The sequence below is a fragment of the Serratia sp. TSA_105.2 genome (genome assembly GCF_052692115.1).
This window is the reverse complement of sequence record NZ_JBQZFT010000007.1, coordinates 113868-171058: the sequence shown is the minus strand read 5'-3', so window position 1 is coordinate 171058 and position 57191 is coordinate 113868. Positions and strand designations below refer to the sequence as shown.

Here is a 57191-nt window from a genome sequence, read left to right as displayed (position 1 = left end):
GCTTGCCGTGGTGGTGCCCCTTGGCGATCGGTTTGAGCAGCGTGGCGCACAGGGCCGGGGTCAGGATCATCGCCACCAGTACCGACAGCACCATGGCGGAAACGATGGTGATGGAGAACTGGCGATAGATGGCGCCGGTGGTGCCACCGAAGAACGCCATCGGCACGAACACCGCCGACAGCACCAGCGCGATGCCGACCAGCGCGCTCTGGATCTGCCCCATGGATTTGCGCGTGGCTTCACGCGGCGGCAGGCCTTCTTCGCTCATCACGCGCTCGACGTTTTCCACCACCACGATGGCGTCGTCCACCAGCAGGCCGATCGCCAGCACCATGGCGAACATGGTGAGGGTGTTGATGCTGAAGCCGCAGGCGGAAAGGATGGCGAAGGTGCCCATCAACACCACCGGCACGGCGATGGTGGGGATCAGCGTGGCGCGGAAGTTCTGCAGGAACAGGTACATCACCAGGAACACCAGCAGGATGGCTTCCAGCAGCGTTTTCACCACGTCCTTGATCGAGGCTTTGACGAACGGGGTGGTTTCATAGGCCACTTTGGCCTCCAGCCCGTGCGGGAAGTACTGCGACAGCTCGGCGATCTTGTCCTTGACCAACTGGTCGGTCTGCAGTTCGTTGGCGCCGGAGGCCAGCTTGATATTCATGCCTGCGGCCTGCATGCCGTTGTAGCGGCTGAGGTAGTTGTAGTTCTCGCCGCCCAGTTCGACGGTGGCGACGTTGCCCAGCGTCACCAGCGATCCGTCCTGATTGACCCGCAGGGTGATCTGGCGGAACTGTTCCGGCGTCTGGAGCTGCGACTGGGCGTTGATGGTGGCGTTCAACGCCTGTTTATCGACCGATGGCGTGCCGCCCAGTTGGCCGACCGCCACCTGGGCGTTCTGTGATTGAATGGCATTGACCACGTCCTGGGTCGTGAGCTGGTAGCTGTTGAGCTTGTTGGGATCGAGCCAGATGCGCATGGCGTATTGCGAGCCGTACACGTCCATGCTGCCGACGCCGTTGATGCGGCTGAGCGGATCCTGCAGGTTGGAGACGATGTAATCGGCGATGTCCTGCTTGTCCATGCTGTTGTCGGTGGAGACGAACGCCACCATCATCAGCGTGGTGTCGCCGGATTTCGACACCGTGACCCCCTGATTCTGTACCGCCTGCGGCAGACGCTTGATCGCCGCCTGCAGCTGGTTTTGTACCTGCTGCATCGCTTCGTTGGGATTGGTGCCAGCTTCGAACGTCAGCGTGACGGTCGCCTGGCCGGTATTGGTGCTCTGCGACGACATATACATCATGTTGTCGAGGCCGGTCATATTCTGTTCAATGATCTGCGTGACGGTGTTTTCCAGCGTTTGCGCCGAAGCACCTGGGTAAGTTGCGCTGATGCGCACGTTCGGCGGCGCCAAATTCGGGTATTGTTCCACCGGTAAAGAAAAAATCGCCAATGCCCCGGTCAGGCAAAGAATAATTGCCAGCACCCAGGCGAAAATCGGGCGATCAATAAAAAAATTGGCCATGCAGCGCGAACCTCGTTATGACTTGTTCTATCTTTAAAACGCATCGGAAATATGCATTTCAGCGGCAGGGAAGGATTCCGGCGCTATTGCACTTTACTCGGGATAGTCGAGGAAAGCGTGGAGAAAAAAAGGAGATAGTGTAAATAACGGTAGCGGAAAACGGCGTGGATGCACCGGCGTCGATAATTGTACGCTATTAAGACATTTTTATTACTATCAAAGGCCTTGCGCATCTCTTCGCCGCAGGGAACAGGAAAGTAAAAAACTGGACTCACCTTACAGCAGGAGCTTGGCATGGGAATTAACCCGGTATTTGCCCGTCGGCTTTATTTATGCTGGCTGATCAGCCACAGTGAGCGGCCCAATGTGCCGCGGTTGATGGCGCTGACCGGCTGGCCGCGCCGCACGTTGCAGGATGTGCTGAAGGCGCTGCCCGGCATGGGCGTCGAGCTGCAGTTCGTGCAGCAAGGCGTGCGCAACAACGACGGTTTCTATCAGTTGGAAAGCTGGGGGCCGTTCAACAAGAGTTGGGTGCATCAGCATCATCAGGCGCTGCTCAGCGCCATCGAGTAAGCGGCCCCGGCGTATTGGCCGGGGCGGGGCGATCAGTGGCTTTTGTACTCCAGGTACATCACCGTCGCCGCCACGCGAGAACGCACGTCCAGCTTGCGCAGTATGTTGCGGATGTGCACCTTCACGGTTTCCTCAGAGATATGCAACTGCGCCGCCACCTGTTTGTTGGACAGGCCGCGCGCCACCTCTTGCAAGACGTCCAGTTCGCGTTCGGTCAAGGCGGTGAAGGGATCGCGCTGCTCGCTGCGCGCCAGCAAATAGTCGGCCATGGCATCGCTGATCACGTTCTGCCCCTCGGCGGCGGCGCTGATGTGTTCCAGCAGTTGTTCCGGTTCACTGTCTTTCAGCAGATAGCCGTCGGCGCCGGCGTCGATCAGCGCGTACAGATCGCTGCGCGCGTCGGAGACCGTCAGCACGATGATGCGCGCGTCCACGCCTTCGTCGCGCAGGGCCCGCAGCGTATCCAGCCCGGACATGCCCTTCATGTTCAGATCCAACAAGATCACGTCCGGAGCGTGCTGCAGCGCCAGCGCAACCGCCTCGCTGCCGTTGCCGGCCTCTGCCACCACGCTAAATCGCGCATCCAGTCCCAGCAGTTGTTTGATGCCGCGCCGCATCAACGGATGATCGTCAACGATCATGACTCGGTATTGCTTCATCACCATGAAATATGCTCCCTGTAGCAAGTAAAGCCACTCAAACGCGCCCGGAGGCGTGCTTCACAGTGGGACTGTCTCTTCAAAAATAGCGGCAATCTGTACCGCAAACCTCTCCAGGCGGTCTTCTGCCCGGCGGTAACCGTAACGCAGAGTGAACAGCCGCAAGGTCAGGGCGAGAATGTCAGGCAGACCGCCGTGCCGCCGCCGCTTCTGCGCCGGATGCGCAGCGTTCCTCCCAGTCGCGCCGCGCGTTCGCTCATGATGGTCAAGCCGTAATGCCCTTCCGGTTCTTCCAGACTGGCGATGCCGCAACCGTCGTCGGTAATGCTGAATACGTTGTCGCCTGCGGCGTTGACCTCGCAACACACCGCGATCTCGCTTGCTCCGGCGTGCTTGACGGCATTGAGCACCGCTTCGCGCACGATCTGTAGCGCGTGCACCTGCTGTTGGGCGTTGAGCGCCTGCGAGGGCAGCCGACAGTGTAACTGAATCCGCGCGGGGGTTAGCGCCTTTAATGGCTGCAACAGTTGCTCCAGCGCGGCATTCAGATCCGCCTCCTGAATGTTGAGGCGGAAGGTGGCCAGTAACTCTCTCAGCTGGCGATAGGCATCGGCCAGCGTGCGATCGAAATCGTCGATAATCGTTTGCGCCGCCGGAGCGTCGGCGGCGCGCCTGAGCAGCGTCAGCTGAATGCGCAGGAACGACAGCGTCTGCGCCAGCGAATCGTGCAGCTCGCGCGCGATGGTCCCACGCTCTTCCATCAACAGCAGATATTGGTGCTGCTTTTGCGCCCGGTTGAAGTAGACGCCACGTCCCAGCATGTTGGCCAGGCTCTGCATCAGATGAGGATGCGGCGGCTGCGCTTCGGGCTGCCATCGCAACTCGCCCAGCAGTTTATCGCCTTGGGTGATCGGCAGCGCGCTCCAGGTTTGCGCCGGTGCCGGCTCTCCTTCGTTCAGTTGCCACTGGCCATGATCGTCCGCCACGTTCAACCGGATGCAGCGCAGTCGTTCGCTTTGGCGCACGATGCGCAGCACATTTTCGAACGCCTGCTGATCGATCTGGCGCACGCTCAGCGCCTGCGAGCAGCGATACAGCACCTCCAGCGTTTCGTTGGCCTGTTGCAGGCGCCGGGTCTTTTCCTGCACTTTCAGCTCCAGCGACTGATAGAGCCGGGCCAGCTCGTCAGACATGGCGCTGAAGGTTTGCGACAGCACGCCGAGTTCGTTCGGCAGCGCCACGTCCAGCTGCGGGTGGCGAAAATCGCGCTGTTGCACGCGCTGGCTGGCCTCGACCAGATGCTGCAGCGGCGTGACCACCTGGCGGCGCATAAAACGAATGCAGAACAGCACCAGGCCGATGATGGCGGCGTAGCCCAGTACGCTGACGGCGGCCACCAGGGTGAGTTTCAACTCGGAATAACGCTGCAGAGCGGAAACGAAATGATCGACGCGGTTGACGTAGCCGGCGACCTCCGCCCGGTAGGCGGCCGCCTGCCCGTCACGGATCTGCCGCTCCATCGTTTGCCATGTTCGTTGCAGCGCCAGATAGTGGTTGCGCACCTCAGCCGGAACGTAAAAGCGCGCCAGTTTTTGCAGCGCCGGCGCCTGTAAAGATTGCTGGTACTGCTGCAGGTGCAGCTCCAGCTCCGGGCTCTGCCGGTCAAGATCAAAGGCCAAGCGGTAGCTTTGCATGCGCAGCGAACCGGCAATGTTGATCGCCTCGGCATCGCTCTGGCTGCCGGCGACGGTCGTCAACGCCAACCCGGTGGCGAGCACCGACAGTATCACGATGCCGAACAGCGCTCTGGCCAGGCTGCCGGTCACGGAACGTTTAACAAGCAATCACGGAATCCTTTTCTCTCAGGTGAGGCGCTTCGCCAGTTTCATTCGAAAGCAAAACTATAACTTTTGCAACTAAATTGCACCGCGATTTGTATCAAGTTGTCAACAAAACGGGAACAATTGTCGTTGTGTAATCAAATGAATAGCGAAATGCCTGCCGATGTTCAGCGGCGGGCCAGTTTCCTCCGGCGATTTGTCTTTGGGGGGCGAATCGCACTGGGTTTTATGCAATGTCATGCGCCTGAGCGCGACTTATTTTCCATTATTTTAAGCAATATTAAGTCCCAGCTTGTCCGGCGGGGGGCGGTGTGATTTTTGTTGCAAATCGTCTGCCGCGGCGCGGCGTAATCGCGGTATGATCTTTAGGTTGCAACTCAAGGGAAAAGGGTCATGTCGTCGAAAATTGAGAATGTGAAGAAAGAGCTGTTGTCGGACAACTGGTATGTGCTGCACAAGTACACGTTCGATCTGAAACGCAAAAACGGCGGTTCGGTGCAACAGGTGCGCGAGGTCTACGATCGCGGCAACGGCGCCACCATTTTGCTGTACAACCGCGCCAAGGGCACGGTGGTGCTGACCAATCAATTCCGCATGCCAACCTATGTCAACGGCAACGAAAGCGGCATGCTGCTTGAGGCCTGCGCCGGCCTGCTGGATGCCGACTCTCCGGAGCAGTGTGCGCGCCGCGAAGCGGTGGAAGAGACCGGTTTTCAGGTGGGTGAGGTCAAGAAAATCTTCGAAGCCTACATGTCGCCGGGCGGCGTGACCGAGATCGTGCACTTCTTTATCGCCGAATACCATGATGATGAGCGGCGCGCGGCCGGCGGCGGCATTGAAGATGAAGATATCGAAGTGATCGAACTGCCGTTCAGCGAAGCGGTGGCGATGATCGCCGATGGCCGCATTAAAGACGGCAAGACCATCATGCTGCTGCAATATTTGCAGATTCATCGGGTTATGGCATAAAAAAAGCCGGTCACGATGACCGGCTTTTTTATCGGCTGGCGCCAGGCCGCTTACTTCAGCAGCGCCTGCGCCTTGGCCACCACGTTGTCCACGGTGAAGCCGAACTCGGCGAACAGCTGCTCTGCCGGCGCCGACTCACCGAAGGTGGTCATGCCGACGATGGCGCCGTTCAGCCCCACGTACTTGTACCAGTAGTCCGCGATACCCGCTTCCACCGCCACGCGCGCCGTTACCGCCGCCGGCAGCACCGACTCGCGGTATGCCGCATCCTGCTTGTCGAACGCGTCGGTCGACGGCATCGACACCACGCGCACCTGGCGGCCCGCCGCGGTCAGCTTGTCCGCCGCTTCCACCGTGATACCCACTTCGGAGCCGGTGGCAATCAGGATGACGTCCGGCGTGCCCGCGCAGTCTTTCAGCACGTAGCCGCCGCGGTACACGTTCGCCAGCTGCTCAGCGGTGCGCGGCTGCTGGGTCAGGTTCTGGCGCGAGAACACCAGCGTGGTCGGGCCGTCGTTGCGCTCGATGCCGTACTGCCACGCCACCGCCGATTCCACCTGGTCACACGGGCGCCAGGTGCTCATGTTCGGGGTCACGCGCAGGCTTGCCAGCTGCTCCACCGGCTGGTGGGTCGGGCCGTCTTCGCCCAGACCGATGGAGTCGTGGGTGTAGACGAACACGTTGCGCAGCTTCATCAGCGCCGCCATGCGCACCGCGTTGCGGGCGTATTCCACGAACATCAGGAAGGTCGCCGAGTACGGCAGGAAGCCGCCGTGCAGCGCGATGCCGTTGGTGATGGCGGTCATGCCGAACTCGCGCACGCCGTAATGAATGTAGTTGCCCGCCGGGTCAACGTTCAGCGCTTTCGAGCCGGACCATAGGGTCAGGTTGCTCGGCGCCAGGTCGGCGGAGCCGCCCAGGAACTCCGGCAGCACCTTGCCGAACGCTTCCAGCGCGTTCTGCGACGCCTTGCGGCTGGCGATGTTGGCCGGGTTGGCCTGCAGTTTTTCCACGAACGCCTTGGCGTCGGCTTTCCAGTCGGCCGGCAGCTCGCCGTTCATGCGGCGCTTGAACTCGGCAGCCTGCTCCGGGAAGGCCCTGGCGTAGGCGGCGAACTTGTCGTTCCAGGCCGCTTCTTTGGCCTGACCGGCTTCCTTGGCGTCCCACTGGGCGTAGATGTCCTGCGGGATTTCAAAGGCGGCGTATTTCCAGCCCAGCGCTTCGCGGGTGGCGGCCACTTCGGCTGCGCCCAGCGCGGCGCCGTGCACGTCATGGGTGCCGGCCTTGTTCGGCGAACCGAAGCCGATAACGGTCTTGCACATCAGCAGCGACGGCTTGTCGGTCACCTTGCGGGCTTCTTCAATCGCGGCCTTGATGGCGTCCGGGTTGTGGCCGTCGACGTTGCGCACCACGTGCCAGCCGTAGGCTTCGAAGCGCAGGGCGGTGTCGTCGGTGAACCAGCCGTCGACGTGGCCGTCGATGGAGATGCCGTTGTCATCGTAGAAAGCGGTCAGCTTGCCGAGCTTGAGGGTACCGGCCAGGGAGCAGACTTCGTGCGAGATGCCTTCCATCATGCAGCCGTCGCCCATGAAGGCGTAGGTATGGTGGTCAACGATGTCGTGGCCAGGGCGGTTGAACTGCGCCGCCAGGGTGCGTTCGGCGATGGCGAAGCCGACGGCGTTGGCGATACCCTGGCCCAGCGGGCCGGTGGTGGTTTCAACGCCTGGGGTGTAGCCGTACTCCGGGTGCCCTGGGGTCTTGGAGTGCAGCTGACGGAAGTTTTCCAGCTCGCGCATCGGCAGGTCGTAGCCGGTGAGGTGCAGGAGGCTGTAAATCAACATGGAGCCGTGGCCGTTGGAGAGCACAAAACGGTCGCGGTCAGCCCAGTGCGGGTTAGTCGGGTTGTGGTTGAGATAGTCACGCCACAGGACTTCGGCGATGTCCGCCATGCCCATAGGGGCCCCCGGGTGGCCGGAATTTGCTTTTTGTACGGCGTCCATGCTGAGTGCGCGGATGGCGTTGGCAAGCTCTTTACGAGAGGACATGTTTTACTCCAGGTCGGATAAAAAAAGCAGTCAAGTTCCCTATTTTCTCAGACTCCACATCACAACGGCAATCCCTAATGCCAAATGAGAGCGAGTTCACCACTTATTAGCACGATTGGACGCTTTTTCGGAATAACACTATTCTCGCCTTGGCTGGCGTACACTAGGCTCTTGCGACAAGATTTCCTCCAAGCAAAATGACTCTTTTACCTTGTTACCTTCACAGGAAGATGGCGTTATGAAGATCCGTACCTCTTTGATTGCGTTGGGCATTGCCACCTTGGCAACCGGCTGTCAAAACCTGAATACCGAAACCTTGATGCAGTCCGGCGCGCAGGCGTTCCAGGCGGCGACCCTGAGCAACAACGACGTTAAGGCCCTGAGTGATAAATCCTGTGCCGAGATGGACAGCAAGGCACAAATCGCGCCGGCCGACAGCACCTACGCCAAGCGTCTCAACAAAATCGCCGCGGCGCTGGGCGACAACATCAACGGCACCCCGGCCAACTACAAGGTCTACGTGACCAAAGACGTCAACGCCTGGGCGATGGCCAACGGCTGCATCCGCGTCTACAGCGGCCTGATGGACATGATGAACGACAACGAAGTGGAAGGCGTGCTGGGCCACGAAATGGGCCACGTGGCGCTGGGCCACACCCGCAAGGCGATGCAGGTGGCTTACGGCACCGTGGCGCTGCGCACCGCGGCGTCCTCCGCCGGCGGCGTCATCGGCTCGCTGTCGCAGTCGCAGCTGGCAGACATCGGCGAGAAGCTGGTCAGCGCCCAGTTCTCGCAGAAGCAGGAAAGCGAAGCGGATGATTACTCGTTCGATCTGCTGAAAAAGCGCGGCATCGATCCGAACGGCCTGGCCACCAGCTTCGAGAAGCTGGCCCAGATGGAAGCCGGCCGCCAGAGCAGCCTGTTCGACGACCACCCTTCTTCCCAAGCGCGTGCGCAGCACATCCGCGATCGCATCGCGGCAGAGAAATAACCACGAAAACGCCCGGCAATCGCCGGGCGTTTTTTATCGTATTAATACAGCGTTTTCTGCGGCGGCCCGGCGAAAGTCAGCGGCCCGACCTGTTTCATGTCCACCTCGACCACCGACGGCCCCGGGTAGTTGATCGCCTCGGCCAGCACGCCGTTGAACTGCGACACCGCGTCCACCTTCCAGGCTTTCAACCCCATCGCTTCGGCGACCTGGGTAAAGGCTGGCGTATGCAGCTCGTTGTAATACTGGCGCCCGGCGAAGTACTTGTCCTGAATGCCGCGCATCACGCCATAACCGCCGTCGTTCATGATCAGCAAGGTGATATTCACCTGTTCCTGCGCCATGGTCGCCAACTCGCCCAGGCCCAGCGCCAGACCACCATCGCCCACCAGCCCCACCACCTTGCGCTGCGGGTTGGCAATCGCGGTGCCGATGGCCATCGGCAGCCCCATACCGATGGCACCCGCCAGCGAGTGAATGTTGCACAGCGGCGAGATCGCCCGGAACAACCGGCTGCCCCAGACGCTGCCGGAAACGGTGATATCGCGTACCAACAGCCCGTCCTGCGGCAGCGCGGCGTCGATGGCGTCGTTGAGTTTGGCGTATTCACCGGACTGCTGGCGCAGCGCGCTCTCCGCCTGCTGCACCGCCCCCGCGATCTCGGCATCCCACTCGGCGTTGACCTTCTCGCCGGGGGCCAGCCGCGCCGCCAGCGCCGCCAGCAGCGCCGCACAGTCGCCGTTGATCTGTTCATCGGCCAGATAGTTGCGGTTGGCCGCCGCCGGATCGATGTCAATCTGCACCAGCGGGCGCGGCAGCGGCAGCGTCCAGGTACGGGTTTCATTGCTGCGCAGGCGCGAACCGGCCACCAGCGTCAGATCGCACTGCGTCAGGATCGCTTCGATGCTCGGTGAGTTATGGAACGCCCGCAGGCTGCGCGGATGGCTGTCCGGCAGAATGCCGCGCCCGTGGGTGCTGGAGATCACCGCCACGCCGGCGTCCGCCAGCTTGCGCACCGCGTCGCCGCAGGCCAAGGCGCCGCCGCCCAACCACAGCAGCGGACGCTTGGCCTGTTTCAGCCGCTGATGCAACCGTTCCACCGCCGCATCGTCCGCCTTCGGCAGCGGCGCCGGCGCCAACGGCTCGGTCAGCACCGAACGGGAAACCAGGCTGCTTTGAATATCGATCGGGATCTCGACCGCCACCGGGCCGCAGGGCACGGTTTGCGCATCCAGGATCGCCCGCTGGATCACCGCCACCGCCTGCTCCGGCGAATTGACCCGGTAAGCGCGCTTGGAGCAGGCGCGCAGGAAACCGAGCTGATCGCGGGTTTCATGAATAAAACCGGCGTCGGCGTCCAGATAGGCTTTTTCCACCTGGCCGGTGATATGCAGCAGCGGCGTGTTGGCGTTGAGCGCCTCAATCATCGCCCCCACCGCGTTGCCGGCGCCGGCGCCGGTGCTGGTCAAGGCTACGCCCAGGCCGGAGAAACGCCCGTGCGCGTCGGCCATGGTGACCGCCCCTGCTTCGCCGCGCGCCGGCACGAAGCGGATTTTATCGCGCTGCCCCACCGCATCGGCGATCGGCAGATTATGAATCGAAATGATGCCGTATATCGCCGACACCGCGTACTGTTCCAGAGTCCGGGCTATCGCCTCGCCAACCGTGATTTTATCGCTCATCATCTGCCTTCTTAGGGTATTCGTTATTAGGGTTATGCGTAGAGGTGTCGGCCTAGTCGCTCCAGCGGCTCACCTGATGACTCAGCGCCAGATACACGCTTTTCTGCTGCATGTAGGCCTTGATGCCGTTCAGGCCTTTTTCGCGGCCCAGCCCGCTCTCCTTGAAACCGCCGAACGGCGTGGAAATCGAGAACGTTTTGTAGGTATTGACCCAGACGGTGCCGGTTTCCAGCCGCTCCGCCAGCGCCATCGCGCGAGGGAAGTCACGGCTCCAAATGCCGGCCGCCAGGCCGTACACCGAGTCATTGGCCTGTTCGATCAGCTGTTGCTCGTCGTCAAACGGCAGCGCCACCAGCACCGGGCCGAAGATCTCTTCCTGGCAAACGCGGGCGTCGTTGTTCAAGCCTTCAATCATGGTCGGCAGGTAATAGCTGCCGCTCGCCAGTAGCGGATCGGCCGGCGCTTCGCCGCCGATGATCACCCGGCCGCCCTCCTGCCGCGCCAGCGCCACGTAGTCCGCCACGCTTTGCCGATGTTTGGCGCTGATCAGCGGGCCGAGATGCACGCCCGGCACCAGCGGGTTGCCGATGCGCAGCCCCGCCGTCAGTTCGGTCAAGCGCGCCAGCAGCGGCTGATACAGCGAACGATGCACGAACAGCCGCGAACCGGCGATGCACGCCTGGCCGGCGGAGCTGAAAATGCCGTAGCAGATGCCGCGCGCCGCCTGCTCCAGATCGGCGTCCTCCAGCACGATGGTCGGCGACTTACCGCCCAATTCCAGCGAAGTGGGGATCAGCTTGTCGGCGGCGATGTGCGCCAAATGGCGCCCGGTACTGGTCCCGCCGGTAAAGGAGATCTTTTTCACCAGCGGATGACGCGCCAAAGCCTCGCCGATCACCGAACCTTTGCCCGGCAACACGCTGAGCAGCCCGGCCGGCAGGCCCGCCTGTTCGAACAGCTCGGCCAGCTTCAGCGCCATCAGCGGCGTGGCTTCGGCCGGTTTGAGCACCACCGCGTTGCCCGCCGCCAACGCCGGCGCCACCTTCTGCATTTCGCTGGCGATCGGCGAGTTCCACGGCGTAATAGCGGCGATCACACCCATCGGTTGATACTGGCTTAGCGTCATCACCTCGGCGCTGCGCGGGGTCGGCAGCTCGCCTTCCAACACCTCGCAGGCGGCCGCGAAGTAGCGCGCGGTCGCCGCCGCGCTGGCCACCAGCCCGCGGGTCTCCGCCAGCGGCTTGCCGTTGTCGCGGGTCTGCAGCTCGGCCAGCTGTTCCTGCTGCGCCAGAATCAGGTTGCTGACGCGGTAAAGGATCGAGGCGCGTTGATGCGGCACCAACCCACGCCATTCCGGCGCGCGCCAGGCGCGCTCCGCCGCTTCCACCGCCTCGTTCACGTCCTCGACGTTAGCGGCACGCAGCCGCGCGTTGACGCTGCCGTCGGCCGGGAATACCGACGCCATCTCTTCGCCACGCCCTTCACGCCAGCGCCCGGCGACAAAAATATTCAATCGTTCCATGCTCCGCTCCTGCCGTTCAGGCAATAAAACCGCCGTCCACCAGACGGCGACAGGCTTGTACCGCGCTCAGCGCCGCCAGGGTTGATGTTTTGGGATTGCTCGCCAGCGGGGTGCCGCTCAGCTCGATGTGAAATTCGCCAAAGTCGCCGCACACCTGCAGACGATGGGTATTGCGCCGGGTGGCAGGATCGACCTGCAGGCGTACCCGGGTGGCGTCCATCCCCAGGCCGTTGAGCGCAATGGTGGCCGCCACGTTGGCATTGGCCGGGAACAAACGTGCCGCTTCGCGCGCCGAACCTTCAAAAAACACCTGCGCTTCGCTCACCGCATCAAGGTCGATCAGCTGCTCCGCCGGGCTGCCGCGCCAGCTGGCTGGACTTTTGCTGGCCTGATAGGTCACGCTCTCCAGCCCGCCTTCGCGCGCCGACGCCAGCCCATCCATCCCCGCCACCGCACCGGACAGCACGATCAGCTGCCCGTGATGGCGGCGGCAAACCTGCTGCAGCCGCTGTTGCAATGCGGCGTCCGCCAGCGCGCCGGTCGAGATCAGCGCCAGCGGCCAACCGCGCTGCAGCACCGCTTCGCCGAACTCCGCCACCGCCTGCTGGCTGGCGCACTCCAGCACCAGATCCGGCCGCTGCGAACACTGGGCTGGATGAGTCAGCGCCTGCACCCGCCCTCCAAAGGCCCCGGCGATCGCCGCATGATGAGCTGCGCGCGCCAGGATCCAACCGACCTCCACGCCTTCAGGCAAACGGGCGATCACTTCCTTCGCCATCGCACCGTAGCCAATCATCATGATCTTCTTCATCTTTTTCGGCCCCTGCTACACATGGCGGTTAAAGCCGCCGGAAACGTCCAGCGCCGCGCCGGTGGTAAAGGAAGCCAGCGGCGAAGCGAGGAACAGCAGCGCCTGCGCCGGCTCCTGCGGCTTGCCGAGGCGTTTCATCGGGATGCCGCGCCGTTCGGCGATCGCCGCCGTCCACTGCTCCCAGCTTTGATCTTTATCGCTGCGCTCGTCGAAACGGCGGCGCCATTGGCCCGACTCCACCATCCCCAGCAAGATCGAGTTAACGCGAATGCCTTTGCCCACCAGCTCTTTCGACAGCGTCAGCGTCATGTTGAGCAGCGCGGCGCGCGCCGCCGAGGTGGCGATCATGTGCTCTTCCGGCTGCAGCGCCAGCAGCGAGTTCACGCAGGTGATAGACGCGATCGCCGATCGTTCCAGCGCCGGTAAAAACGCCTGCACCGGGTTGATCACGCCGAACAGCTTCAGCTCGGCCTCATGCAGCCAGGCTTCGCGCGGCGTCTGGTCAAAATGGGCAACGAAGCCCTGACCGGCGTTGTTGATCAGCAGATCCACGCCGCCGAAATGCGCCGTCACCTGGGCGGCGAACTGCGCCACCTGCTGCGCGTCCAGTACGTCGCAGCGCAGCGCCAGGATCTCCGCCTGCGGAAACTCCGCGCGCAGGCTGGCTGCTGCACCGGCCAGTTTGTCCGGATCGCGGCCGCAGAACGCCACCTTCGCCCCTTCGGCCAGCAGCAGCTTCAGGGTTTCGAAACCGATGCCCGACGAGCCGCCGGTTACCACCGCCACCCGATTCTCAAGCTGAAAATTCATCGTTGGATTGCTCCCGTAAAGTCCCGCAGATAGCGGTTGAAACACGCCGGCGCGTCGAGGTAGCTGGCATGGCCGGCGGCGGCGATCAAACGCAGCGTCGCGTCCTGCTCACGCGCCAGCTCGGCCGCCTTCTCCGGCGGCGTAATGCGATCCTGTTCACCGCACCAGACTTCCAGAGGGCCGCGATAGCGCGCCAGATAGCGGCCGATATCGTCGTTGGCCAGCATCCAGGCGGCGCTCAGAAAACCGTCGGGATCGAGCTGCTGCATGCCGTTGCGCACCCAGGCGATATCCTGCGGATCCGCCCCTTCACGCAGCAAGGCCGCCGCCCGCTGCTCGCCATAGCCCACCGGCCCCAGCGTCTCTATCATCTGTTGGCGCTGGCCGTACACCTGCCGACGTTTTTCCTCCGGCGCCGTGGCATAGCCCTGCGCCGGATCCGCCAACACCAATCCACATAACCCGTCCGGATAGCCGGCGGCATAGGCGCTGCCGATCAGCGCCCCCAGCGAATGGCCGACGATCAGCGGCTGCGCCAGCTGCAGCTCATCAATCAGCGCCGCCAACGCCGCCGCATAACCGGCGGCATCGGCCTGAGGATCCGCCAACGGCAGGCTACCGCCGTAGCCCGGCGCATCCCACGCCAACAGACGGTGGCCGTCCGTCAGGCCGCTATCGTTGAGCTGCTTGATCCACGAGGCCGATCCTGAGCTGATGCCGTGCAGCAACACCACCGGCCGCCCCTGCCCGGCCTCGCGCCAGCTCAGGGTGTACGCCCCGCAGCGCGCCCGTTGGCGTTGCGCCAGGCCGTTCATCAGTTGCGCTTCACTTTGGACAGCGGGTGATCCGCCGGGTAAGTCGGGATCTCCGGCTTGGCGGTGCCGAGCATCACGCACATCAGCGCCTCTTCCTCGCCGTGGTTGAACAGACCGCGATACACCCCCGCCGGCACCGAGATCAGATCGCGCTCTTTCAGCCTCGTCTCGTAATACTCCTCCCCATCCTGAATCATCAGCGTGATGCTGCCTTTCAGCATGAAGAACACTTCTTCCACGTCGTCGTGCAGGTGCAACGGGCCCTCGCACTTCGCCGGCAGCACCATGGTGGAGAAGGTGAAGTTGCCCGCCGGAATGGTGTTGGCGTCGCTGGCCACGCCGGTGGCGCCGGTGCCGATGTAGCGCATCTGCGCGCGGCGGTATTTCGGGTCGAAATCGGCCTGGAATTTCAGCGCGTTCCAGTCGTATTTACGGCCTTCGAAACGCGCGATGCGCGACTCTACCCAATTTTCCATCGACAGATCCTGCGGCTTGACGCCGGCTTTGTTCTCAACCTGAGACATGTTGTCACTCCTCTGTTGAATCGATTGATTAATCAGTACTTTCTCAGTAACGGCAGCAGAATGAGGCAGCCGACGAAAGCCATCACCACCAGGAACAGCAGGCCGTTATCCATATTGCCGGTGGCGGCGATCAACGCCCCCATCAGCACCGGCGCCAGCGCGCCGGCAAAATTGCCCAACCCGTTGAAGATACCGCCGGCGGTAGCGCTGACCTTGCTGCTGGTCGCCTTCGCCAACAGCGCGAAAATATTCGGCGCACCGGCGCCCCACATAAAGGTGCTGAAGGCCATGGCGGCAATCACGCTGTAGGTGCCCTGCAGGTGCAGCACCACCGCCAGACCGAGGCCGGCGCCGCACAGCGACAGGAAGCAGGCCAGCGCGCGCCGATCCAGCTTGTCCGACAGCCAGGCGCCCAGCACCTCGCCGAGCAGCATGGCGATGAACGGCAGCGAAGAGAGGTAACCGGCATGCTCCAGATGAATGCCTTTCCCCTTGATCAGGTAGCTCGGCAACCAGCCGTTCATGCCCCACAGGTAGGTCAGGAAGGCGATGTTGAACAGGCAGATCATCCAAAAGTGCGGGCTGCGCAATAGCTCTCGGCGATGCTGTTGGCGTTCGGACACCGCCGGCTTGGTCGCCGCCGCCGGACGCGCGACGTTCAGGTGGCGCATGCCGAACAGCACCAGCAACATCACCGGCAACGTCAGAAACGCCATAAAGAAGAAGGTGGCCTGCCAGTCGAAGGTATTGAGAATGTACAGGGTGACCGGGAAGCCAAGCGCGGCGCCCAGCGGCGTGCCGAGCAGCCACAGCATGGTGGCGCGCGCCTGCAGCTGCGGCGGGAAGGCCTGACGAATAATGGCGTAGGCCATCGGCAGCAGCGGCCCTTCGGCGATGCCGAGCAGAATGCGCAGCGTCATCATGGCGTGATAGGAACGCACCATCCCCATCAACACCATCAGCACGCCCCACACCACCATCATGCCAATCAATACCTTGACCGGATTAAGCCGATCGCCGATGCCGCTGAGCAGCATCGAGGAAATGCCGTAGGAGAACAGAAAGGCGCTCATCAGCAAGCCCAGCCGCGCCGGGTCAAAACCGATCCCTAACGCCTGCTGAAACTCACTATCGGAAAACAGCGCCGCGATGCTGATCTTGTCGAAAAACGCCAGCAACACGCAGGCAAACAGCGCGATCGGCACCGACCAGCGCACCCGCTGCTGCGGATTTTCGGCAACAGCTTCCCCCGCCCGTCCTGCGCGGGCGTCAATGTCTTGCGTAGTCATAAAACGCTCCCGAGGTTCGGGCGTTATTTCAACGCCATCAAAGAAAACTCCGCATCCGCCAGCTGCTGCGGATCCAACACCCGGCCGCTCGCCAGCCAACGCTTGCCGAGCTTGATGGTGCGCGCGTCGTTGAACGCCACCATCTGCACCAGCTGCCGATCGGCGTTCAGCGTGAAGAACACCTGCGACTGCGGCGTGCGGCGCACCACATGGTGCACGCCGCCGCTCGGCACTCCGAGGATCTGGATATTGGCGTCGTATTGATCCGACCAAAGCCAGGCCACGTCGTCATACGGGGCGGCGAAGGCGTCGAGCATCGCGCAGGCGGTGCTAATGGCCTGATTTTGCGCGTAGGCCCAGGACTGCAGGCACAGGCCAAGCGTCGGGTGGCGCGCCACATCGCCGGCGGCGAAGATCGCCGGATGGCTGGTGCGCCCCTGGCCGTCGACCACGATGCCGGAGTCGATCGTCAGCCCGGCGCTGCGCGCCAGTTCGAGATTCAGCTCGACGCCGATCCCCACCACCACCAGATCGAAGTCCTGCGGATCGCTGACTTCGCTGCCGATCCAGGCGGCGCCATCGCGATCTTCCAGCGAGATCTCGCCGCAGCCGCACAGCACCGTGACGCCCTGCTGGCGATGCAGTTCGAGCAACGCCTGTGAGACGTCGGCGCCGACGCTGCGCATGCACAGCGCAGGCTGGCGTTCAAACACCGTCACCTCGGCGCCGAGACGGCGCGCGGAAGCGGCGATCTCCAGCCCGATCCAACCGCCGCCGACGATCGCCAGGCGACGGCAGCCCTGCAGGCCCTGCCGCAACCGGGCCGCATCGTCCCAGGAACGCAGCGTCATCACGCGCGGGTGCTGCGCCCAGGCGGCGCTCGGCACACGCGGCCGCCCGCCGGTGGCGATCAGCAACTGCTCGAACTGCAGCCGTTGCCCGTCGCTGAGCGTGACGATTTGCTGTTCTGCATCGATGGACTCGGCGCGCAGCGGGCGACGCCAGTCGATATTCAGCTCCGCCACCGTCTGTTCGCTGAACAGCCGGCTGAGGGGAGCCGCGGCATCCAACAGCGCCGCTTTCGACAGCGGCGGCCGCTCGTAAAAATCGTAGGGTTCGTCGCTGACAACCGTCAGCCGGCCGCTGTAACCGCGATCGCGCAGCGTCTTGGCCGCCCAGCCGCCGGCCTGACCGCCGCCGACGATGACGATGCCCGAGTGTTCCGGCCGGTTCATAACGCCGCCGCCTTTTTATGCTGGCGGCGCGTGTCGTGATCGATGCCGCCCTCTACCGCCCATTCGGTGAAGGAGACCAATGAATGCTCCAGCTCGCGCGGCTGCCAGTTTTCCGTCAGATAATCGTCGTTGGTGTAGTACTCGAACGCGCCGCCGGTCGGGCTGTTGACGTACCAGAAATAGGCCGAGGAGATCGGGTGGCGGCCGGGGCCGATAAAGGTGCTCCACTTCTCCTTGTTCATGGCGATGCCGCCGCCGATCACTTCGTGGATATCGCGCACGGTGAACGCCACGTGGTTCAGGCCCCGTGCGCGGTTCGGCAGCTTCAGCAGGAACAGGTTATGGTGGCCGCCGCGCGCCTGGGTACGCAGGAAGACGGCGCGATCGATATAGCGATCGGAAACCTGGAAATCCAACAGCTCGCGATAGAAACGCTCGGTCGCCGCCAGATCCTCAACGAAAAACACCACGTGGCCGATGTTGATCGGCTGCGCCTGCGCATAGACTGGGCTGGGCTGATCGATGCGGCGCACGTCGCCCCATTGGTTGATCGGCGTGACCGGCACCTCGACCGCCTGCTGGCGGCTGACGACGAAGCGCAGCGTCATGCCGTTGGGATCGAGGCATTCCAGCTCTTCTCCCACCTGACGGAAGCCGGGCATCAGCGCCAAACGCGGCTGCAGGCGCGCCAGATCGGCAGGCGAGGCCACGCCCCAAGTCATGCGGCGCAGGGTAGAACCGCCTTCAAACGCCGCAGGCAGCGCCGCGCTTTGCAAGGGGTGCAGGACAACCCGCGCCCCGCTCAGGGTAGTGAATTCGCGCTGCGGTTCGCCCCAATGTTGCGTGGCGGGCTGCAGGCCGAAGTCTTGCATGAATTTTTCGCAGGTTGGCAGATCTTCGACGCCAAATTCCAGTTTTTCGATTCCGATTACGCTCATTGTTCAGCCTCACGTTCTCGCTGCATACGGTTTTCAGGCATGAGTGAACCCCGGCCCCTGTTTGCTACGGGCCTTATCCCTGCCTGAGTAAAAGAGTCGGTCCTGTCGGTTAGCCGACCTTGGCCTGCGGCGGCGCGCCGAGGAAGCCGGAAATTTTCTCCGCCGCGTCGCGCACTTCCATGCGCAGCCGCTCGCGATCCGCTTTCGGGATCTCATCGGACGGCACCATGATGCTGACCACCGCCTCGACCCGCTGCTCGCGGTTGAAGATCGGGTAGACGATCGAGGAGATGCCGTGGCGGAAGAACGATTCGCCGATCACATAGCCGCGCGCTTTGTCTTGCTGCACCATCTGCCACAGCGTTTCGCGATCCGCCGGGGTGCCCGGCGCATTGCCCGGCAGCTGCGCGTCCGGATAAAGTTGTTCGAACTCGCCGCGGGTGGCGCTGGTCAACAGCATGCGCCCAAGCGAGGTTTGGTGTACCGGCAAGCGGGTGCCGACGCTGACCTGATTGATCTGCGAACCGGCGGCGCTGACGCGGGCGATGTAGATCACGTCGCGCCCATCGCGGATCGCCAGATGGCTGCTGCACTGGCTGCGATCGCGCAGCTGCTCGATCACCGGCTGGCCGGCCTGCGCCACGTCCAGCGACGCGATGTATTCGAAGCCGAGGCGCAGCACCTTGATGCCGAGCGCAAAGGTGTTGGTGCGCGGATTGCGCTCCAAAAAGCCCAGGTGCTCGAGCGTCTGCACCACGCGGTAAGCGGTGGCCTTCGGCATGTTGACCAGGCGATGCAACTCGGCGAAGGTCATTTCCTTATGCTGCTCGCCAAACGCCAGCAGCAACTGCAATCCGCGATCCAGTCCCGGGATCAGATACTTACATGCTTGCTCATCCGCCATGTCTCGCTCCTGCGCTGTGCGCCAGCCCTGCGGGCCTCAGTTGAATACGAAGCCACCGTTGACCGGCAGCAGTTGGCCGGTGACGAAATCCGCCAGCGACGACAGCAGATAAAGCACCGTACCGTTCACATCGTCCGGGTGCTGCGCCCCGGCCAGCGCGCGCCCCTGCTCGTACAGCTGATGACGCTCGGCGGGGACATACTCGGTAGCCTCCACCCGCGTCAGGCCCGGTGCAATGGCGTTGACGCAGATGCCCTGCGGGCCCAGCTCGCGCGCCATCGATCTCGTCATCGCGATCAGCGCGCCTTTGCTGGCGACATAGGCCATCAGGCGCGGCGCGCCCCACAGCGCGGTGTCCGACGCCACATTGACGATCTTGGCGTGCGGGTTGCGCGCCAGCAGCGGCACCGCCGCCTGGCTCACCAGCCAGGTGCCGCGCACGTTGACCTGCATCACCCGATCCCACAGATCGATATCGTATTCCATCATGGTTTTGCCGCCGACGCCGGTCGCCAGCGCCGCGTTGTTCACCAGGCCGTCGATCCCGCCGCCTACGGCGATCTTCTCGAACGCCGAACGGATCGAATCCGGTGACGCCAGATCGATCGTCTGCGTTTCCACCTGAGCGCCCTGCTCGCGCAGCGCGGCGCCGCCCGCCATCAGCTCATCCGCCAGAATGTCGCACATCACCACCTGCGCGCCGGCGGCGGCGATGGCGGCGGCGAAGCTGTAGCCCAGGCCGCGCGCCGCGCCGGTGACAACAATGCGTTTACCGTTCAGCAGGCCGTTCACTGCGCCGCCTCGCGCTCGCGCAACGTCGCCAGCTGTTTCTGCGCTTCTTTCTGCATCATGCGGCGCAGGCGAGAAAGACCGACGTCGTGCTGATACAGATATTCGTGGCCGCGGGCGTTAGGCGCCATGTTCTCAAGTACGATGCGATCCTGCTCGAGCACGTCCCAATGCAGCGACTCCAGGCGGTTGCGGTACATGAAGCGCCACATGTCGCGCTGCCAGTCTTTGACCTTACGGATGCGCCAGAAGAAGACCCGGCAGTGATCCTTGTCTTCCGGCACCACCATGCCGATGATCCAGAAGTGACCACCCGGCCCGAAGCGCTTCTTGTACGGGATCGACAGACGCATCCAATAGGCGCCGCTGCTGCCGAACTCCACCCAGTCGAAGTTGACGCCGATCTGGCCGTTCTTCTTGAAGATAAACCCGCTGTCGGTCGGCTCCAGCCCCATATCCGCCTTGCGATCCCCTTCCGCCATCGAGTGCGAGGAAGAGTGCAGGTAGGTGCCGTGCATCGGATCCATCACGTTTTCCAACGCGTACTGGTAGTTGCAGTCCCAGCTCGCGGTACACAGGAAGTTGCTGTAAGCGGCTTCGTCCGCCAGCTCTTGCGGAAAAGTCAGCTCCGCCGGCGCTTCATCCGCCGTCACGCCGAAATAGAGGAACACCGCGCCATAGGCTTCTTTGGCCGGGTAAGAACGCAGGCATTTTTGGCCCACCAGCGGACAGCGATCCACCGCCGGCACGTCTTTCACCGTCCCGTCGCCGCCAACCTCCACCCCGTGGTACCAGCAGGCGATGCGATCGCCGAGGTTCCACCCCATGGAAAGCCGCGCGCCGCGGTGCGGGCAGCGGTCTTCCAGCGCGTGGATCTGGCCTTCACCGTCACGCCACACCACGATTTGCTGTTCCAGACGGGTGATACCGACCGGGTTGTTGCCTACTTCCCAGCTGGCCAGCACCGGATACCACATGCTGCGCAACCCCTGGTCAAGATAGTCCTGCAAGCTGTGTGCGGAGGATGATGTTGTGTTTACTGTCATTGTCTTCTCCCGGATGCGGCTCAAAAACCGTTAACGTGAAGGAACTCGCGGAACGTCGTCTCATTCCACGGCTGGCCGCTGCGATCGAACAGACGGCGCTCGTTCAACGCGCTGACGATCTGATCCAGCTCTTCCGCCCCCTGCTCGAAGATGGCTTCCAGCGCCGCCACCAGGGCGGTTTCGAAACCGTCCGGCACCCGAGCGCGGGTTTGCCAGATCACGTTGCGAAATTGGCCCGGCTGGTGGATTTGGCCGTTGCCGCCTTCACGGGCCGGCGTCACCTGTTGGGTGTCCGGCAGCCAGGGATTGAAATCGGTGATGTGCTGCATGATTACTCCTCCGGGATAAAGGTGATCTGGATTTGGTTGTCGACCACCCGGGTGGGATAGGTTTGCAGATCGCGGCCGCCCGGCTCGCGCAGGCACTGGCCGGTGCGCACGTCAAACAACGCTTCATGCAACGGGCACTCAACCTTGCCGTCGTCTACAAACCCCTGGCTGAGCAAGGCATAAGCATGCGGGCAAACGTCTTCCAACGCGTAGTAGTTACCGTCGAGCAGGTACACCCCGATCTCTTTTCCTTCCACTTTGCCGGAAAAAGGAAAATCTTCTTTCACCTGAGACACTTCGCACACATTCTTCCAGCTCATTGCTTTTTTCCTCTATCTGATTGTTTCATATATGAAACTCAGTTTCTTATTTAATACAGTCACTATAAGTCTGGCGAAACTTTCGTCAAGCGAGCGGAACGGCAAATGTTAATGAAAAGTTGTTTAAAAATGACAAATGCGGGAAGGATCACGAAATCATGCACCGATATGAAAAACCTATGTCAGTTGTGCGCTCTCTCGCTAATTTATGGCAAAAAATGCGTTGATTCCGACGACGCATTGCGCGTAAAAATGTTTTCTCTCTGTCTTTCACACCTTATTTAATAACAATAAATTTACATCAATCAGCCCAATCCTCCCGCGTTTGCGCTATATGGCATCCTCGGGTGAGTTTACTGCTGCCTGAATTCGTCAACCGCTCGCACCGAGGAATGCATCGTGCAACAACGTCAACGCTGGTTTGGGGTGATCGCCCTGCTGTTTCTGATCGTTATCGCCTATGCGGATCGGGTCAATATCGCCGTGATGTTGGTCAATCCCGACTTCCTGCAACACTTCCAGCTCGGCAGTGACCGCGCTCACCAGGGCACGCTGATGACGGTGTTTTTGCTCGGCTACGGCCTGTCCGCCATGTTGCTGACGCCGTTTCTGGAAACGCTGATGGGTTACCGCCGCGCGCTGACGCTGAGCGTGGTGCTGTGGGCGCTGCTCACCGCCGCCTCGCCGCTGGCGGGATCGCTGATGCTGCTGTGCGTGGTGCGCGCGCTGCTTGGCGTCAGCGAAGGGCCGCTGTTCTCGCTGAAGACCATGTACATCGGCGATCATTTCGCCACCGACGAGCGCGGCAAGCCCAACGCGGTCAGCACGCTGGGCGTTTCGTTGGGGCTGGTGCTCGGCTTTCCGCTGGTGAGTTTTCTGATGGCGCACTTCGGCTGGGCGATGTCGTTTCACCTGCTGGCGCTGCTCAACCTACTGCTGGGGTTGGCGCTGGTGCGGCTGTTCGTTCATCCCCTCGCTCTGTCTTCATCCTCGCGCCCTGCCGATCCGCAACCGGTGCTGAGCCGCGTTTGGCACACCTTTGCGCTGGCCTGGCGCACGCCGATGCTCGGCTGGATCCTGCTGATCGAGATCGCCACGCTCAGCTATCTGTGGGGCTCCAGCGCCTGGCTGCCGGCGTACCTGACCGATGAAAAGGGATTCTCCATCAAGCAGATGGGCTGGATGGCCGCGCTGCCTTTCATCGTCAGCATCGCCTCCAAATACCTCGGCGGCGTGTTGCTCGATCGTATCCGCCCTTATCAGGCGCCGCTGATCTTCGTCTGCGGCGGCGCAGCGACCGCGCTGTGCATCTATGGCGTGATGAACAGCCATCAGCTTGGCTGGATCGCCTTCTTCCTGCTGGCGGCCAATGCCTGTTGGGGCGCGCAGGGCGCAGCGATCCCTACCCTGCTGCAACATTATGCGCGGCCGGAGGCGGTCGGCAGCGCCTATGGGCTGATCAACGGCATCGGCAATTTATTCTCGGCGTTTGTGCCGATGGCGATGGGCATGGTGATGGCCAGCCAGGGCAAGGTGTCTTCAGGCTTTGCGGTGCTGATCGCCTCGCAACTGCTGACGCTGCTGGCGGGCGGCGCGCTGTTTGGCCGCATGTTGCTGGCGCGGCAGGTGAAGCGGGCATAGACCCGTTTCCCTGTCTTGTGCGGCGGAAAACCGAAAGCGTTGAGAGGGTGCTCATGGATCTGGACGCCAACAATCAGCAGACGGGGGACATCCCCCGTCGCCGGGTTGCCTTACCGTTCGGATTCGTAAGCCAAAATGGCCGCAACCTCCGTGTTGCCCGATCGGATCCGCAGCTCACACAGCGTGCTGCGGGTTATCCATGCCAGTGATATTACCGTGGCACAAATAACCACCAATTTTAACAGGCTCCGTTTGTTCGGCATCATGCCTTCTTCTCCTTGCCTCGCGGCGGGTAAGAGGCTAACTTAACGTTGTCGTGCTTTAGAGTAGGCCTCGGGTTGATGGATATCGACTCGGGGCTTTTCTCTTTGTCTCTTTCGCACGGGCTCCAGAGACAAAGATCCAGAGCACCCGCCTGCAGTATATTCATCTCACCGCCACGCCTCGTGTTCCTTTTCGCACGCAATATCGCTTTTGCTCACCCGCTCGCAGCGCCTTGCAACACCATGAAAAAAAAGGCTCAGCAACGCTGAGCCTTTGATGGCAGAAAAAGCACGGCCGAGACGCCGCTTACGACGTCTGCTTACGCAACAGATAAACGAAGTACGGCGCACCGATAAAGGTCGCCAATAACCCGGCGGGGATCTGATACGGGAACAGCAGCATCCGCCCGCACCAGTCGGCAAACACCATCAGCAAGCCGCCCAGCAGCGCGGCGATCACCATCTGCGGCAGCGCGCGGCGGAAGCCCAGCATGCGCGCCATGTGCGGCGCCATCAGCCCGACAAAGCTCAGCGGCCCAACGGTCAGGGTCGCCATCGCGGTCAGGGTGGCGGCCAGCAACAGAATGGCCAACCGCGCCGGCGTCAGCGCAATGCCCACCGAGCGGGCGGTGGCGCCGCCGAGCGGCAGGATGGTCAACCAACGGCGGCACAGCGGCGCCAATACCATCAATCCGGCGGCCACCAGCGCGGTGCGCAGCGCCTGCGCAGGCTCCACCGAATAGGTCGAACCGGAGAGCCAGGTCAGCAAGCCCCCCATACGCGGATCGCCGCTGGCCAACAGCAGGAAGATGACGGTGGTAAAGGCGGTGCTGAGCGCGATACCGGCCAGCAGCATACGTTCGGTCGAGAAACCGCCGCGGCCTGCGGCGATCATGATGATCAGCAACGTCGCGGCCGCCCCCAGGCTGCCGGCGGGCAGCAACCATACGAAGGCGTCGCCCGGCACCATAAACAGCATTATCACGACGCCAAAAGCGGCACCGGAGCTGATGCCCAACACTTCTGGGCTGGCCATTGGGTTGCCGGTCAATTTCTGGATCAGCGTGCCGGCGACCGCCAGCATCATGCCCGCCGCCAGCGCCGACAGCACGCGCGGCCAACGCCACGGCAGCAGAGCGTCCAGTTCTGCGCTCAGGCTCCAGTGCCAGCCGCCGGCATTTTTGCCCAGCATCAGCGCCAGCGTCAGGCCGATCAGCAGTACGAGGCCCCCCACCAGGATCCAGGCAGGCAGATTCCCACGTTCGGCAGGCACCTTGTCGCCGAGGTTCATCGGCGGCGGCGTAGCGGCGCTGCGCAGGCGCGGCAGCAGCCACAGCAGCAGCGGCGCGCCGAACAGAGCGGTGGCCGCACCGGTCGGGATCTCGCGCCACACCTGCGTTACCCCGAGCATCACCTGATCGGTCAACCACAGCAACAGCGCCCCCAGCAACGGCGCCAGCATCATGCGGTGCGCCAGGCGGCGCGCGCCCAACATCTTCGCCATCAGCGGTGCAAACAGGCCGATAAAGCCGATAACGCCCACCGCACTCACCAACATGGCGCTGAAGATAATGGCCAGCCCCAGGGTGCAGAAACGCGCCATCGACAGCCCCAGCCCCAGGTTGCGCGCCACGCCGTCGTCCAGCCCCAGCAGCGTCAGCGGGCGCAGCAACAGCGCCGCCAGCAGGCCGGCCACCAGCAAACGTGGCAGAATGAACTGCACGGCGCTCCAGTCCTGTTGGTTCAACGCGCCGGTGCCCCACAGGAACATGCCCTGCAGCTGATCGTAATGAAACAGCGCCAATAGGCTGTTGACCGCGCCGCAGTACAGCCCCAGCACCAGCCCGGCCAGAATCAGCGTGACCGGCGACATCCGCTTGCCCCAGGCGACGCCGAACACCAGCCCGCCCACCACAATTGCACCCACCATAGCGGCCAGTTGGCGGGTGAATTCGCCCCCCGGCAGCACCCACAGCGTGGCGATGGTCAGGCCGAGCTGCGCGCCGGCGGCAACGCCGAGCGTCGACGGCTCCGCCAACGGATTGCGCAACACCTGCTGGAACAGCACGCCGACCAGCCCCAGGCCGGCGCCGGCCAACAGCGACACCGTCAACCGCGGTAGCAGGCTGTAATGGAACAGCATTTGCCGCACGTCGTCGATGTCCGGCGCGCTGAGCGCCCGCGCCCAGTGCGCCGGCGGCAGCTGCTGCGCCAGGTTGTATATCGTCAGGCCACCTGCCGCCGCCAGCAACAGCAGGATCAGCGTCAGCGGTAATCTCCGGATGCCCGAATTCATGCCCCACTCTCCTGGGCCTGCGCCAACAGGCGGCAAAACCGCATCGTCGACAGCGTGGCGCCGTAGAACCACACCGCCGGCACCTGCCGCAGCTGGTTTTGCCGCACGAAGGGCAACGACTGCCATAACGGCGTCGCACTGACCTTATCCATCATCGCCTGATTGCCGTGATCGAGGTAGATGACCCGGGCGTTACGCACCGTGGCCAACCGTTCAATGCCCACCACCGCCGTGCCCCAAAAGTCGGTTTGCTCCTGCCAGGCATTGCGGATGCCCAGTTGGTCCATCGCTTCCTGGAACAGGCTTTTCTGGCCGATGATCAACGCATGGCGCGTGTCGATCAGCGAAAACAACAGCAGCGGTTGCCGGGTGTAACTTTGCAGGCGCTGACGCGCATCCTGCATAAAGCGGTCGAACTGCGCCAGGTGGTTTACCGCCCGGCTTTCGATGCCCAACCGCTGGCCCAGCGCCATCAGCGACTGGCGGGCGACGGTCAGCGGTTTGCCGCTGCCGTCGTTGAAGCCGAAGCTCATGGTTGGCGCGATGGGTTGGATTTTTCGCGGCGTCGGGCCATAGCCTTGCGACAGCAACACCAGCGAAGGCCGGAGCTGCTGCAGCAGTTCGAGGTTAGGTTCGGTGCGCTGACCGACGTCGACCACCGTCGCCGGCAGCTTCGGCTCCGCTACCCACAGGTTGTAGTTATGCACATCGGCCACCGCCAGCGGCGTCACGCCCAATGCCAACAGCAGCTCGATCGGCAGCCATTCCAGCGCCGCAACGCGCGCGATATCCGGCGGCGCATCCGCCGCTCGGCCGGGCAACGAGCCCAACAGCGGCGACAGCGCCAGCGCCATCAACAAACGGCGGCGCAGCGGATCGTGAGAAGAAGTGAATGCAGGAGACATCAGTAGACAAAACTCACCGGCGCGCCGCCGCTCGGGTGCGGCAACGTGCCCATAGGAATACCGTAAATTTGCTCCAGCACCGGCCCCTGCATCAGTTCCAGCGGGCCGCCCTGGGCGATCATTTCCCCGCCGCGCAGCGCCACCAGATGGTCGCAGTAGCGTGCCGCCATGTTGATGTCGTGCAGCACGGCGATCACCGTGAGGTCGCGTTCGCGACTCAAGCGCTGAATGAGCGCCAGCACCTCGACCTGGTGCGCGATGTCCAGCGCCGACGTCGGTTCGTCGAGCAACAGGCAGCGGCTGTCCTGCGCCACCATCATCGCCAGCCAGGCGCGTTGGCGCTCGCCGCCGGACAGGCTGTCCACCAGGCGGTTGGCGAACGGCTTCAGCCCCACCAGTGAAATGGCCTCTTCCACCAATTGGCGATCGTTGGCGCCAAAACGCCCCAGCGCGCCATGCCACGGATAGCGCCCGACGGCCACCAGTTCGCGCACCGTCATGCCTTCCGCCGCCGGCAACTGCTGCGGCAGGTAGGCCACTTGGCGGGCGAAGGATTTGCTGTCCCACTGCGCCAACGGCTGCCGATTGAGCAGTACCTGGCCGCCGCTGGGCGCATGGTGCCGCCCGAGCAGTTTCAACAGGGTGGATTTACCGGAACCGTTATGGCCGATCAGGCCGCAGACGTTGCCCTGGGGAAAACTGAGCGACAGCGGTTGCAGCAGCACCCGGCCGGGGACGGCGAAACTGGCGTTATCCAGCGCGAAGGTCGCGCCGGGATTAAGAAGTTTGTCCTGCATAGATCCTGCTTTGTCCGGGGCGACGCGGCGCCGCCCCGGCTATCCGGTTAGAAACGGAAGGTTGCGGTGGCGACCACCTGGCGTTCTGCGCCCCAGTAGCAGGCGTAGTCGCGGTAGCAGCTGGACACGTAGGTCTTGTCGAACAGGTTGTTGATGTTGACGCCCACGGACGAGCCCGGCAGGCCAAAGCGCGCCAGATCGTATTTAATGGTCGCGTCCACCAGCGTGTAGTCCGGCACCTTGAAGGCAGAGTTATCGCTGTTGAAGCTCGAGCTGGAGCCAACGTAACGCACGCCGGAACCCAGCGTCAGGCCGCTCACCGCCGTTTCGTGGAAGGTGTAATCCGCCCACAGCGACGCCATATGTTTCGGCACCTCGACGGTCGGTTTGCCCTGATAGGTATTGTCCTTGGTGTATTTCGCATCGGTATAGGTATAGGAGGCGATCAGGTTGACGTTGGCATTCAACGCCGCCTTGGCTTCCAGCTCCACGCCGCGCGAACGGATCTCGCCGCTCTGCACGCTGAACTGCGCGTTATCCGGATCCGGCGTCAGGTTATTGTTTTTGGTCAGCTGATACAGCGCGCCAGTCAGCACGATTGGGCGATCCTTCGGCACGTATTTCACGCCGGCCTCATACTGCTTGCCGATCGAAGGTTTGAAGGTGCTGCCCCCTTGCGTCGTGCCCAGATTCGGTTCAAACGACTCGCTGTAGCTGAAATACGGCGTCACGCCGTTGTCGAACAGGTAGTTGAGGCCGCCGCGCCAGGTGAACTGGCGATCGGTCTGCTGGCTCGTCGAACTCGCATCGCGGTTATAAGCGGAAGTCTTCGCCCAGTCATAGCGCCCGCCCAGCGTCAACAGCCACTGGTTCCACTCCCCTTGCTCCTGCACATACAGGCCGGTTTGCTCCTGACGGTTCAGGTAATGGTAGGGGAAGTTGATATTGACCGCGTCATTTCCGTATTGCGGATGGGTCATGCTCAGACCGTCCGCAGAGCCAAATGCGGCATTGATATCGTTACGCATGCGCATGTAGTCCACGCCGAACAACAGCGTGTGATCGATATCGCCGGTTTTCACCTTCGCCTGCGCCTGGGTATCCACAGAGAAATTGTTCAGATGCTCTTTCGACTGCACATAGGCGCGATTAATCGTCGTCGGCGTCGCCGCAGAAACGCCGCTGCCATAGATGCTCTTCATGTCGGTTTCCAGCTGCATATAGCGCAGATTCTGGCGTACCGCCCAAGTATCGTTGAAGGCATGTTCGAAGCTGTAGCCGATCATCCGCTGTTTGCGGGAGGTGTAGTTGCTGGCTTCGCCCTCGTTGAAATCGGTCGGCAGCTTACCGCCGTTCGGCAGCGGGATCAGCGTGCCCTGCTTCGGCAGCCAGCCGTAATAACCGGTATAGGGATCGTTTTGAATGTTGGCCAGCAGCGTGAAGTTGGTTTTGTCATCCGGGCGCCAGCTAAAGGACGGCGCGATCGCATAGCGCTTCTCTTTGCTCATGGTCTGCTGCGTATCGCTGTCTTTCGCCAGGCCGGTCAGGCGATAGGAATAAATGCCCTGATCGTCCAGCGCGTCGCTGAAATCGAAACCGGTCTGGAACAGGTTATCGGTACCCATTTTGAACTGGATTTCGCGCAGCGGCTCGGTGGTTGGCCGCTTGCTGACCATCGAGACCAAACCGCCCGGGTTGCTTTTACCGTACAGCACCGAGACCGGGCCGCGCAGCAGCTCGGCGCGTTCGAGGAAATAAGGATCGATGGACGCTTCGCTGTAGTTGTCGCCCAGCAACCGCAGGCCATCCAGATACTGGGTGGTGTTGGTAGCCGGGAAGCCGCGGATTGCCACCGCGTCATAGGTCGTGGAGCTGCCGCGGCTGGCGAATACGCCCGGCGCATAGGCCAGCGCGCCCTTCACCGTATCCGGCTGACGCATGTCCATCTCTTCACGCGTCACCACGGAAACGGACTGCGGGTTCTTCTCGATCGGCGTATCGGTTTTGGTGCCGGTGGCGCTGCGTTTGGCGACATAGGTGCCGACCGGCCCCCAGGCGCTTTCCTGCTGGGCGGTATTGCTACCGCCCACAACGGTAATCGTGTCTTCCTTGGCGGCCGGCTTGGCGTCGGCGGAAAAAGCCGGCATCGCCAGCGTGCCCAACGCCGCAGCGACGGTGATCGCTAACGCGCTGACGGGGGTGCGGCCCTGCTTGGCCGCGGATGATGAAAGACGCTTGGTCGGCATAGTTGATTTCTCTGATGAATAATTAAATGACGAATGTAAACGATAATAATTATTATAAGCGTCGCATTTTATGCAGAAGCGAAATTAAACTGCAAGCCGAATTCATAAGGCAAATAGGTTAAGGATTAGGCGCTTAGCCATGCGATTAACAGGGAAATAAAACGAGCGGAAAAATAAAAAAGCCCGCAACCAAGGTTACGGGCTTAATAACAAAGAAAAAACTTTCACCGGGGCCGACGCCCCGGTAGCGATTACTGGCCGAACATATCCTTGATCCAGCCAGCGACGCCATCGCCATCTTTTTGCTCACCCGCTGCCGGTTGCTGCTGTTGCTGCACCGCCGCCTGGCTGGCCTGGCACAATCCCTGCGGATTGTCGGTCCAGACCGGGATGGTGCGCCAGCTGCCGCCGCCGCAGATAAAGTTGCCGGCAGAGTCGATGCTCATCTGGTTAATGCCTTCCGGCGGCTGCAGCATCAGCGGCAGCGGCGTCTGGTTTTCCAGATAACGGCGATACAGAGTCAAGGCGCCGTTGGCGCCGGTCAGCTTGGCCGGGCCGTTGTTGTCGCGCCCCACCCAGGCGATCGCCACTTCCTTGCCGTCGATGCCGGCGAACCAGCTGTCGCGCAGATCGTTGGTGGTACCGGTTTTCGCCGCCAGGTTGTAGTTCGGGAACTTCACCGACAGCGAGCGGGAAGTCCCGCGCGCCACGCCCTGCTGCATCGCGTACAGCGTCAGGTAAGCGGCCTGCGCCGGCACCATGCGTTCCGCCTGCGGGAAACTCTGGTACAGCACCGTGCCGTCTTCGGCGATCACCGAACGCACAGCCGACAGCGGCGCACGGTTACCGCCGCTGGCGATGGTCTGGTACTCCTGCGCGACTTCCATCGGCGTCAGGCCGATCGCCCCCAGCAGCATCGATGGCACCGGGTTGATCTCCGCTTTCGGGATACCCAGGCGTTGCAGCGTAGCGCTGATCTGATCCAGCCCAACCGACAGGCCGAGGTTCACCGTCGGCACGTTCAGCGAGTTGGCCAACGCATCCACCAGCATCACCTGACCGCGGAATTTGCGATCATAGTTGTTCGGCTGCCAGACGGCGCCGTTCGGCTGTTTCAGCGACAGCGGCGCATCCGCCAGCCAGGTGTTGAGGCGGTATTTATCCGGTTCGGACAGCGCGGTCAGGTACGTCGGCGGCTTGGCCAGCGAGCCGACCAGGCGGCGCGCCTGCATGGCGCGATTGAAGCCGGCGAACTGCGGGTTGGCGCCGCCGACCATGGCGCGCACTTCACCGCTGAAGCGATCGACGATCACCATCGCCGCTTCCAGATCCTGCAGGTGACGCGCGGCGCGCAGCGCCGGGATGCCGTCTTCGACCGCTTTTTCCGCCGCGTCTTGCGACACCGGATCCAGCGTAGTGAAGATCTTCACGCCGGACAGGTCATTGACCTTATCGCCGAGCTTGCTCTGCAGTTCCTGACGCACCATCTGCATAAACGCCGGCTGCGGCGTAATGACGCCGCCTTTCGGCTGCACGCCCAGCGGGCGCGCGCTCAGCATGTCATACAGCTCGCCGTCGATCACACCCTGGTTCTGCAGCAGTTTGAGCACCAGGTTGCGGCGTTCCAGCGCCAGCTTCGGGTTACGCCACGGGTTATACAACGACGCGCCCTTGACCATGCCGACCAGCAGCGCCTGCTGATCGAGGCTCAGCTCGTCCACCGGACGGCCGAAGTAGTACAGGCTGGCCAGCGGGAAACCGCGGATCTGGTCGCTGCCGCTCTGGCCGAGGTACACCTCGTTCAGATACAGCTCCAGAATGCGGTCCTTGCTGTAACGGTAATCCACCAGCAGCGCCATATAGGCTTCGTTGGCCTTACGCCACAGCGAACGTTCGTTGGTCAGGAACAGGTTCTTCACCAGCTGCTGCGTCAGGGTACTGCCGCCCTGCACCGCACGACCGGCGGTCAGGTTGGCCAGCACCGCACGGCCGATGGAGTAAGGGCTGATGCCGTCATGCTCATAGAAGTGGCGGTCTTCCGTGGCGATCAGCGTATCCACCAACAGATCCGGGAAACCGGAGCGCGGCACGAACAGGCGCTGTTCACCGTTTGGCGACTGCAGCATGGTGATAAGACGCGGATCGAGGCGGAAGAAGCCGAAGCTGCGGCCGCTGTCCAGGTTTTCGATCTTCGCCAGACGGTTGTTCTGGAAATCGAGACGGGCGCGGATCTGCCCTTCTTTACCATCCGGGAAGTCGAATGGGCGGCGCAGCATCTCGATGCTGTTGGCCTGCACGGTAAACTCGCCCGGGCGCGTCATTCGGCTGACCTGGCGATACTGCATGCCTTCCAGCAGGTTGACCATCTCCTTCTTGCTGTACGGCATGCCCGGTTCCAGGTTGACCATGCGGCCGTACACCGCCGCCGGCAACTGCCAGACTTTGCCGTCGATGCGGCTGCGGATCTGCGAATCCAGATAGACGCCATAGATCGCCAACAGGACGGCGAGCACCAGGATCAGTTTGATTATCAGGCCAAGCCAGCGGCGTTTTTTACGCGGCGGAGTCGCTTTTACCTTACGCGGCATGCGTTCCTCCTCCTCTTCATACTCATCATCGTCATACTCGTCTTCTTCGTAATCGTCATAATCGTCGTCTCGGCGACGGCGCGGCGGCTTGCGCGACGCGGTGTTTTTTGGTTGTTTTCCTTTGCGCCCGATGGGCTCGCGGTCATCCCCAGCCATGGCTGTTGTTCTCCGAGCTTGCCGACACTGCCGGCCATGATTAGTCGCTTAATCTGTGCCTACGCCGCAGCGCTGACCAGAAGAAACATCTGAATTCCAAACCTTGAATGATCGCGACCTACTGATATTTCTTCGTTCGGCGCGTCGGTACCGCCGTGGCCGGATCGTCCGGCCAAACGTGTTTCGGATAGCGGCCCTTCATCTCTTTTTGCACCTCGCGGTAGGCGCCTTGCCAGAAGGCCGCCAGATCGCCGGTGATTTGCAACGGCCGGTGCGCCGGTGAGAGTAACTCAAGCACCACCGGGATGCGACCCTCCGCCAACATCGGGCTGCGCTGCTCGCCGAACACCTCCTGCAAACGCACCGCCAGCGCCGGCGGTTTGCCGGCCTCATAACGGATCGGCAGGCGGCTGCCGGTCGGCACAGTGTAATGAGTGGGTAGCGCATTATCCAGCCGCTGCTTTTGCTGCCAGTCCAGCAGGCGGGACAGCGCCTCGGCGATGTTGACCTGCTTCAAACCGCGCAGATCGCGCACGCCGTTCAGCGACGGCAACAGCCACTGCTCCAGCGCCGCCAGCAGGGGTTCTTCGTCCATCGCCGGCCATTCCGCCTCCGGCAGCCAGGCTTGCGCGCACTGCAGGCGCACCCGCAATTGTTCGGCAGCGCCCTCCCAGTTGAGCACCGCCAGCCCCTGTGCGCGCACCCAATCGAGCAGCGCCTGCTGCAGCTCTTCATCCGCCGGTTTGGCCAGCGGCTGGGCGCGCAGCGTCAGACGGCCGATCTGCTGGCGCTTCCAGGCGCGCAGCGTGCCCTTCTCGTCATCCCACTCCACCGCCGTGCGCTGCGTGACGATCGCCGGCAGCTGCGCCGCCAGCGCGTCGATATCCACCGGCAACGCCAACAGGATACGCGCATCGGGGCTGTTGTGGCCCTGCAACAGGCTGGGGACGATGAGCCAGGGTGCGCGCGACAGCGCCTCGTCCTGGTTCATCGCCGCCCCCAGACCGTTGGCCAGCAAGTAGCGGCCATCCTGACCACGCCGCTGGGCGATACGATCGGTAAACGCCGTCGCCAACAGGCGCGGCGCCAGATCGACGTCGACTTGCCCCGCACGTTGCGGCAGGCGTTTGGCCAACTGCGCGGCACGCTGCCGCCAGTTCGGTTGCGGGCGGCTCAGCCAGTAGCCGATATCCATCTGCCCGCCGCGCGGCGGTTCTTCCAGCAATGCCGCCAGCAACGCCGCCGCCGCCAGGCCGTCGGCACCCAGCGCCGCGCCGGTGACCAGCATCGCCGCCAGCCGCGGCTCGCACCCCAGCGCGGCCATCTGGCGCCCCAGTGCGGTAAGTTTGCCGCCGTCATCCGTGGCCCCCAACCGGTGCAGCAACGCCCTGGCCGCCGCCAATGCCGCCGCCGGAGGCGCATCCAACCAGGTCAGCTGCGCCGGATCATGGCATCCCCACTGCAGCAGTTCGAGCCAGAAGCCGGTGAGATCGCTCTGTAAAATGTCCGGTTCAGCGTGTTCCGCCGCGCGCTCCGCCTGTTCTTTGGCGAACAGATGCCAGCAAATGCCCGGCTCCAGGCGCCCGGCGCGCCCAGCGCGCTGCACCATCGAGGCCTGACTGATGCGCTGCGTCGCCAGCCGCGTCAAACCATTGCGCACGTCGTAGCGCGCCACGCGCTCCAGGCCGCTGTCCACCACCAGCCGAATGCCCTCGATCGTCAGGCTGGTTTCGGCGATGTTGGTCGCCAGCACCACCTTGCGGCGGCCAGGCGCCGCCGGCTGAATCGCTTTTTGCTGCTGGGCCAGAGGCAGCGCCCCATACAGCGGGCAAAGATCGGTATCGCTCGCCACCTCGCCGGTCAATCGCTCCAGCACCCGATTGATCTCCGCCACGCCCGGCAGGAACAGCAGCAAAGATCCCGGCTGTTCGGCCAGCAACCGCTTCACCGCCGCCGCTACGCCATCTTCCAGCCGCTGATGGCTGGCCAACGGCTGATACAGACGCTCAACCGGGAAGCTGCGCCCCTCGGACACCACCACCGGCGCTTCCGGCAGCAGCTGCGACAGGCGAGCGTTGTCCAGGGTGGCCGACATGATCAGCAGTATCAGATCGTCGCGCAGCCCTTGCTGCACGTCGAGCAGCAGCGCCAGCGCCAGATCGGCCTGCAGGCTGCGTTCGTGGAACTCATCGAGGATCACCAGCGACACGCCCTGCAGCTCGGCGTCCTGCTGCAGCATGCGGGTGAGAATGCCTTCCGTCACCACTTCCAGCCGGGTTTGCGGCCCGCTTTTACTTTCGGCGCGCATGCGGTAGCCCACGGTCTGGCCGGGCTCCTCCCCCAGTTGCTGCGCCAGGCGATAGGCGACATTTTTCGCCGCCAGCCGCCGCGGCTCCAGCATGATAATGCGCCCCGGCAACCCGGCCTTAGCCAGGATCTGCAGCGGCAGCCAGGTGGATTTACCGGCGCCGGTCGGGGCGTGCAACAGCACCTGAGGAGCGGACTGCAACGCAGCCAGCAACTCATCAAGCACCGCGCTGACGGGCAATGAAGACACTGAACTCTCCGTGGTGGTTAACGTTAAACGGCGTACAGTGTAGCATTAGCTTTGTCCCCGTAGCCTTCCAAACTGCGGCGGCGTTAGCTATAGTACGGACCTCGTCCATGCGTCCCGCTTCGCGCGCGACCGTTGCAAGCCGCATCCATGTCTGTCCCGACGGATTTGTCATTATTTACCGAGCCCCCATGTCCAATTCGCGCCGCCTGTTTTTCGCCCTGTCCTTGCCTGATGCCCTGCAACAGCAGGTGATCCGCTGGCGCGCCGAGGCGTTTGCGCCAGAGGCCGGCCGACCGGTGGTGGCGGCTAATTTGCACCTGACGCTGGCGTTTCTCGGCGAGGTCACCGCGCAGAAAGAGCTGGCGCTGCGCAAACTGGCCGGGCGCATCGTGCAACCCGGCTTCAGCATGCGGCTCGACGATCTCGGCCATTGGCCGCGCCCCGGCGTGGTCTGGCTCGGCACCCGCCGCGCGCCGCGCGGGCTGCTGCAGCTGGCCGAGCTGCTGCGTTCGCAGGCCGCCCGCAACGGCTGCCATCAAAGCGCGCTGCCGTTCCATCCGCACATCACGCTGTTGCGCGCCGCCACCCAGCCGGTGGCGATCCCGCCGGCGACGCCGGGCTGGGCGTTCAGCGCCGATGCCTTTTCCTTATATGAGTCGGTGTTCGAAAACGGCCGCACCCGCTATCAACACCTCGAACAGTGGCCGCTGGCCAAGCAGGCATCCGCATGATTTTCTCTCCACCGCTGCGTTCCGCCACGCTGATCAAACGTTACAAACGCTTTCTGGCGGACGTGATCACCCCGGAAGGGGAAACCTTTACGCTGCACTGCGCCAATACCGGCGCCATGACCGGCTGCGCCACGCCCGGCGATACCGTTTGGTACTCCACCTCGGATAACCCCAAGCGCAAATACGCCCACAGCTGGGAGTTGACCCATACCCAACAGGGGCACTGGATCTGCGTCAATACCCTGCGCGCCAACGCGCTGGTGCGCGAGGCAATTGAACACAATTTAATCAATGAATTATCCGGTTACAGTAAAATCAGCGGCGAAGTGAAATACGGCGGTGAAAACAGCCGTATCGATTTGTTATTACAGGCAGAAAATCGGGTTAACTGCTATATTGAAGTTAAGTCAGTCACATTACTGCAACAACAACGTGGTTACTTTCCTGATGCGGTAACGCTCAGAGGGCAAAAGCACCTGCGTGAGTTGCTCAGCGTGGTTGAAAGCGGGCAACGGGCGGTGTTGTTCTTTGCCGTGTTACACAGCGGTATTGAGCAGGTCGCACCGGCACATCATATAGATGAGCGCTATGCGGCGCTGTTGGCACAGGTCCGGCAGTTGGGAGTGGAAGTGGTTTGTTACGGGGCAAAGTTATCACCTGACGGTATTTATCTCTGCGATAAGCTGCCGTTTTTTATCGATTAGCGCAGTCGGGTCCCTATAAATAGACAACCGGCCAGCACGATCGCCAAATACGCCCTCCTTCACACGATTGTCAAGCGGGCGACAGGAATAATTGCCAACCTACCTTCCTTCTGTTATTTATAGCGGCCTGTTTTTCCCCCGCATTGGGGATTCGATAGTGCGTGTGTATGTAGGAGAAGCAACATGCAAGAAGGGCAAAACCGTAAAACCTCGTCCTTGAGCATTCTCGCCATCGCTGGGGTGGAGCCGTACCAAGAGAAGCCGGGCGAAGAGTACATGAACGACGCCCAGTTGTCGCATTTCAAGCGCATTCTTGAAGCGTGGCGCAACCAGCTCAGGGACGAAGTGGACCGTACTGTATCGCATATGCAAGAAGAGGCAGCCAACTTCCCTGATCCGGCCGACCGTGCTACCCAGGAAGAAGAGTTCAGCCTTGAACTGCGTAACCGTGACCGTGAACGCAAACTGATCAAAAAGATCGAGAAAACGCTGAAGAAAGTGGAAGACGATGATTTCGGCTACTGCGAATCTTGTGGCGTGGAGATCGGCATTCGTCGCCTCGAAGCGCGTCCGACCGCCGATCTGTGCATCGACTGCAAGACGCTGGCTGAGATCCGCGAAAAGCAGATGGCCGGCTAATACCGCTACTCTAAATGATTGGAGCGGCATCAAGGCGGCAAGAATGCGCATCCCGATGAGCTTACTCAAGTAAGTGATTCGGGTAAGCAGGCGCAGCTAACACAGATGCAGTTTCAAGCATAACGAGTATGTTACCGCTGCGGCGTGCGCACCTGCGTGCGCCGCACAGAGAAAAGGGAACCTCTCCCCTCTGATATGCAAGAAAGTCATTATGTGGGGCGCTTTGCCCCATCGCCTTCCGGGGATCTGCATTTCGGTTCGCTGATTGCCGCTCTGGGAAGCTACCTTCAGGCTCGCGCCCAACGCGGGCAGTGGCTGGTTCGCATCGAAGATATCGACCCGCCGCGCGAAGTCCCCGGCGCCGCCGCTCGCATCCTGTCCGCGCTGGAACATTATGGTCTCCACTGGGACGGCCAGGTCATCTATCAATCCCAACGTCACGACGCCTATCGCGCCGCGCTGGATCTGTTGCAGCGCCAGGGGCTCAGCTATTACTGCACCTGCACCCGCAGCCGCATCCAGCAGATCGGCGGATTGTACGACGGCCACTGCCGCGATTTGCAGCTCGGCCCGCAGGGTGCCGCCATCCGCTTGCGCCAGACCGCGCCCGTTTACGGGTTCCACGATCGCCTGCAGGGAGAATTGCACGCCGATCCGGCGCTGGCGGGGGAAGACTTTATCATTCGCCGCCGCGACGGGCTGTTCGCCTACAACCTGGCGGTGGTGATCGACGACCATTTTCAGGGCGTGACCGAAATTGTGCGCGGCGCCGACCTGATCGAACCGACGGTGCGCCAAATTGCCCTCTATCGCCAGCTGCAGGCGCCGGTGCCCGCCTATGTGCATCTGCCGCTGGCGCTGGGCGCCAACGGCATCAAGCTGTCGAAGCAAAACCATGCGCCGGCGTTGCCCGCCGGCGATCCGCGCCCGGTGCTGATCGCCGCGCTGAAATTTCTGCGCCAACCGCTGCCGGAAAGCTGGCAAGATCTTGACCTGCCATTATTATTGAGCTGGGCGGTCGCACATTGGCGGTTGGAAAACGTGCCGCGTCAGGAGGCTATCCCTCTGGATGAAAACACGCCGGCATTCTCAAAGGAGCCATGGTGAGCTATGATTAGCCGCTATTTTTTGTTAGCTCCATTTTTATCAGTCACTATCGAGGTGTACCATTTTTACCCGAGTAGCCAACTTCTGTCGTAAGGTACTGACCCGCGATGACAAGCTGCCCCGCGACGACGCGGCGGCCGGCGATAAAAACGTAGTCCGCGAAGAGCGTGCCGCGGCGCCAAGCCGCCCTGCGCCGCAGCCGCGCGCCGCCGATAACGGCAGCAACGCCCCTGCCCGCCGCTCAACGCCGCGCAAGCGTCCGCCTTTTCCCCTCGCCGAGAGCAACGACTCGATGACCGTGATCCCGCGCGAACAGCACTCGATTTCCCGCAAAGACATCAGCGAAAATGCGCTGAAAGTGCTTTACCGCCTGAACAAGTCCGGCTACGAAGCCTATCTGGTCGGCGGCGGCGTGCGCGATCTGTTGCTCGGCAAAAAGCCGAAAGACTTCGACATCACCACCAACGCCACGCCGGAGCAAGTGCGCAAGCTGTTCCGCAACTGCCGCCTGGTCGGCCGCCGCTTCCGCTTGGCGCACGTGATGTTCGGGCCGGAGATCATCGAAGTGGCCACCTTCCGCGGCCACCACGAACAGAATCAGGAGTCCGACAAGAACTCGTCCCAGCAGGCGCAAAACGGCATGCTGCTGCGCGACAACATCTTCGGCTCGATCGAGGAAGACGCCCAGCGCCGTGATTTCACCATCAACAGCCTGTACTACGGCGTGGCGGATTTCACCCTGCGCGATTACGTCGGCGGCCTGAACGACCTGAAACAGGGCGTGATTCGCCTGATCGGCGATCCGGAAACCCGCTACCGTGAAGATCCGGTGCGCATGCTGCGCGCGGTGCGCTTCGCCGCTAAGCTGGATATGCGCATCAGCGAAGAGACCGCCGAGCCGATCCCGCGCCTGGCCTCGCTGCTGCATGAGATCCCGCCGGCGCGGCTGTTCGAAGAATCCCTCAAGCTGCTGCAGGCGGGTTACGGTTTCCAGACCTACCTGAAGCTGTGCGAATACCAGCTGTTCCAACCGCTGTTCCCGCTGATCGCCCGCAACTTCACGCCGAACCACGATACGCCGATGGAGCGCATTCTGGCGCAGGTGCTGAAGAACACCGATCACCGCCTGCAGAACGACATGCGCGTCAACCCGGCCTTCCTGTTTGCCGCCATGCTGTGGTACCCGCTGCTGGAGCACGCGCAGAAGCTGGCGCAGGAAAGCGGCCTGGCGTACTACGACGCCTTCGCGCTGGCGATGAACGATGTGCTCGACGAGCAGTGCCGCTCGCTGGCCATCCCGAAACGCATCACCACGCTGGTGCGCGATATCTGGCAGCTGCAGCTGCGCCTGTCCCGCCGCCAGGGCAAACGTGCGCACAAGCTGATGGAGCACCCGAAATTCCGCGCCGCCTATGATCTGCTGGCGCTGCGTGCGGAAGTGGAAGACAATCAGGAGATGCTGCGTCTGGCCGAATGGTGGGGCGAGTTCCAGGACGCCACGCCGGCGCGGCAGAAAGCCATGCTGAGCACCCTGGGGGACGATCCGGCGCCGCGCCGCGCGCGTCAACGCCGCCCTCGCCGCCGGGCACCGCGTAAAGAAGGGGCATAATGATCCGCGTTTATATCGCGCTGGGCAGCAACCTGGCGCAGCCGCTGCAACAGGTTAAAGCCGCACTGGAGGCGCTGGAGCATCTCCCGCGCACCCGGCTGGTCACCTGTTCTTCGTTTTACCGCACCAAGCCGCTGGGGCCGCAAAACCAGCCGGACTTTCTCAACGCGGTGGTGGCACTGGATACCCTGTTGCCGCCCGAACAGCTGCTCGACCATACCCAGGCGATAGAACGCAATCAGGGGCGCGTGCGCAAGGATGAACGCTGGGGGCCGCGCACGCTCGATCTGGACATCATGCTGTACGGCGACAAGGTGATCCATACCGAGCGCCTGACGGTGCCGCATTACGGCCTGAAAGCGCGCGAATTCATGCTCTACCCGCTGGCGGAAATCGCCCCCGACCTGATTTTCCCCGATGGCGAGCCGCTCGCCAGCTGCCTCAAGCGCGTGCCGGAAAACGGCATGGCGCTGTGGCATCAGCCAAAACCCAAGTCCTGACCCACCTACAGCGCCAACCGCGCTACAAATCCCCCCGCCGGGCGATTGGCGAAACTGACCTGTAGACCATGCAAGCCGGCGATACGCTGCACGATCGAGAGCCCCAGCCCGCTGCCGGTTTGCTCCTGCCCCAGCGGGCGATAGAAGCGCTCTCCGAGCCGCGCCAGATGTTCCGTGGTGACCCCCGGACCGTCATCCTCCACCGTCAGCGAGCGTTCGCTCAGCGTCACGGTGACGACGCCGCCCTGCGGGGTGTAGCGCACCGCGTTGTCCAGCAGGTTGCGCAATAGCAGCGACAGCAGCAAGGTTTCCCCCTGACGCGGCGGCGGCGTTCCCCGATGTTCATAGCGTAGCGTCACGCCCGCCGCATGGGCCTGCCGATCCTGCTCCGCCAGGGTCATCGTCACCAGATCGTTCCAGTCGATCGGCGCCAGTTCGGCCAGATCCGACAGCGAATCCAGCCGCGACAGCGTGAGCAGCTGATCCACCAGCCGGGTGGCACGATCGATGCCGAGCGTCAGATTGTCCAGCGCGTGCTCGCGCATCGGCGCGTCATCCCCCGCCAGCTGCACCACTTCGGTCTGCACCCGCAGCGCCGCCAGCGGGCTGCGCAACTCGTGCGCGGCATCGGAGGTGAAACGCCGCTCCCGTACCAGCAGAGCGTTGATGCGGGCAAACAGCGCATTGAGCGCATCCACCAGCGGGCGCACCTCGGTCGGCACCTGGCGCGCGTCCAGCGGCGTCGCGTCATCGGGTGCGCGCCGGCGCAAACCGGCCGCCACCGCGCGCAGCGGCCTCAGCTCGCGCCCGACCATCAGCGCGATCAGCAGCATCAGCACCGGCAGCGTCACCAGCCAGGGCACCAGCTGGCCGGTCACCATGCCCAGCGCCATATCGCGCCGGTAATCCCACTCCTGGCCGACCACGATGCGGTAGCGCCCGTCCGGGCTGGTCAACCATACCAGGCGCCAGCTGTCGTCATCGCCTTTGCGCTCGCCGTCGGTAAAACCTTCACGCTCCCCGTCAAACAGGAAGTCGGCGCCGTTCTCGCCGTCATTGAGCAGCATCTTGCCTTGGCGATCGAAGATGGCAAACGCCAGCGCGTCGTCGTCCTGCTCACCGCGCTTGCCGTGATGCACCAGCTTCTTGGTTTTCGGCAGGCTGCGCGCGCTTTCATCGGCCAGCAGATCGCCGAGGTTGGCGGTCGCCAGCCGTTTGGCGAACAGCATCTGTTGGGTGTCGAACACTTCGTTGATGGTGTTGCGCGACATCACCCAGGCCACCACGCTGGCGGTGCTCCAGGTCAGCAGCGCCAACAGGCTGAAGATCAGGATCAGGCGCAGCCGCAGGCTGAGACGCTTCACGGCGCATCCCCCAGCGTATAACCCACGCCGTGGATGGTGCGGATGAAGCCGTTACCCAACTTGCGCCGCAGATGATGAATATGCACCTCCACCGCGTTGCTGCTCACTTCGTCGTCCCAGTTGTACAGCTTCTCCTGAATCAACGGCCGCGCCAGCACCCGCCCCTTGTTGTGCAGAAACAGTTCCAGCACCGCCAATTCGCGCGGCGTCAGCGTCACCGGCTCGCCGTTGCAGCTCACGCTGCGGGTGGCGCTGTCGAACACCACGTTGCCGTGCGTCAGCTGTGGCATCAGTTGACCGTGGCGACGGCGGATCAGCGCCTGCAGGCGCGCCGCCACTTCGGCCAGTGCGAACGGCTTGCACAGATAATCGTCGGCGCCGCTTTGCAGCCCGCTGACCCGCTGCTCCAGCGCGTCGCGGGCGGTGAGGATCAGAACCGGCACGTCCTGCCCGGCCTGGCGCCACTGGCGCAGCAGATCCAGGCCATCGAGGCCCGGCAGGCTGAGATCGAGGATCACCGCGTCGTACGGCGCGCTGTCCAGCGCATTTTTGCCGACGACACCGTCGGTGAACCAGTCCAGATTGAAGCCGAGTTTGGTCAGCCCGGCCTTGATGCCGTCCCCGATCAGTTTGTCATCTTCGATCAGCAAAATTCGCATGAGTATCCCTTTTCAGTCATGGCGCCATTGCACCACAAGGTTCTTAAGAACCGCTTAAGCATGGCGATCCGCGCTACCCACCCCGATCGGGTTACAGTAGAATGACTGCACTTTTTTGCAGCCTGGGCCTGCGTACGCCGCACGGCCCGTTTCAGGAGACGTTGTGATGAAACCCACCACCGTGACCCACTTGCGCCAGTGGAAACAGGAGCAGCGCAAGTTTGCTACCCTTACCGCCTACGATGCCAGCTTTGCCAAACTGTTTGAAGAGCAAGGCATCAAAGTCCTGTTGGTGGGCGATTCGCTGGGCATGACGCTGCAGGGCCACGACTCCACGCTGCCGGTCACCGTCGCCGACGTGGCCTACCACACTCGCGCCGTGCGCCGCGGTGCGCCGGCCTGCCTGCTGCTGGCCGATCTGCCGTTCATGAGTTATGCCACCCCGGAACAGACCTTCGCCAACGCCGCCGAGCTGATGCGCGCCGGCGCCAACATGGTGAAACTGGAAGGCGGCAGTTGGCTGTGCGACACGGTGAAAATGCTCGCCGAGCGCGCGGTACCGGTGTGCGGCCACCTGGGCCTGACGCCGCAGTCGGTCAACGTGTTCGGCGGCTATAAGGTACAAGGACGCGACGAACTGGCCGCCAAACAGCTGTTGCAGGACGCACAGAATCTGGAACTGGCCGGCATTCAGCTGCTGGTGCTGGAATGCGTGCCGACCGAGCTGGCGCGCCAGATCACCGAAGCGTTGTCCATTCCGGTCATCGGCATCGGCGCCGGCAACGGCACCGACGGCCAGATCCTAGTGATGCACGACGCCTTCGGCATCACCGGCGGCCACACGCCGAAGTTCGCCAAGAACTTCCTGGCGCAGAGCGGCGATATCCGCACGGCGGTGCAGCACTACATTCAGGAAGTGGAGCAAGGCCTCTACCCGGCGGCTGAACACTCTTTTAACTAAGCGATGGTTCCAGGAGTCACCCAATGATTATTATCGAGACCCTGCCGATGCTGCGTCAGCAGATCCGCCGCTGGCGCCAGGAAGGCAAACGCATCGCGCTGGTGCCGACCATGGGCAACCTGCACGACGGCCATATGACGCTGGTCGATGAAGCGCGCGCCCGCGCCGACGTGGTGGTGGTGAGCATCTTCGTCAACCCGATGCAGTTCGATCGGCCGGACGATCTGGCGCGCTACCCGCGCACGCTGCAGGAAGACAGCGAGAAGCTGACCCGCCGCGGCGTCGATCTGGTGTTCGCGCCGGCCCCGGCTGCGGTCTATCCGCAGGGGCTGGACCAGCAGACTTACGTCGACGTGCCGGGCATCTCCAGCATCCTGGAAGGCGCAAGCCGGCCGGGCCACTTCCGCGGCGTTTCCACCATCGTCAGCAAGCTGTTCAACCTGGTGCAGCCTGATTTAGCCTGCTTCGGTGAGAAGGATTACCAACAGCTGGCGCTGATCCGCAAAATGGTGGCGGACATGGGTTACGACATCGACATCATCGGCGTGCCGACCGTGCGCGCCAAAGACGGCCTGGCCCTCAGCTCGCGCAACGGCTACCTGACCGCCGAAGAGCGCAAGATCGCTCCGCAGCTGAGCAAGATCATGAACGCGCTGGCGCAGCAGTTGGCCAATGGCGAACGCCATGTCGAAGAGCTGCTGGAGCAGACCGCCGAGCAGCTGCGCACCGCCGGCTTTACGCCGGATGAGCTGTTTATTCGCGACGCCGACAGCCTGCAGCCGCTGACGGTGGACAGCCAGCGGGCGGTGGTGCTGATGGCCGCCTGGCTGGGCAAGGCGCGTCTTATCGACAATCAGCAGGTCGACCTGACGCTGTAAGCCATTTTTTATACTATCGTCACCCTGAAACCCAGGCCACTGGTAGACAATGGCGGGGCAATCGGTGACGATAGAGATTGCAGGGATGCAGGAGAGATGTTCAACCCCAGCGCCTGTGAAGGCCGATATTCAGTTAGGTAAAGCTATGATACGTACTATGCTGCAAGGCAAGCTGCATCGCGTCAAAGTCACTCAGGCTGACTTGCACTATGAAGGGTCCTGCGCCATCGACCAGGATTTCCTGGAGGCCGCCGGCATTCTGGAATATGAAGCGATCGATATTTACAACGTGGATAACGGCCAGCGCTTCTCCACCTACGCCATCGCCGCCGAGCGCGGTTCGCGCATCATTTCGGTCAACGGCGCCGCCGCGCGCTGCGCCTGCGTGGGCGACAAGCTGATCATCTGCTCCTATGTGCAAATGACCGACGCCGACGCCCGCCAACACCACCCGAAAGTCGCCTATTTCGAAGGTGACAACAACCTGCAGCGCAAGGCGAAAGCCGTGCCGGTTCAGGTCGCCTGACACTAAAACGGGCGCCTTACGCGCCCGTTCTTCCTTACTGCACCACCACCGTGCCCGGCTTGTTGGCTATCCGATCCGCCATGGTCTGAATCGAGTCGGTGCGCAGAATATATAGCCGCTTCAGCGTATAGGGGTTATCCCCCGGTTTCACCTTGCCCTGCACCGTGGTCACCGCCAGATGGAAACCGGCGTCCTGCGCCGCCTGGATCGCCCGCTGGTTATAGCCGCCGAACGGGTAGGACAGATACAGCACGTGCGGGTTGAACTGCGACAGCGCGCGACGCGAGCGCTCAAAATCGAACTCGATATTGTGCAACGAACGGCTCAGCAAAATCGGCTGGCGGTTGCCGTCGGTGCGGTGCAGGAAGTGGGTATGCGATTGCACGTCGAACACGTCCTGAATCTGCTTCAGCTCCGAGACGCTCATAAATTGCAGCGAGTCCGGGTTCCATTTCTGCGGGTGGCGTTTGATGCGCGAAGAGATGATGAACGCCGTGGCGCGGAAACCGTAATCCTTCAGCACCGGGTAAGCGTAGCGATAAACCGATTTCAGCCCGTCGTCGAAGGTCAGCACAATCGCCTTGCCCGGCAGATTGATCTGGTTCTTCAGATAGGCTTCCAGCTGATACAGCGAAATGGTGTCGTAGCCCGCCTGCTTCAGATAGGTCATCTGGTTGCTGAACGCCACGTCTGAAGTGGTGGTCGAGGTGTGGCGGAAACGCTTGTTCTCTTCGTTTTTCAGCAGGTGATGGTAAGTCAGCACCGGTATGCCGTTATCGATCTCGCAGTCCAGCTCATTGATGAACCCCAGACGCTCGCCGATGTTGACCTCGTACCAGGTGTTGTTCAGGCGATCCTTCAGCTTGCCGATGATCGGATAACGCAGGTTGCCTTCCAGCGTGCCCAGGACGTCGCTGTCCTTGTCCGCCGCGGTATAAACGTCGATCGTTTTTTGGGTGATCAGATTCTGGTTGGTCAGCGGTTTATTCAGCTCGCCCAGATCGTCTTGCACCTTGCGCGACTTCTTCAATTCACGCACGTCGTCTTTATCGATAAAGCCGGTTCCGTGCCCGAATTTGAATTCGTAGTATTCGGCATCCGCCGGGAACACCTGAATCAGCTGCCCGCGCTTCACTTCCCCTACCGGGATCACATGCTCGCCCACCAACGCATAGACTTCGCTATCGCGCTGCGCTTCCATGTATTCAGATTTAACCGCGCCGTCTTCCGACAGCAGATTCGCCAGGCTCACAGGGGAAACCAACGACATCAGAATGCCGAGTAACCCAGCCGTTAACGTGTATTGAGACCGCATGATGATGTTCTGCTTACGAGTGCGTAGTGACAAAAGTGAAGGAAATGTGGAGCGCCAGCATAGCACGATTTGAACAGCGGGGAACTAGCGGTTATTTGAGCAATTCTATTGATTTACGCGCCGCGTGCGCCAAATCAATAAAGGCGCTCCCGCCGGGAAAGCGGAAGCGCGATACGATCAGCTGCGCAGGCCGCGGCCACGCTCGATCAGGTACCAGGACAGCAGGTAAAACACCGCGATAAACGCCACCAGCACCGCCATGGTGAACGCCAACGGCACGTCGTTGATACCGAGGAAGCCGTAGCGGAAACCGCTGATCATATAGACGATCGGATTCAGCTTGGACACCGCCTGCCAGAATGGCGGCAGCAGCGACAGCGAGTAGAACACCCCGCCCAGGTAAGTCAGCGGCGTCAGCACGAAGGTCGGGATCAGGCTGATGTCGTCGAAGGTGGTGGCGAACACCGCGTTGATAAGCCCCGCCAGCGAGAACAGGATCGCCGTCAGCAGCAGCGTCAGCGCAATCACCCACCAGGCGTGCACCTGCAGCGGCACGAAGAACAGCGAGATGATGGTCACCAGCACGCCGACGCAGATGCCGCGCGCCACGCCGCCGCCGACATAGCCGGCGATCACCACGTGGGTCGGCACCGGCGCCACCAGCAGTTCCTCAATGTTGCGCTGAAACTTGGCGCTGAAGAACGACGAGGCGACGTTGGCGTAAGAGTTGGTGATGACCGACATCATGATAAGGCCGGGCACGATGAACTGCATGTAGCTGAAGCCGTGCATATCGCCAATGCGCGAGCCGATCAGGTTGCCGAAGATGATGAAGTACAGCGTCATGGTGATCACCGGTGGCACCAGGGTCTGGATCCAGATGCGCGCGAATCGGTTCACCTCTTTGGCCCAGATGCTCTGTAAGGCCACCCAATACAAACGCGTCATGCTTTCTCTCCATTGCCGTTAACCAGGGTGACAAACAGCTCTTCCAGGCGGTTCGCCTTGTTGCGCATGCTCAGCACCTGCACGCCCTGCGCGCTCAACTGGGCGAACAGACCGTTCAGCCCCTGCTCGCGCATCACCTCCACTTCCAGCGTGGAGGTATCCGTCAGGCGGCTACGGTAACCGTCCAGCTTCGGCAGCGGGCTCTTCGCCGCCAGATCGAGGATGAAGGTTTCCGACTTCAGCTTGGCCAGCAGCCCCTTCATCGAGGTGTTTTCCACCAGTTCCCCGTTCTGGATAATGCCGATGTTGCGGCACAGCATCTCCGCCTCTTCCAGATAGTGGGTGGTGAGGATAATGGTGGTGCCCTGGGCATTCAGCTCTTTCAGGAAGCCCCACATCGAGCGACGCAGCTCGATATCTACCCCGGCGGTCGGCTCATCGAGGATCAGCAGCTTCGGCTGATGCATCAACGCGCGGGCGATCATCAGGCGGCGCTTCATGCCGCCGGACAGCATGCGGGCGCGCTCGTTGCGCTTGCCCCACAGATCCAGCTGATTAAGGTATTTTTCGGCGCGCGCCATCGCTTCACGCCGCGTGACGCCGTAGTAACCCGCCTGGTTCACCACGATCTGCAACACGGTCTCAAACGGGTTGAAGTTGAACTCTTGCGGCACCAGGCCGAGCTGGCGCTTGGCGTTGACGATGTCTTTATCGATGTCGTAGCCGAACACCCGCACGCTGCCGGCCGTTTTGTTCACCAGCGAGCTGATGATGCCGATGGTGGTGGATTTTCCGGCGCCGTTTGGCCCCAGCAGGGCATAAAAGTCCCCCGCTTCGACGCTCAGGTCGATGCCGCGCAATGCCTTGACGCCACCGGCGTAAGTCTTGGTCAGCTGCGCTAATTCCAGTGCATAATTCATATGTAAAATAGTACCTTATGACGATGAGTATGCCGCCGCGCCCCTGTTTGCGAGGCTTGAAACACTAACGATAATCCTAGCATCGGCGACGTTTTCACTGAGTCGAATCCGTGCGGAAAATGAGGCTGCACCACTGTTCCGATTTCCAAATTGTGACGCTTACCCTATATTACCCCATCGCAATCTGTTCGTTACGGGTCAATCATCTCCATGAAAGAAATCGAAGCGCTTATCGCCAACAACCAGGCCTGGTCGGCCAATATCAGCCAGGAAGACCCGGAATTTTTTGAACGTTTAGCCCAGGCGCAAAAGCCCCGCTTCTTATGGATTGGTTGCTCTGACAGCCGCGTTCCCGCAGAACGGCTGACCGGCCTCGAGCCGGGTGAACTGTTCGTCCATCGCAACGTGGCAAACCTCGTTATCCATACCGATCTTAACTGCCTGTCGGTGGTGCAGTATGCGGTAGATGTGCTGGAAGTCGAACACATCATCATTTGCGGCCACCTGGGCTGCGGTGGCGTGCAGGCGGCGGTGGAAAACCCGGAGCTGGGTTTGATCGACAACTGGCTGCTGCACATTCGCGATCTGTGGTACAAGCACAGCTCGCTGCTGGGCGAGCTGCCGCCGGAACAGCGTTTCGACATGCTGTGCGAGATCAACGTCATTGAGCAGGTGTACAACCTGGGCCACTCCACCATCATGCAGTCCGCCTGGAAGCGCGGCCAGAAGGTGATGATCCACGGTTGGGTGTACGGCATTCAGGACGGCCGCCTGCGCGATATGGAAGTGCTGGCGACCAGCCGCGAGAGCCTGGAGATGGGCTACCGCAAAGCGATAGCCAAACTGAAGCAGGATAAAGGCGTATAACCTCGCCGTGGGCGCGGCTGGCCGCGCCCCACATCGATTACTCGTCCAACAGCACCACTTTGCCGACGTACGGCAGGTGACGATAGCGCTGAGCGTAGTCGATGCCATACCCCACCACGAACTCATCCGGGATCGAGAAGCCGACATATTCGACCGGTACCTGCACTTCACGGCGCTCAGGTTTGTCCAGCAAGGTGCAAATCGCCAGCGACTTCGGCCCGCGCAGCGCCAAAATCTCGCGCACTTTGTTCAGCGTGTTACCGGAATCGATGATGTCTTCCACGATCAGCACGTCTTTGCCGCGAATGTCTTCGTCCAGATCCTTGAGGATCTTCACGTCGCGGGTGGTGGACATGCCGCTGCCGTAGCTGGAGGCGGTCATAAAGTCGACTTCGTGCGGCACGTCGATCGCGCGGCAGAGATCGGCCATGAACATGAAGGAGCCGCGCAGCAGCCCGACCAGCACCATGTCGCTGCCGCTGTCGCGGTAATGTTCGGTGATCTGGCGGCCAAGTTCGGCGATACGGGTCTTAACTTCCTGCTCGGAAATCATTACGTCTACAGTGTGTTTCATAGTATTCAGGTCAGTTGCCGGAAGAAAGGCGCAGAGTTTAGCATAGGCCGTTACGACTTGCCTCTCTCCCGGACAGGGGAGTTTTCTTTATTAAGGGTATTCCCGACGGGCGTGCAGGACACTCACAATTTCAATATGTGCAGCCAGCACGCGGTAAACCACAATGTAATTAGGATGAACAACCATTTCACGAGTCCCGCTCACCCTGCCTGGCCGAAATAAATAAGGATGTTCCGCTAACGGGATAACCGACTCTTCAATACGATGCAACAAAGCCTCAGCGGCAAGTGGATTTCGCTCAGCGATAAAAGCCAGCAGCGTATATAAACCCGTTTTTGCTTCGTCAGTCCATTTGACGGTTAACATAAGGGTCAGGCCGATTTTCTTTTGGCCTTCGCCTGCTCGATAATGTGACGAGCGCCGGCCATGACTTCGTCATGGGGGATACGGGGGGAGTCGCTATTGACGGAAGATTCCACGGTGCTTCTGAACCAACGATCGTAGCTATCAGCCTGCTCTTGAGTCTCAAACTCAGAAACGATGGGATCCAATTTTGTCGGCATGACGCACTCCTCAACAGCTGATATTTTAATCAGTATAACGGCTTCCTTTCATTGAACCAAGCGGTGGCGACGCGAGCGCGCCACCACCGGAGCACCGGGCCGCGATCAATCGGCGACGGTGAAGCCCATCATCATGCCGGTATCTTCATGTTCCAACAGGTGGCAGTGGGCCATGTACGCATGTTCGCTGCTGGCCGGATGGTCAAAGCGCACCAGCACTTCGCTGCGCCACCCTTCGACGCGCACCGTGTCCTTCCAGCCGCTGCGATGCGCCGCCGGCGGTTTGCCGTTTTCCGACAAGATGCGGAACTGGGTGCCATGAATGTGGAACGGGTGCAACATCATGTCGCCCTCGCCGGAAATGGTCCACTTTTCATACTGGCCCCGTTTGGCGGCGAACATCGGCTTGGTCATATCGAAGGCCTTGCCGTTGATCATGTTGCCATGGCTGAAATCGAACGGTTTGGCTTTGCCCTGCGCGTTACCGTGATCCATCCCGGCCATATTGCCATGATCCATGCCCTTCATATTGCCCATGTTGCCATGGTCCATGCCCTGCATGCCGCCCTTCTCCATGCCTTTCATGTTGCCATGGTCCATGCTCTGCATGCCGCCCTGCTCCATGCCTTTCATATCTGCGCCGCCCGTCGCGCCATGATTCATGCTCATGCCGGCCATCGCCTGGTGACCATAGCGATCCATCAGCGCCTGCATGCCGAGCATATCCAGCTGCGGATCCATCATCAGTTGCAGCCAACGCTCCTGGATACCGGTGGTAGCAGGCAATGTCGGCAGCTTCACCAGGCTGTCCGGCATGGTTTTGATGCCCTGCGCCAGCGACGGCTGAATGCGCAACACCGGCAGCGGCTGATCGAACGGCGCCAGCGTCATGCCCATCTGCTTCACCGGCAGCGTCACAATGTCGAACGCTTTCCCATCCGAGGCATCGACCAGCACTTCAAAGCGCTCCCCCATCAGCATCGGCAACTCGGTCAGTTTCACCGGCTCCGCCAGAAAACCGCCGTCGCTGGCGACGACATACAGCGGACGGTTGTCACTGGCCGCCAGATTCAGCGAGCGGGCGTTGCAGCCGTTGAGGAAACGCAGGCGCAGCCAGCCGCGCGGCGCCAGATGTTGCGGATACTGCGCACCGTTGGTGAACATGCGATCGCCAAACCAGCCCACCGCCGCGCTCATCACGTCCAGGCGGTATTCGATCTGCGCGTCTTTGCCCAGCCGCTTATCCTGCAGGACCACCGGAATGTCATCCTGCCCCCAGGTTTTCGGCAGCGGCAGTTTGGCGCTCTCTTCGTCTTCCAGCAGCACCAGTCCCGCCAGCCCCATCATCACCTGGCTGCCGGTTTTACCGTGGGTATGCGGGTGGAACCAGCAGGTGGCCGCCGGTTGATCGACGGTGAAATTCACCGTGCGCGTCGCGCCGGGATGAATCAATGCCTGTGGGCCGCCATCGACGTCGCCGGGAATTTCCAGGCCGTGCCAGTGAACGGTGCTGGCCTCCGCTAGGCTGTTTTTGATATCGACCGTCACCGGCCGGCCGCGCTGCAGCTTCACCGCCGGCCCGAGCAGCGCGCCGTTGAATCCCCAGGTTTTGGTGGCGGCGCCGGGCAACCAGCGGGTTTCCCCCGCCTGCAGCGCCAGCGCAATCTTTCCCTGCGCGTCCGGCGTCAACAGCGGCGGTACCGGCAGGGCCGGCCGATCGGCCGCCCAGGCGGCCCGGCTCCATAACGGCAATGCGCTCGCCGCGCCCAGCGCAGCGGTTAATTTAATAAAATCACGGCGTAACATCGCTGACTCCCTTTTCTCAGTGATATAACTCAATGCCGCCAGCCTAAACCTTCCCCCTGGCGGAAGGTCAAGCCTTTCCTGGCGGTATTTTAAGCTATGCCTCACAATCAAGAGAGTGTGACTGGCACGCGTGACGCCAGCCCGGCGGCAATAAAATTTGGTGCCTTTACAGGCAAGTGTGGTAACGTCAGCAGACGACAAACAGGCCTATTTCATGATGAAAAAAACAACGTTATCGATGCTGTTGCTGGCGATGCTGGGCTTCTCCAACGCCAGTCTGGCGCTGAATGAATCCGAGGCGGAAGATCTGGCCGACCTGACGGCGGTATTTATTTATTTGAAAAATGATTGCGGCTACAACGATTTGCCAAATGCGCAAATCAAACGCGCCATCGTCTATTTCGCGCAACAAAACCGCTGGGATTTGAGCAACTACAACAGCTTTAACATGAAGGCGCTGGGCGAAGACAGCTATCGCGATCTCAGCGGCATCGCCATTCCAACGCCTAAGAAGTGCAAATCGCTGGCGCGCGACTCTTTGAGCCTGCTGGCCTACGCCAACTAATTCCGCCCCTCTCCCCCATCCGCCTTTCGCTCTCTCTGTCTGAAATTCAACCGTGCATCGCCAGACAGAGTTAGCTATGATGTTGCGCCGATTTTTCATGGCTGTTATTACGGAGTTTCCCGCACATGACCCAGAAAGAAATTTGGTACGAAACGCTGCATACGGGCTTCGGCCAGTACTTCTCGGTTGAGAAGGTGCTGTACCGCGAGAAGACCGATCATCAGGATCTGGTGATCTTCGAGAACCCGGTGCTGGGGCGCGTGATGGCGCTCGACGGCGTGGTGCAAACCACCGAGCGTGACGAGTTTATCTATCACGAAATGCTGACCCACGTGCCGCTGCTGGCGCACGGCGCGGCGAAGAAAGTGCTGATCATCGGCGGCGGCGACGGCGGCATGCTGCGCGAAGTCAGCCGGCACCCTGGCGTGGAGCAGATCACCATGGTCGAAATCGACGCCGGTGTCGTCGAGTTCTGCCGCCAATACCTGCCCAACCACAGCGCCGGCGCCTATGACGATCCGCGCTTCAAGCTGGTGATCGACGACGGCGTCAACTTCGTGAACCAAACCGACAAAACCTTCGATGTGATCATCTCCGACTGCACCGATCCGATCGGCCCCGGCGAAAGCCTGTTCACCTCGGCGTTTTATGAAGGCTGCGCCCGCAGCCTGAATGAGGGCGGCATTTTCGTCGCGCAAAACGGCGTCTGTTTCCTGCAGCAGGACGAAGCGGTCAACAGCCACGCCAAACTGAGCGGCTACTTTAGCGACGTCAGCTTCTATCAGGCGGCGATCCCGACCTATTACGGCGGCATCATGACCTTTGCCTGGGCGAGCCAGAACCCGGCGCTGCGCCAGCGCGATCTGTCTACCCTGCAACAGCGCTTTAACCAAAGCGGCCTACACTGCCGTTATTACAACCCGGCAATTCACGTCGGCAGCTTTGCCCTGCCGCAATATTTGCTCAATGCCCTGAACGTAACACGTTAAGCGAGAAGATAAAGGAGGTGGCCCAAATTGCATAAGCTAAAACTGCACGGCTTCAACAACCTGACCAAGAGCCTGAGTTTTTGTATTTACGATATTTGTTACGCCAAGACCGCGGACGATCGCGACGGCTATATCGCCTACATAGACGAACAATATAACGCCAACCGGCTGACCGAGATCCTGAGCGAGACCTGCTCAATCATCGGCGCCAATATTTTGAACATCGCACGTCAGGACTACGATCCGCAGGGCGCCAGCGTCACCATCCTGGTCAGCGAAGAGCCGATCGATCCGAAAGACGTCGATACGTCGGAACACCCCGGCCCGCTGCCGAATACGGTCGTCGCGCACCTGGACAAAAGCCACATCTGCGTACACACCTACCCGGAAAGCCATCCTGAAGGCGGACTGTGTACCTTCCGCGCCGATATCGAGGTCTCGACCTGCGGCGTCATTTCGCCCCTCAAGGCGCTGAACTACTTAATTCACCAGTTGGAATCCGACATCGTCACCATGGACTATCGCGTGCGCGGTTTTACCCGCGACGTGAACGGCGTGAAGCATTACATCGATCATGAGATCAATTCGATCCAGAACTTTATGTCGGAAGACATCAAGGCGCTGTACCACATGATGGACGTGAACGTTTACCAGGAAAATATCTTCCATACCAAGATGTTGCTGAAGGATTTCGATCTGAAGCACTACCTGTTCAACGCGGAGCCGGAAGCGCTGAGCGCCGCCGAACGCAAACAGATCACCGATCTGCTATGGAAAGAGATGCAGGAAATCTATTACGGCCGCAATATCCCGCCTCTGTGATGGAAAGGGCGCGGCACGCCGCGCCCTGATGCTTAGTACTTCAGCATGAAAGAACGATAGGCCTTCAACACCAACAGGAAATCCTCAACGCCGCAGAATGAGAGGCTTTCTTCGTCGTAGTAGTTCATCCCCTCTTCCATTTCATCGCCCTCGAACTCCAGCTGATTGGCGCGGATCATCACTTCTTCACCATCCATCAACAGCGTATATTCATGGCCTTCCAGCTGCCATTGACGCTCGCTGCCTTTGACCTCGGCCGCACCGGCTTCGATGCGGTCCAGCAGGTTGAAATCGCCTTTGACTTCTTCGTTGATCCAGTGGCCAATCGCTTCATGCCCCATCGAAAATCTGACGATCACCTGACCGGTGACGTCACGCAGAAATTCGTAATCCATAGCATGCCCTCCTGAGCCCTTTTTCTTAGTGTAAACATAAATTGATTGCTAACTCAGTGAGCGCTCGCAAAGTTGGCAACTGAGCAAAATAAAACGGGAGGCCAAGGCCTCCCGTTAAACAGTTGCGCAATATAGCGGCTTACACGGCGGTCTGGAAGATCACGCCGTCGGCTTTTTCGGTGTACTGCCCCAACTGGTCAAAATTCAGGTAGCGGTAGGTATCCGCCGCCGTCTTGTCGACCTGCGCCATATAGGTCTGGTACTCGTCCGGCGTCGGCAGGCGGCCCAACAGGGACGCAACTGCAGCCAGTTCGGCAGACGCCAGATAAACGTTGGCACCGGTGCCCAGACGGTTCGGGAAGTTACGGGTCGAGGTGGAGACCACCGTCGCACCGTCCGCCACGCGCGCCTGGTTGCCCATGCACAGCGAGCAGCCCGGGATCTCGATACGCGCGCCGCTCTTGCCGAACACGCTGTAGTAGCCTTCTTCGGTCAGCTGAGCCGCGTCCATCTTGGTTGGCGGTGCCACCCACAGACGGGTCGGCAGTTGGCCCTTGTGCTGATCCAGCAGCTTGCCGGCCGCGCGGAAGTGGCCGATGTTGGTCATGCAAGAACCGATGAACACTTCATCGATTTTGCTGTTGGCCACGTCGGACAACAGGCGCGCATCGTCAGGATCGTTAGGCGCGCACAGGATCGGCTCTTTGATCTCGTTCAGATCGATGTCGATCACCGCCGCGTATTCCGCATCCGCATCGCCTTCCAGCAGTTGCGGATCCGCCAGCCATTTTTCCATGCCCTGGATACGGCGCTCCAGCGTACGGCGATCGCCGTAGCCTTCGGAGATCATCCACTTCAGCAGCACGATGTTGGAGTTCAGGTACTCTTCGATCGGCGCCTTATCCAGCTTGATGGTACAACCGGCGGCGGAACGTTCGGCGGACGCATCGGTCAGCTCAAACGCCTGTTCGACCTTCAGATCCGGCAGGCCTTCGATCTCCAGAATACGGCCGGAGAAGATATTTTTCTTGCCTTTCTTCTCGACGGTCAGCAGCCCTTGCTGGATCGCGTAGTAAGGGATGGCGTGCACCAGATCGCGCAGGGTGATGCCCGGCTGCATTTTGCCCTTGAAGCGCACCAGCACCGACTCAGGCATATCCAGCGGCATCACGCCGGTCGCGGCGGCAAACGCCACCAGGCCGGAACCGGCCGGGAAGGAGATGCCGATCGGGAAGCGGGTGTGGGAATCGCCGCCGGTGCCGACGGTGTCAGGCAGCAGCATGCGGTTCAACCAGGAGTGGATCACGCCGTCGCCCGGACGCAGCGAGACGCCGCCGCGGTTCATGATGAAGTCAGGCAGCGTGTGGTGCGTGGTCACGTCGACCGGTTTCGGGTACGCGGCGGTGTGGCAGAACGACTGCATGACCAGATCGGCGGAGAAGCCGAGGCAGGCCAGGTCTTTCAGCTCATCGCGGGTCATCGGGCCGGTGGTGTCCTGAGAACCAACGGAGGTCATCTTCGGTTCGCAGTACTCGCCAGGGCGAATGCCGGCGACGCCGCAGGCGCGGCCGACCATCTTCTGCGCCAGCGAGAAGCCTTTGCTGCTGGCGGCAACCGGCTTGGCAATACGGAACACGTCGCTGTGCGGCAGACCCAGCGCTTCGCGCGCCTTGGTGGTCAGGCCGCGGCCGATGATCAGCGGGATACGGCCGCCGGCGCGCACTTCATCCAGCAGCACGTCGGTTTTCAGCTCGAAGTTGGCGATCAGCGCGCCGGTTTCGTGGTTGCGCACTTCACCTTTGTACGGGTAAACGTCGATCACGTCGCCCATGTTCAGCTCGGACACGTCCACTTCGATCGGCAAGGCGCCGGCATCTTCCATGGTGTTGAAGAAGATAGGCGCAATCTTGCCGCCCAGCACCACGCCGCCGCCGCGCTTGTTCGGCACGTGCGGGATGTCGTCGCCCATAAACCACAGCACGGAGTTGGTAGCGGATTTACGGGAAGAACCGGTGCCGACCACGTCGCCGACGTAGGCCAGCGGGAAGCCTTTCTTGTTCAGCAGCTCGATCTGTTTGATCGGGCCGACGCTGCCCGGCTGATCCGGCACGATGCCTTCACGTTCGTTTTTCAGCATCGCCAGCGCGTGCAGCGGGATGTCCGGGCGCGACCAGGCGTCCGGCGCCGGGGAAAGGTCGTCGGTGTTGGTTTCGCCGGTGACTTTGAACACGGTGACGGTGATCTTTTCCGCCAGCTCAGGGCGCGACAGGTACCATTCGGCGTCGGCCCAGGACTGCATGATCTGCTTGGCGTGCGGGTTACCGGCCTTGGCCTTCTCTTCCACGTCGTAGAAGTTGTCGAACATCAGCAGCGTGTGGGACAGCGCTTTCGCGGCGATAGGCGCCAGCGTTTCGTTGTCCAGCGCTTCGATCAGCGGGTGAATGTTATAGCCGCCCTGCATGGTGCCTAACAGTTCAATGGCTTTCTCGGGGGTAACCAGGGGGGATGTCGCTTCGCCTTTGGCGATGGCCGCCAGGAAACCTGCTTTGACGTAGGCGGCTTCGTCGACGCCCGGTGGAACACGGTTAATCAGCAGGTCTAACAGGAATTCTTCTTCGCCTTTTGGCGGATTCTTCAGTAGTTCGACCAGCGCGGCCATTTGGGTGGCGTCTAGCGGCTTAGG

The 57191-nt window shown here is 61.7% G+C and carries 53 protein-coding genes (2 of these 53 cut by a window edge); 17 read left to right on the top strand and 36 right to left on the bottom strand.

What is annotated here, in order from left to right:
* Positions 1-1525, bottom strand: partial view of a multidrug efflux RND transporter permease AcrD gene (acrD, locus tag ACUTSC_RS19570; RefSeq protein ID WP_197768915.1) — the beginning only. The gene continues 1610 nt to the left of window position 1, outside the view; only the first 1525 of its 3135 coding nucleotides appear in the window; it begins with the start codon at positions 1523-1525; its stop codon lies beyond the left edge, outside the window.
* Between the two features lie 294 nt (positions 1526-1819).
* On the opposite strand from acrD, the gene ACUTSC_RS19565 reads away from it, so the two are divergent.
* A complete protein-coding gene (locus ACUTSC_RS19565) occupies positions 1820-2098 on the top strand; it encodes a winged helix-turn-helix domain-containing protein (RefSeq protein WP_004941750.1) in 279 nt (92 codons plus the stop codon).
* Between the two features lie 32 nt (positions 2099-2130).
* Here ACUTSC_RS19565 and ACUTSC_RS19560 read toward each other — a convergent pair whose 3' ends face one another.
* Positions 2131-2763 carry a response regulator gene (locus tag ACUTSC_RS19560; RefSeq protein ID WP_197768916.1) on the bottom strand — a complete coding sequence of 211 codons (633 nt, stop codon included), beginning with the start codon at positions 2761-2763 and terminating at the stop codon, positions 2131-2133.
* A 161-nt stretch (positions 2764-2924) separates the two neighbouring features.
* The gene (gene narQ, locus ACUTSC_RS19555; protein ID WP_197774079.1) at positions 2925-4601 is read right to left on the bottom strand and encodes a nitrate/nitrite two-component system sensor histidine kinase NarQ; all 1677 of its coding nucleotides are present in this window, start codon (positions 4599-4601) and stop codon (positions 2925-2927) included.
* Between the two features lie 390 nt (positions 4602-4991).
* Here narQ and nudK point away from each other — a divergent pair, with 390 nt between their 5' ends.
* Complete coding sequence (gene nudK, locus ACUTSC_RS19550) at positions 4992-5567, top strand: GDP-mannose pyrophosphatase NudK (protein ID WP_049272608.1); 576 nt, start codon at positions 4992-4994, stop codon at positions 5565-5567.
* A gap of 50 nt (positions 5568-5617) precedes the next feature.
* Here the strand turns inward: nudK and tkt are convergent, their stop codons facing one another.
* Positions 5618-7612, bottom strand: coding sequence for a transketolase (gene tkt / locus ACUTSC_RS19545; RefSeq protein WP_445653507.1), 1995 nt, complete (start codon positions 7610-7612; stop codon positions 5618-5620).
* A 238-nt stretch (positions 7613-7850) separates the two neighbouring features.
* Here tkt and ACUTSC_RS19540 point away from each other — a divergent pair, with 238 nt between their 5' ends.
* The gene (locus ACUTSC_RS19540) at positions 7851-8603 is read left to right on the top strand and encodes a M48 family metallopeptidase (protein ID WP_019456034.1); all 753 of its coding nucleotides are present in this window, start codon (positions 7851-7853) and stop codon (positions 8601-8603) included.
* Between the two features lie 41 nt (positions 8604-8644).
* Here the strand turns inward: ACUTSC_RS19540 and ACUTSC_RS19535 are convergent, their stop codons facing one another.
* The 14 genes from ACUTSC_RS19535 to ACUTSC_RS19470 form a co-directional block, all read right to left on the bottom strand.
* A complete protein-coding gene (locus tag ACUTSC_RS19535) occupies positions 8645-10285 on the bottom strand; it encodes a thiamine pyrophosphate-binding protein (RefSeq protein ID WP_197767604.1) in 1641 nt (546 codons plus the stop codon).
* Positions 10286-10337: 52 nt separating this feature from the next.
* On the bottom strand, positions 10338-11807 hold the full coding sequence (locus ACUTSC_RS19530) for an aldehyde dehydrogenase family protein (protein ID WP_197767425.1): 1470 nt from the start codon (positions 11805-11807) through the stop codon (positions 10338-10340).
* Positions 11808-11823: 16 nt separating this feature from the next.
* Positions 11824-12618: an aspartate dehydrogenase gene (locus tag ACUTSC_RS19525; RefSeq protein WP_197767426.1), complete on the bottom strand. Its 795-nt coding sequence runs from the start codon at positions 12616-12618 to the stop codon at positions 11824-11826.
* A 15-nt stretch (positions 12619-12633) separates the two neighbouring features.
* Positions 12634-13428: an SDR family oxidoreductase gene (locus ACUTSC_RS19520; protein ID WP_164096940.1), complete on the bottom strand. Its 795-nt coding sequence runs from the start codon at positions 13426-13428 to the stop codon at positions 12634-12636.
* Positions 13425-14243, bottom strand: coding sequence for an alpha/beta fold hydrolase (locus ACUTSC_RS19515; RefSeq protein ID WP_055311972.1), 819 nt, complete (start codon positions 14241-14243; stop codon positions 13425-13427). The genes ACUTSC_RS19520 and ACUTSC_RS19515 overlap by 4 nt, the downstream gene beginning before the upstream one ends.
* Positions 14243-14767, bottom strand: coding sequence for a cupin domain-containing protein (locus tag ACUTSC_RS19510; protein WP_197767427.1), 525 nt, complete (start codon positions 14765-14767; stop codon positions 14243-14245). Before ACUTSC_RS19510 ends, ACUTSC_RS19515 begins: the two co-directional genes overlap by 1 nt.
* A gap of 32 nt (positions 14768-14799) precedes the next feature.
* Positions 14800-16056 (bottom strand): MFS transporter, encoded by a 1257-nt coding sequence (locus ACUTSC_RS19505; RefSeq protein WP_038874278.1) that lies wholly within the window; start codon positions 16054-16056, stop codon positions 14800-14802.
* A 23-nt stretch (positions 16057-16079) separates the two neighbouring features.
* Positions 16080-17291 (bottom strand): NAD(P)/FAD-dependent oxidoreductase, encoded by a 1212-nt coding sequence (locus ACUTSC_RS19500; protein WP_443003189.1) that lies wholly within the window; start codon positions 17289-17291, stop codon positions 16080-16082.
* On the bottom strand, positions 17288-18229 hold the full coding sequence (locus tag ACUTSC_RS19495) for a VOC family protein (RefSeq protein WP_197767429.1): 942 nt from the start codon (positions 18227-18229) through the stop codon (positions 17288-17290). The genes ACUTSC_RS19500 and ACUTSC_RS19495 overlap by 4 nt, the downstream gene beginning before the upstream one ends.
* Before the next feature lie 109 nt (positions 18230-18338).
* On the bottom strand, positions 18339-19133 hold the full coding sequence (locus tag ACUTSC_RS19490) for an IclR family transcriptional regulator domain-containing protein (RefSeq protein WP_197767430.1): 795 nt from the start codon (positions 19131-19133) through the stop codon (positions 18339-18341).
* Positions 19134-19169: 36 nt separating this feature from the next.
* Positions 19170-19925: an SDR family oxidoreductase gene (locus ACUTSC_RS19485; RefSeq protein WP_197767431.1), complete on the bottom strand. Its 756-nt coding sequence runs from the start codon at positions 19923-19925 to the stop codon at positions 19170-19172.
* Positions 19922-20968 carry a Rieske 2Fe-2S domain-containing protein gene (locus ACUTSC_RS19480; RefSeq protein ID WP_197767432.1) on the bottom strand — a complete coding sequence of 349 codons (1047 nt, stop codon included), beginning with the start codon at positions 20966-20968 and terminating at the stop codon, positions 19922-19924. The genes ACUTSC_RS19485 and ACUTSC_RS19480 overlap by 4 nt, the downstream gene beginning before the upstream one ends.
* Positions 20969-20988: 20 nt before the next feature.
* Positions 20989-21297, bottom strand: a complete 309-nt coding sequence (locus ACUTSC_RS19475; RefSeq protein WP_063988739.1) for a recombinase-like helix-turn-helix domain-containing protein — start codon at positions 21295-21297, stop codon at positions 20989-20991.
* A gap of 2 nt (positions 21298-21299) precedes the next feature.
* Positions 21300-21617, bottom strand: coding sequence for a non-heme iron oxygenase ferredoxin subunit (locus ACUTSC_RS19470; protein WP_063988738.1), 318 nt, complete (start codon positions 21615-21617; stop codon positions 21300-21302).
* Positions 21618-22016: 399 nt separating this feature from the next.
* On the opposite strand from ACUTSC_RS19470, the gene ACUTSC_RS19465 reads away from it, so the two are divergent.
* Positions 22017-23258: an MFS transporter gene (locus ACUTSC_RS19465; RefSeq protein ID WP_197767434.1), complete on the top strand. Its 1242-nt coding sequence runs from the start codon at positions 22017-22019 to the stop codon at positions 23256-23258.
* A 110-nt stretch (positions 23259-23368) separates the two neighbouring features.
* Here the strand turns inward: ACUTSC_RS19465 and ACUTSC_RS19460 are convergent, their stop codons facing one another.
* From ACUTSC_RS19460 to hrpB, 7 genes are all read right to left on the bottom strand, one after another.
* Positions 23369-23521 carry a Hok/Gef family protein gene (locus ACUTSC_RS19460; RefSeq protein WP_033638576.1) on the bottom strand — a complete coding sequence of 51 codons (153 nt, stop codon included), beginning with the start codon at positions 23519-23521 and terminating at the stop codon, positions 23369-23371.
* 307 nt (positions 23522-23828) lie between these two features.
* Positions 23829-25817: a Fe(3+)-hydroxamate ABC transporter permease FhuB gene (gene fhuB, locus ACUTSC_RS19455; protein ID WP_445653506.1), complete on the bottom strand. Its 1989-nt coding sequence runs from the start codon at positions 25815-25817 to the stop codon at positions 23829-23831.
* Positions 25814-26722 (bottom strand): Fe(3+)-hydroxamate ABC transporter substrate-binding protein FhuD, encoded by a 909-nt coding sequence (gene fhuD, locus ACUTSC_RS19450; protein WP_197767436.1) that lies wholly within the window; start codon positions 26720-26722, stop codon positions 25814-25816. Before fhuD ends, fhuB begins: the two co-directional genes overlap by 4 nt.
* Entirely contained in the window at positions 26722-27519 is a 798-nt protein-coding gene (fhuC, locus tag ACUTSC_RS19445) for a Fe3+-hydroxamate ABC transporter ATP-binding protein FhuC (RefSeq protein WP_016930054.1), read from the bottom strand. Before fhuC ends, fhuD begins: the two co-directional genes overlap by 1 nt.
* Positions 27520-27566: 47 nt before the next feature.
* Positions 27567-29765, bottom strand: coding sequence for a ferrichrome porin FhuA (gene fhuA / locus ACUTSC_RS19440; protein WP_197767438.1), 2199 nt, complete (start codon positions 29763-29765; stop codon positions 27567-27569).
* A gap of 251 nt (positions 29766-30016) precedes the next feature.
* The gene (mrcB, locus tag ACUTSC_RS19435) at positions 30017-32509 is read right to left on the bottom strand and encodes a bifunctional glycosyl transferase/transpeptidase (RefSeq protein WP_197773729.1); all 2493 of its coding nucleotides are present in this window, start codon (positions 32507-32509) and stop codon (positions 30017-30019) included.
* Positions 32510-32627: 118 nt separating this feature from the next.
* Complete coding sequence (gene hrpB, locus ACUTSC_RS19430) at positions 32628-35066, bottom strand: ATP-dependent helicase HrpB (RefSeq protein ID WP_197773730.1); 2439 nt, start codon at positions 35064-35066, stop codon at positions 32628-32630.
* Between the two features lie 188 nt (positions 35067-35254).
* Here hrpB and thpR point away from each other — a divergent pair, with 188 nt between their 5' ends.
* The 6 genes from thpR (at position 35255) to folK (ending at position 40356) form a co-directional block, all read left to right on the top strand.
* The gene (gene thpR, locus ACUTSC_RS19425) at positions 35255-35797 is read left to right on the top strand and encodes an RNA 2',3'-cyclic phosphodiesterase (protein ID WP_038872406.1); all 543 of its coding nucleotides are present in this window, start codon (positions 35255-35257) and stop codon (positions 35795-35797) included.
* Positions 35794-36501 (top strand): DNA/RNA nuclease SfsA, encoded by a 708-nt coding sequence (gene sfsA, locus ACUTSC_RS19420; RefSeq protein WP_004937572.1) that lies wholly within the window; start codon positions 35794-35796, stop codon positions 36499-36501. The genes thpR and sfsA overlap by 4 nt, the downstream gene beginning before the upstream one ends.
* A gap of 183 nt (positions 36502-36684) precedes the next feature.
* Positions 36685-37140 (top strand): RNA polymerase-binding protein DksA, encoded by a 456-nt coding sequence (dksA, locus tag ACUTSC_RS19415; RefSeq protein ID WP_004937569.1) that lies wholly within the window; start codon positions 36685-36687, stop codon positions 37138-37140.
* Between the two features lie 195 nt (positions 37141-37335).
* On the top strand, positions 37336-38247 hold the full coding sequence (gene gluQRS, locus ACUTSC_RS19410; protein ID WP_047729869.1) for a tRNA glutamyl-Q(34) synthetase GluQRS: 912 nt from the start codon (positions 37336-37338) through the stop codon (positions 38245-38247).
* A gap of 61 nt (positions 38248-38308) precedes the next feature.
* Positions 38309-39856 carry a polynucleotide adenylyltransferase PcnB gene (pcnB, locus tag ACUTSC_RS19405; RefSeq protein ID WP_074181146.1) on the top strand — a complete coding sequence of 516 codons (1548 nt, stop codon included), beginning with the start codon at positions 38309-38311 and terminating at the stop codon, positions 39854-39856.
* Positions 39856-40356, top strand: a complete 501-nt coding sequence (gene folK / locus ACUTSC_RS19400; protein ID WP_142110501.1) for a 2-amino-4-hydroxy-6-hydroxymethyldihydropteridine diphosphokinase — start codon at positions 39856-39858, stop codon at positions 40354-40356. The genes pcnB and folK overlap by 1 nt, the downstream gene beginning before the upstream one ends.
* A gap of 5 nt (positions 40357-40361) precedes the next feature.
* On the opposite strand, the gene qseC is transcribed toward folK, so the two are convergent.
* Positions 40362-41720: a quorum sensing histidine kinase QseC gene (qseC, locus tag ACUTSC_RS19395; protein ID WP_445653505.1), complete on the bottom strand. Its 1359-nt coding sequence runs from the start codon at positions 41718-41720 to the stop codon at positions 40362-40364.
* Positions 41717-42379 carry a quorum sensing response regulator transcription factor QseB gene (gene qseB, locus ACUTSC_RS19390; protein WP_038872425.1) on the bottom strand — a complete coding sequence of 221 codons (663 nt, stop codon included), beginning with the start codon at positions 42377-42379 and terminating at the stop codon, positions 41717-41719. The genes qseC and qseB overlap by 4 nt, the downstream gene beginning before the upstream one ends.
* Before the next feature lie 166 nt (positions 42380-42545).
* Between qseB and panB the strand changes: the two genes are divergently transcribed.
* From panB to panD, 3 genes are all read left to right on the top strand, one after another.
* Positions 42546-43340, top strand: a complete 795-nt coding sequence (gene panB / locus ACUTSC_RS19385; RefSeq protein ID WP_004937548.1) for a 3-methyl-2-oxobutanoate hydroxymethyltransferase — start codon at positions 42546-42548, stop codon at positions 43338-43340.
* A gap of 23 nt (positions 43341-43363) precedes the next feature.
* Positions 43364-44218 (top strand): pantoate--beta-alanine ligase, encoded by an 855-nt coding sequence (gene panC / locus ACUTSC_RS19380; protein WP_445653504.1) that lies wholly within the window; start codon positions 43364-43366, stop codon positions 44216-44218.
* A gap of 145 nt (positions 44219-44363) precedes the next feature.
* Positions 44364-44744 carry an aspartate 1-decarboxylase gene (panD, locus tag ACUTSC_RS19375; protein WP_004937544.1) on the top strand — a complete coding sequence of 127 codons (381 nt, stop codon included), beginning with the start codon at positions 44364-44366 and terminating at the stop codon, positions 44742-44744.
* A 34-nt stretch (positions 44745-44778) separates the two neighbouring features.
* Here the strand turns inward: panD and ACUTSC_RS19370 are convergent, their stop codons facing one another.
* From ACUTSC_RS19370 to ACUTSC_RS19360, 3 genes are all read right to left on the bottom strand, one after another.
* Positions 44779-46059, bottom strand: coding sequence for a polysaccharide deacetylase family protein (locus tag ACUTSC_RS19370; RefSeq protein WP_197767443.1), 1281 nt, complete (start codon positions 46057-46059; stop codon positions 44779-44781).
* 177 nt (positions 46060-46236) lie between these two features.
* On the bottom strand, positions 46237-47007 hold the full coding sequence (locus ACUTSC_RS19365; RefSeq protein WP_063988726.1) for an ABC transporter permease: 771 nt from the start codon (positions 47005-47007) through the stop codon (positions 46237-46239).
* On the bottom strand, positions 47004-47927 hold the full coding sequence (locus ACUTSC_RS19360; protein WP_033644695.1) for an ABC transporter ATP-binding protein: 924 nt from the start codon (positions 47925-47927) through the stop codon (positions 47004-47006). The genes ACUTSC_RS19365 and ACUTSC_RS19360 overlap by 4 nt, the downstream gene beginning before the upstream one ends.
* Positions 47928-48137: 210 nt before the next feature.
* Here ACUTSC_RS19360 and can point away from each other — a divergent pair, with 210 nt between their 5' ends.
* Entirely contained in the window at positions 48138-48794 is a 657-nt protein-coding gene (gene can / locus ACUTSC_RS19355; protein ID WP_063988725.1) for a carbonate dehydratase, read from the top strand.
* A gap of 37 nt (positions 48795-48831) precedes the next feature.
* On the opposite strand, the gene hpt is transcribed toward can, so the two are convergent.
* From hpt to cueO, 4 genes are all read right to left on the bottom strand, one after another.
* Positions 48832-49368, bottom strand: coding sequence for a hypoxanthine phosphoribosyltransferase (gene hpt, locus ACUTSC_RS19350; RefSeq protein ID WP_048234659.1), 537 nt, complete (start codon positions 49366-49368; stop codon positions 48832-48834).
* A gap of 90 nt (positions 49369-49458) precedes the next feature.
* A complete protein-coding gene (locus tag ACUTSC_RS19345; RefSeq protein WP_445653503.1) occupies positions 49459-49734 on the bottom strand; it encodes a type II toxin-antitoxin system RelE/ParE family toxin in 276 nt (91 codons plus the stop codon).
* 5 nt (positions 49735-49739) lie between these two features.
* Positions 49740-49931, bottom strand: coding sequence for a type II toxin-antitoxin system RelB family antitoxin (gene relB, locus ACUTSC_RS19340; protein WP_197767445.1), 192 nt, complete (start codon positions 49929-49931; stop codon positions 49740-49742).
* Positions 49932-50036: 105 nt separating this feature from the next.
* Positions 50037-51737, bottom strand: coding sequence for a multicopper oxidase CueO (cueO, locus tag ACUTSC_RS19335; protein ID WP_445653502.1), 1701 nt, complete (start codon positions 51735-51737; stop codon positions 50037-50039).
* Positions 51738-51954: 217 nt separating this feature from the next.
* Here cueO and ACUTSC_RS19330 point away from each other — a divergent pair, with 217 nt between their 5' ends.
* From ACUTSC_RS19330 to speD, 3 genes are all read left to right on the top strand, one after another.
* Entirely contained in the window at positions 51955-52302 is a 348-nt protein-coding gene (locus tag ACUTSC_RS19330; protein WP_004937515.1) for a YacC family pilotin-like protein, read from the top strand.
* A gap of 125 nt (positions 52303-52427) precedes the next feature.
* Positions 52428-53291 (top strand): polyamine aminopropyltransferase, encoded by an 864-nt coding sequence (gene speE / locus ACUTSC_RS19325; protein WP_197767447.1) that lies wholly within the window; start codon positions 52428-52430, stop codon positions 53289-53291.
* Positions 53292-53318: 27 nt separating this feature from the next.
* The gene (gene speD / locus ACUTSC_RS19320; protein ID WP_197767448.1) at positions 53319-54113 is read left to right on the top strand and encodes an adenosylmethionine decarboxylase; all 795 of its coding nucleotides are present in this window, start codon (positions 53319-53321) and stop codon (positions 54111-54113) included.
* A 32-nt stretch (positions 54114-54145) separates the two neighbouring features.
* Here speD and yacL read toward each other — a convergent pair whose 3' ends face one another.
* Together yacL and acnB are read right to left on the bottom strand one after the other, a co-directional pair.
* Positions 54146-54508, bottom strand: coding sequence for a protein YacL (gene yacL, locus ACUTSC_RS19315; RefSeq protein ID WP_004937507.1), 363 nt, complete (start codon positions 54506-54508; stop codon positions 54146-54148).
* 139 nt (positions 54509-54647) lie between these two features.
* Positions 54648-57191, bottom strand: partial view of a bifunctional aconitate hydratase 2/2-methylisocitrate dehydratase gene (gene acnB, locus ACUTSC_RS19310; protein ID WP_033635927.1) — the 3' portion only. Its footprint extends 54 nt past the window's final position; the window shows 2544 of its 2598 coding nt (coding positions 55-2598); its start codon lies off the right edge, out of view; its stop codon occupies positions 54648-54650.

Excerpts from the sequence above, each read along its gene's own strand:
- ACUTSC_RS19565 (WP_004941750.1), top strand. The coding sequence starts at position 1,820 with ATGGGAATTAACCCGGTATTTGCCCGTCGGCTTTATTTATGCTGGCTG.
- ACUTSC_RS19560 (WP_197768916.1), bottom strand. The coding sequence starts at position 2,763 with ATGGTGATGAAGCAATACCGAGTCATGATCGTTGACGATCATCCGTTG.
- nudK (WP_049272608.1), top strand. The coding sequence starts at position 4,992 with ATGTCGTCGAAAATTGAGAATGTGAAGAAAGAGCTGTTGTCGGACAAC.
- tkt (WP_445653507.1), bottom strand. The coding sequence starts at position 7,612 with ATGTCCTCTCGTAAAGAGCTTGCCAACGCCATCCGCGCACTCAGCATG.
- ACUTSC_RS19540 (WP_019456034.1), top strand. The coding sequence starts at position 7,851 with ATGAAGATCCGTACCTCTTTGATTGCGTTGGGCATTGCCACCTTGGCA.
- ACUTSC_RS19535 (WP_197767604.1), bottom strand. The coding sequence starts at position 10,285 with ATGAGCGATAAAATCACGGTTGGCGAGGCGATAGCCCGGACTCTGGAA.
- ACUTSC_RS19530 (WP_197767425.1), bottom strand. The coding sequence starts at position 11,807 with ATGGAACGATTGAATATTTTTGTCGCCGGGCGCTGGCGTGAAGGGCGT.
- ACUTSC_RS19525 (WP_197767426.1), bottom strand. The coding sequence starts at position 12,618 with ATGAAGAAGATCATGATGATTGGCTACGGTGCGATGGCGAAGGAAGTG.
- ACUTSC_RS19520 (WP_164096940.1), bottom strand. The coding sequence starts at position 13,428 with ATGAATTTTCAGCTTGAGAATCGGGTGGCGGTGGTAACCGGCGGCTCG.
- ACUTSC_RS19515 (WP_055311972.1), bottom strand. The coding sequence starts at position 14,243 with ATGAACGGCCTGGCGCAACGCCAACGGGCGCGCTGCGGGGCGTACACC.
- ACUTSC_RS19510 (WP_197767427.1), bottom strand. The coding sequence starts at position 14,767 with ATGTCTCAGGTTGAGAACAAAGCCGGCGTCAAGCCGCAGGATCTGTCG.
- ACUTSC_RS19505 (WP_038874278.1), bottom strand. The coding sequence starts at position 16,056 with ATGACTACGCAAGACATTGACGCCCGCGCAGGACGGGCGGGGGAAGCT.
- ACUTSC_RS19500 (WP_443003189.1), bottom strand. The coding sequence starts at position 17,291 with ATGAACCGGCCGGAACACTCGGGCATCGTCATCGTCGGCGGCGGTCAG.
- ACUTSC_RS19495 (WP_197767429.1), bottom strand. The coding sequence starts at position 18,229 with ATGAGCGTAATCGGAATCGAAAAACTGGAATTTGGCGTCGAAGATCTG.
- ACUTSC_RS19490 (WP_197767430.1), bottom strand. The coding sequence starts at position 19,133 with ATGGCGGATGAGCAAGCATGTAAGTATCTGATCCCGGGACTGGATCGC.
- ACUTSC_RS19480 (WP_197767432.1), bottom strand. The coding sequence starts at position 20,968 with ATGACAGTAAACACAACATCATCCTCCGCACACAGCTTGCAGGACTAT.
- ACUTSC_RS19475 (WP_063988739.1), bottom strand. The coding sequence starts at position 21,297 with ATGCAGCACATCACCGATTTCAATCCCTGGCTGCCGGACACCCAACAG.
- ACUTSC_RS19470 (WP_063988738.1), bottom strand. The coding sequence starts at position 21,617 with ATGAGCTGGAAGAATGTGTGCGAAGTGTCTCAGGTGAAAGAAGATTTT.
- ACUTSC_RS19460 (WP_033638576.1), bottom strand. The coding sequence starts at position 23,521 with ATGCCGAACAAACGGAGCCTGTTAAAATTGGTGGTTATTTGTGCCACG.
- fhuB (WP_445653506.1), bottom strand. The coding sequence starts at position 25,817 with ATGAATTCGGGCATCCGGAGATTACCGCTGACGCTGATCCTGCTGTTG.
- fhuD (WP_197767436.1), bottom strand. The coding sequence starts at position 26,722 with ATGTCTCCTGCATTCACTTCTTCTCACGATCCGCTGCGCCGCCGTTTG.
- fhuC (WP_016930054.1), bottom strand. The coding sequence starts at position 27,519 with ATGCAGGACAAACTTCTTAATCCCGGCGCGACCTTCGCGCTGGATAAC.
- fhuA (WP_197767438.1), bottom strand. The coding sequence starts at position 29,765 with ATGCCGACCAAGCGTCTTTCATCATCCGCGGCCAAGCAGGGCCGCACC.
- mrcB (WP_197773729.1), bottom strand. The coding sequence starts at position 32,509 with ATGGCTGGGGATGACCGCGAGCCCATCGGGCGCAAAGGAAAACAACCA.
- thpR (WP_038872406.1), top strand. The coding sequence starts at position 35,255 with ATGTCCAATTCGCGCCGCCTGTTTTTCGCCCTGTCCTTGCCTGATGCC.
- sfsA (WP_004937572.1), top strand. The coding sequence starts at position 35,794 with ATGATTTTCTCTCCACCGCTGCGTTCCGCCACGCTGATCAAACGTTAC.
- dksA (WP_004937569.1), top strand. The coding sequence starts at position 36,685 with ATGCAAGAAGGGCAAAACCGTAAAACCTCGTCCTTGAGCATTCTCGCC.
- gluQRS (WP_047729869.1), top strand. The coding sequence starts at position 37,336 with ATGCAAGAAAGTCATTATGTGGGGCGCTTTGCCCCATCGCCTTCCGGG.
- folK (WP_142110501.1), top strand. The coding sequence starts at position 39,856 with ATGATCCGCGTTTATATCGCGCTGGGCAGCAACCTGGCGCAGCCGCTG.
- qseB (WP_038872425.1), bottom strand. The coding sequence starts at position 42,379 with ATGCGAATTTTGCTGATCGAAGATGACAAACTGATCGGGGACGGCATC.
- panB (WP_004937548.1), top strand. The coding sequence starts at position 42,546 with ATGAAACCCACCACCGTGACCCACTTGCGCCAGTGGAAACAGGAGCAG.
- panC (WP_445653504.1), top strand. The coding sequence starts at position 43,364 with ATGATTATTATCGAGACCCTGCCGATGCTGCGTCAGCAGATCCGCCGC.
- panD (WP_004937544.1), top strand. The coding sequence starts at position 44,364 with ATGATACGTACTATGCTGCAAGGCAAGCTGCATCGCGTCAAAGTCACT.
- ACUTSC_RS19370 (WP_197767443.1), bottom strand. The coding sequence starts at position 46,059 with ATGCGGTCTCAATACACGTTAACGGCTGGGTTACTCGGCATTCTGATG.
- ACUTSC_RS19365 (WP_063988726.1), bottom strand. The coding sequence starts at position 47,007 with ATGACGCGTTTGTATTGGGTGGCCTTACAGAGCATCTGGGCCAAAGAG.
- ACUTSC_RS19360 (WP_033644695.1), bottom strand. The coding sequence starts at position 47,927 with ATGAATTATGCACTGGAATTAGCGCAGCTGACCAAGACTTACGCCGGT.
- can (WP_063988725.1), top strand. The coding sequence starts at position 48,138 with ATGAAAGAAATCGAAGCGCTTATCGCCAACAACCAGGCCTGGTCGGCC.
- hpt (WP_048234659.1), bottom strand. The coding sequence starts at position 49,368 with ATGAAACACACTGTAGACGTAATGATTTCCGAGCAGGAAGTTAAGACC.
- ACUTSC_RS19345 (WP_445653503.1), bottom strand. The coding sequence starts at position 49,734 with ATGTTAACCGTCAAATGGACTGACGAAGCAAAAACGGGTTTATATACG.
- relB (WP_197767445.1), bottom strand. The coding sequence starts at position 49,931 with ATGCCGACAAAATTGGATCCCATCGTTTCTGAGTTTGAGACTCAAGAG.
- cueO (WP_445653502.1), bottom strand. The coding sequence starts at position 51,737 with ATGTTACGCCGTGATTTTATTAAATTAACCGCTGCGCTGGGCGCGGCG.
- ACUTSC_RS19330 (WP_004937515.1), top strand. The coding sequence starts at position 51,955 with ATGAAAAAAACAACGTTATCGATGCTGTTGCTGGCGATGCTGGGCTTC.
- speE (WP_197767447.1), top strand. The coding sequence starts at position 52,428 with ATGACCCAGAAAGAAATTTGGTACGAAACGCTGCATACGGGCTTCGGC.
- yacL (WP_004937507.1), bottom strand. The coding sequence starts at position 54,508 with ATGGATTACGAATTTCTGCGTGACGTCACCGGTCAGGTGATCGTCAGA.